We start from the raw sequence: 57671 nt of genomic DNA, 5'->3' as shown, positions 1-57671 counted from the left end.
GCCGGGCCGCGTCCAGGTGCTGCTCGACGTACGCGCCGCCGTCGCCGTGGTCCTCGACCGGGCCGGAGGCGTCCGCGGCGGCGGTCGGGATGGAGTGGGTCGAGAAGGCGATGTGCGCACCCGCGCGGGCGTCCTCGGGAAGCTCGGCCAGCGATTCGACGACGCCGTCGATCATCGGCTCCAGGAAGCCGGGGTGGTTGAAGTAGTGCCTCAGCTTGTCGATCTTCGGCAGCTCCACGCCCTCGGCCTCCAGGGCCGCCAGCGAGTCGGCGAGGTTCTCGCGGTACTGGCGGCAGCCCGAGTAGGAGGCGTAGGCGCTGGTGGCCAGGACGAGGATGCGGCGGCGCCCGTCGGCGGCCATCTCGCGCAGGGTGTCCGTCAGATACGGCGCCCAGTTGCGGTTGCCCCAGTAGATCGGCAGATCCAGGCCGTGCTCGGCGAAGTCCTTGCGGAGGGCGTCCAGCAGGGCGCGGTTCTGGTCGTTGATGGGGCTGACTCCGCCGAACTGGAAGTAGTGCTCGCCGACTTCCTTCAGGCGTTCCTTGGGGATGCCCCGCCCGCGGGTGACGTTCTCCAGGAACGGGATCACGTCGTCCGGGCCCTCGGGGCCGCCGAACGAGAGCAGGAGCAGGGCGTCGTAGGGGGTGGCATCGCGCACGTCTGGCATGGGTCGATCCTGTCATCCGGTACTGACAGGCGGGAAACGGCGGGGTGACCGCCCGGGTTCCCGGTTCGTCCGAGGGGGTGCGTTAGGGTCACCTAACTCGTAAGCTGTATCGGCCATCCACGCGCCTTACTGAGTGGCCCCGAACTGCCGTGAGTCACCCCGAGTTGCCCCGAGCTGCCGCAGTTCCGCCACTCCCGCCCGACCGGAGACCCTCGTGCCCAGCCCCTACCTCGCCCTGTTCGCCGTACCCGGCAGCAAGGCCTTCTCCGCCGCGGGCCTCCTCGGCCGGATGCCGCTGTCCATGATGGGCATCGGCGTGGTGACGATGGTGTCGCAGCTGACCGGGCGGTACGGCCTCGCCGGTGCCCTGTCGGCGACCATCGCGCTCTCCGCGGCCGTGGCGGGACCGCAGGTCTCCCGGCTGGTCGACCAGCACGGGCAGCGGCGGGTGCTGCGTCCGGCGACGCTGATCTCGCTGGCCGCGGGGGCCGGGCTGCTGTTCGCCGCGCACTACGGGTGGCCGGACTGGGTGCTGTTCGTCGCCTGCGTCGGCATCGGGTGCGTCCCGAGCGTCGGGGCGATGATCCGCGCCCGCTGGGCCGCGCTCTACCGGGGGACGCCTCAGCTGCACACCGCGTACTCCTTCGAGTCCGTGATCGACGAGGTGTGCTTCATCTTCGGGCCGATCATCTCGATCGGCCTGTCCACGGCCTGGTTCCCGGAGGCCGGGCCGCTGCTCGCCGGCTGTTTCCTCGCGGCCGGTGTCTTCTGGCTGACCGCTCAGCGCTCCACCGAGCCGGCGCCGCATCCGCGCGAGAAGCAGGGCGGCAGCTCGGCCCTGCGCGCCCCCGGGCTTCAGGTGCTGGTGGCCACCTTCGCGGCGACCGGAGCGATCTTCGGGTCCGTCGACGTCGTCACCGTGGCCTTCGCGGACGAGCAGGGGCACAAGAGCGCCGCGAGCGTGGTGCTCGCGCTGTACGCGGCGGGCTCCTGCGCGGCGGGCCTCGTCTTCGGGCTGTTGCGCTTCAAGGGGGCTCCGGAACGCCGTTGGCTGCTGGGCATATGCGCCATGGCCGTGAGTATGATCCCCCTCCTACTGGTCGGAAACTTGCCGTTTCTGGCCGTGGCGCTGTTCGTTGCGGGCATGGCCGTCGCTCCCACGATGATCACCACCATGTCCCTGATCGAAGAGCACGTACCACGCGCGCAACTGACCGAGGGCATGACCTGGGTGAGCACCGGGCTCGCGGTCGGGGTCGCGCTCGGCTCCTCCGTGGCCGGCTGGGTGATCGACGCGGCCGGCGCGGACGCCGGGTACGGGGTTCCGGCGGTGTCCGGGGCCGCCGCGGTCGTGGTCGGTTTCCTGGGGTACCGCCGGCTCAGCAGGCCGGCTCCGCGTCGGGGAGGCACCGTTGAGCAGCACAGCGAGCGGGAAGAACGGCACGTGGCGTAACTGGGGCGGCAACGTCGCCGCCCGTCCCGCGCGGGAGGTCGCTCCGGCCTCGGTCGAGGAGCTGTCCGCGGCGATACGCCGGGCCGCTGAGGACGGCCTGAAGGTGAAGGCGGTCGGCAGTGGGCATTCGTTCACCTCCATAGCCGCGACCGACGGTGTGTTGATCCGCCCTCAACTGTTGACCGGCATCCGCAGCATCGATCGCGATGCCATGACCGTCACGGTCGAGGCCGGTACCCCGCTCAAGAGACTCAACATGGCTCTGGCGCGCGAGGGCCTGTCGCTCACGAACATGGGCGACATCATGGAGCAGACGGTCTCCGGCGCCACCAGCACCGGCACCCACGGCACGGGCCGCGACTCGGCCTCGATCGCCGCTCAGATCACGGCGTTGGAGCTGGTAACTGCCGACGGGTCGGTGCTCACCTGCTCCGAGAAGGAGAACCCGGAGGTCTTCGCGGCCGCCCGGATCGGTCTCGGCGCACTCGGCATCGTCACCGCGATCACGTTCGCCGTAGAGCCGATCTTCCTGCTCTCCGCGCGCGAGGAGCCGATGCCGTTCGACAGGGTCCTGGCGGAGTTCGACGAACTCTGGGCCGAGAACGAGCACTTCGAGTTCTACTGGTTCCCGCACACCGGCAGCACCAACACCAAGCGCAACAACCGCAGCGCGGGCCCGGAGAAACCGGTGGGTCAGGTCGCGGGCTGGTTCGAGGACGAGTTCCTCTCCAACGGCGTCTTCCAGGCGGCCCAGTGGGTCGGCCGCGCGGTGCCCGCGACGATCCCGACGATCGCTCAGCTCTCCAGCAAGGCACTGTCCTCGCGGACCTACACCGACATCCCCTACAAGGTCTTCACATCGCCGCGCCGGGTGCGCTTCGTGGAGATGGAATACGCCGTTCCGCGCGAGGCCGTCGTCGAGACGCTGCGCGAACTGAGGGGAATGATCGAGCGCTCCGGCCTGCGGATCAGCTTCCCCGTCGAGGTGCGCACCGCCCCGGCCGACGACATCACCCTGTCCACCGCGTCGGGCCGCGACAGCGCCTATGTCGCCGTCCACATGGTCAAGGGCACGCCATATCAGCGGTACTTCACCGCGGCCGAGCGGATCCTCACCGCGCACGGGGGGCGGCCGCACTGGGGCAAGGTGCACACGCGCGACGCCGAGTACTTCGCCCAGGTGTATCCGCGCTTCGGTGAGTTCACCGCGCTGCGGGACCGACTGGATCCCGACCGTCTGTTCCAGAACGACTACTTGCGCAGGGTGTTGGGGGCGTAGCCGACGCGGTGAACAGGGCGGAATCCATTCGTTCCGTTTCTGCGGATTGCGTGAAGTACGCCACGTCCAAGATCGGCGAGCCGCTCAACGGACGGCCGGGTCACGCTTCTTGCCAGAAGTTGGGCGGCGCGCCAATCCACGCACGTGGCCCAAATGGAGTACTGTTGCGAGCCCTGGGTCCGGTCTCCCGCCAGGGCGTCCGCGACCTTCAAGGACCGCCGGGAGGGGGCTAGTTGCACAGGGTGACGGAGTTGGTCACTTAGCGTTGCGAATAGGTAACCGTGCCATAACGGCGATCCAGGGCCCGCGCCCGACACGCCGGGCAACTCGGCAAGGTTGTGGCAGGCTGCACCCGGGCAGGCCACACTCGACTAGCGGAAGCAGCGACGCACGTGACGTCGGCAGGCACCACCCGGGAGGTCCCCATGCCCGAACTGCGTGTCGTGGCCGTCTCGAATGACGGCACACGGCTGGTGCTCAAGGCTGCCGACGCAACGGAGTACACCCTTCCGATCGACGAGCGGCTGCGGGCCGCCGTGCGCGGCGACCGGCCGCGCCTCGGTCAGATCGAGATCGAGGTGGAGAGCCATCTCCGCCCCCGTGACATCCAGGCGCGTATACGCGCTGGTGCCACTGCGGAAGAGGTCGCTCAGCTCGCCGGCATCCCCGTCGACCGTGTACGGCGCTTCGAGGGCCCCGTGCTCGCCGAGCGTGCCTTCATGGCCGAGCGGGCCCGCAAGACCCCCGTCCGCCGCCCCGGTGAGAACGCCGCGGGGCCGCAGCTCGGTGAGGCCGTCCAGGAGCGGCTGCTGCTGCGCGGCGCCGACAAGGACTCCGTGCAGTGGGACTCGTGGCGCCGGGACGACGGCACCTGGGAAGTGCTGCTGGTCTACCTGGTGGCGGGCGAACCGCACTCGGCGAGCTGGACCTACGACCCGCCCCGACGGCTCGTCCAGGCCGTCGACGACGAGGCGCGCTCGCTGATCGGTGAGTCCGACGACCTCGCCGCGCCGGAGCCCAGCTTCCCGTTCGTGCCCCGCATCGCCCGGCTTCCGCGCGAGCGTTCGATGGACCGCGCCCTGGAGACCGCGCGGCCGAGCCTGCCCGCCCCGGCCCCCGAACCGGTCGAGGAGACCGCGGAGGAACGGGACTCGCTGACCAGCCTGCTGGAGGCGGTGCCCAGCTTCCGCGGTGACCTGGTGGTGCCGGAGCGCCCGTCCGAACCGGAAGCGGAGGAACCTCCCGCCGAACCGGCCGCGGAGGAGCCTCCCGCCCCGGCCGCCTCTGCGGGGTCCGCCTACGCGGACGTCCTCATGCCCCGCTCGGTCGGCAGCCACCGTGACCGCCTCATCGGCGCCACGGACCGCCAGGCCGAAGCGGACGGCGTCCGCCCGGGCCGCCGAGCCGCCGTCCCGAGCTGGGACGAGATCGTGTTCGGCACGCGCAGGAAGAAGCAGGAGTAGTCGGTCGTACGGCTGTGGATACGGCCGAATGAGCATGAGGGCCGCGTCGGCTGCGACGCGGCCCTCATGCATGCCGTTCCGGCTCTGCCCGCCCTACTGCGGGTCCGGCCCCACGGCCACCGGACGCGACGGATCCGACGACCACTCCGACCAGGAGCCGACGTACAGCGCCGCCGGGATCCCCGCGACCGCCAGCGCCAGCACCTCATGGGCGCCGGAGACGCCCGAGCCGCAGTACACGCCGACGTCCGTGCCCTCGGACGCGCCCAGCGTCTTGAAGCGCGCCGCGAGTTCCTCGGCAGGCAGGAAGCGGCCGTCCGCGGCGACGTTGTCGTTCGTGGGCGCGGACAGGGCACCCGGGATGTGGCCGCCGACCGGGTCGATCGGCTCGACCTCGCCCCGGTACCGCTCCCCCGCGCGTGCGTCCAGCAGCACCCCGGACCGGGCGAGCGCCGCGGCGTCGTCGGCGTCGAGCAGTCCCGTCGCCCCCGGCACCGGCTCGAAATCGCCCGCCGCCGGAGTCGGGACGGATGTCTCCAAGGGGCCCTCCCAGGTCGGCAGCCCACCGTCGAGGACCCGTACCTCCGGGTGCCCCGTCCAGCGCAGCAGCCACCACGCGCGGGCCGCCGCCCAGCCCTGTCCGCCGTCGTACACGATCACCGGCGTCCCGGACGACACGCCCGACCGGCGCATCGCCGCGCCGAATCCGGCCAAGTCCGGCAGCGGGTGACGCCCGCGCGAACCGGGCGTGGAGGCCAGCTCCCTGTCCAGATCGACGTAGACCGCGCCGGGAATGTGTCCGGCCTCGTAGGCCTTGCGGCCGTCGAACGGGGGCTCACCAGATGTCTTGGCCAGGGTCAACTGCCAGCGGACGTCGAGCAGCACCGGCGGGTTCTCCCCCGTCAGCGCGCTCGCGAGTTCGGATGCGGAGATGATGGCGTTCATGGCCACCATCCTTGCGCACGGGGTGGCCGCATCGCCCGGCTCCGGATACTCTGCCCGCCGGACAGGCCCGATCACGAGGCGTACGGGATCGGGCACATGCTGTACAGCCGATCGACATCCGTCGGCAATCGCACGGAAACGGGCGGTAAATCGCACACCGGGCATCCTCCGGGCGCCGGCCGTCGTGCGCGGCGTGCCCGCAGCGCGCGCGGCCACGGGTGGTGCGAGCATCGGCACGGGGGCCGGGGACGGCGGAAGCGACACGGCCACCACGAGGGGCCGAGGAGAGAGTGACGATGACCGAAGCACGGGGGTCGGCCGGCCCGAACGGCGCGACGCACCTCCGGCACGCGCCCGGCACACCCTGCTGGGTGAGTCTGATGGTGCACGGGCTTGCCGCGACCGAGGAGTTCTACGGAGCCCTTTTCGGCTGGGAGTTCCAGCCCGGCCCCCAGCAACTCGGCCCCTATGCGCGGGCCCTGCTCGACGGCCGTGAGGTGGCCGGTATCGGCCAGTTGCCGCCCGACCGCCATCTCCCCATCGCCTGGACGCCCTACCTCGCCTCGAACGACGTGGACCTGACCGCGGAGACGGTACGGCTGTGCGGAGGCACCGTCGGGGTGGGCCCGCTGGATGCCGGCGAGGCCGGCCGGATGGCGATCTGCTCCGACCCCGCCGGCGCCGTCTTCGGCATCTGGCAGACGGCGGCCCACCTCGGCACGGCCGTCACGGGCGTGCCCGGCACCCCCGCCTGGAACGAGCTGCTGACCTTCGAGTCCGTGAACGTCGCCAAGTTCTACGAGACCGTGTTCGCCTACGAGGAGGAGCCCGAGGTCTCCGCGGACTTCGACTACGTCACCCTGCGCATCGACGGCCGCCCGGTGGCCGGCATCCACGGCGTCGGCCACGCCCTGCCCCGTGACCGGGGGCCGCACTGGATGACGTACTTCGAAGTCGCCGACGCGGACGAGACGCTGGCCCGGGTCGTCGGCCTCGGCGGCCATGTCCTGCGGCCGGCTCACGACAGCGCCCACGGCCGGGTGGCGACGGTGGCGGATCCCGAGGGAGCCCGGTTCTCCGTCATCGAGAACCCACGCTGACGACGGCCGAGGGCCGGGCCCCGGTTCAGGCCGGCTGCACCGGCAGGACGTCGGGTGACAGGGCCGCGGCCCGTGCGCTGGCGGCCGTCATACGGCGCCGGTGGTGACGGCGGCACAGGACCTCGTAGCCGACGGCATCCGCCTGGTTGACGTCGCCGACGACCACCTGGGCGCCCTCGACGACCATCGCGCCGCCTATCGTGCGGGCGTTGTGCGTGGCGCGGGCGCCGCACCAGCACAGGGCCTCGACCTGGAGCACCTCGACGCGGTCGGCGAGTTCCACCAGGCGCTGGGAGCCGGGGAACAGCTTGCTGCGGAAGTCGGTCGTGATGCCGAAGGCGTAGACGTCGAGTCCCAGGTCGTCGACCACACGCGCGAGCTGGTCGATCTGCTCCGGGGTGAGGAACTGGGCCTCGTCGGCGATGACGTAGTCCGCGCGGCCGCCCCGGGAGAGCCGGTCGACGACGTAGGTGTACAGGTCCGTGCCGTCCTCGACCTCCACCGCCTCGGTGACCAGGCCGAGCCGCGAGGACAGCTTGCCCTCGCCCGCACGGTCGTCCCGGGTGAAGATGATGCCCTGCAGACCACGCGCCGAACGGTTGTGCTCGATCTGGAGAGCCAGCGTCGACTTCCCGCAGTCCATCGTTCCGGAGAAGAACACCAGCTCGGGCATGTTGAGTTGAGCACCTTTCGGTGAGCGATCGGTCGTGCGGTGACGGACGGTTCGGGGCGGGCAGGCGTCAGGAGCGTACTTCGAGCAAGGGGACCAACTGCTCGGCGGGGGTCATCGAACCGTGGTTGCCGACCATCACCGACTCCTTCGGCTCCCGCTCGGACGCGATGATCAGGACGTCGTCCCGCGCGGCCGCGATCACGTCGCCGAGCCGGAGGTACACGCGCTCGTCGATCCGCGGCCCGAACCAGCCCGCCGCGATCGCCTCCTCCCGGGAGGCCACCCAGAACTGCTCGCCGAGCACCTCGCGCCAGCAGGTCAGGACGTCGTTCGCGGCGCCGGGCACCGCGTAGACGTGCCGCGCCCGGCCCTCGCCGCCCAGCAGGGCGACGCCGGCGCGCAGCTCCCAGTCCTCGTCGAAGTCGATGCGGTGCTCTTCGTCGAAGAGCACGTCGATCATGCCGTGGTCGGCGGTGACGTAGAGCGCGGTGCGCGGCGGGAGCTGCTCGGCGAGGCGCTGGACGAGTCGGTCGACGTACATGAGCTGGCCGCGCCAGGTGTCCGAGTCGACGCCGAAGCGGTGGCCCGCCCCGTCGAGTTCGGCGTAGTACGTGTAGACCAAGGAGCGGTCGCCCTTGGCCAGTTGCTCGGCCGCGAGGTCCATGCGCTCCTCGCCGGTCAGCCGCCCGAGGAACGTTCCTCCACTGAGCGCGACCCTGGTCAGCGGGGTGTTCTCGAAGGTGGGCGACGACACCTGGGCGGCGTGCACGCCCGCCCGGTGCGCCAGCTCGAAGACGGTGGGATACGGCTGCCAGGCGCGCGGCGGCGTCCACGGGTTCCAGCGCAGCTGGTTCATCAGCTCGTCGGTCTCCGGGTTGCGCACGGTGTACCCGGGCAGGCCGTGGGCGCCCGGCGGCAGACCGGTGCCGACCGAGGCGAGGGAGGTCGCGGTGGTCGCCGGGTAGCCGGCGGTGATCGGGCGTCCGGTGCCGCCGCGCGAGCTGCTCAGCATCGACGTCATGAACGGCGCGTCCTCGGGGTGCGCCCTGAGCTGTTCCCAGCCGAGGCCGTCGATCAGGAAGACGCAGTTACGGTCGGCGGGGCTGAGCTCTCCGATCGCGGCGGTCATGCCGGGTACGGCCATGCCGGCGGCCAGGGTGGGCAGCAGATCGGCGAGCGAGCCGCTGCCGTACTCGGGGAGGGGCGCGGAGTCGACGGCGAGAGGTTCCGGGTGGGAGTCCCAGGTGGCGGGCTGGATCATCTCAGCGGGTGATGTCCGCGGTCGCCTCGGAGAGCGCCTGAGCGAAGGAGAGCGCCTGACGCACCGTCTCCGGACCGTCGCCGGCCTCGCTGACGCGCAGGCTGAGATCGTCCGCCGTGGAGTTGCCCGTGTAGCCGTGGTCGGCCTCGCAGTTGGGGTCGCCGCAGGCGGCGGGCTCCAGGTCGATGCGGGAGACGGCGCCCCAGCCGATGGTCAGCACGACCTCGCGGGGCAGTGTGCCCGGCTGGTACTGCTCCGGGTTGGCGACGACCCTGCTGAGCACGACCGACGAGATCCGGCCGAGCTTGACCGACTCGGTGGACGTCGTGGCGTAGGGCGTCGGGGAGGTGCTGTCCGCGGCCTGCTCGTCGGTGTGGCTGACGATGAAGCGGTTGCCGGTGAGGACGAGGACGGTCACATGCCGCCGCACCTCGTTCTGGTCGAACGTCGTCTCCTGGTGGACCAGGTACGACCGGATGGGCTCGCCGCCCACGGCGGCCTCCACCGCCTCGGCCACGAGGGCCGGGTAGTAGCCGCTGCGTTCGATCGCCGCACGCAGCCCCTGGGTCGTCGTACTGGTCTTGGCCATGATGCCCATCCTACGGGGGCGCACTGACTGCGAGGCACCGCTCACGCCGGTCTTCGCCACAGTTCCGGTGCCGGTTCAGTAGGTGGGGAGGGTGCGGGGGCCGAGGTCGTCACGGGCGGGCGGCGGTGCGAGGCGGACGGAGGCGCCGAGCACGCTCAGGCCGTGCGTGGCGACGACGACCGGTTCCAGGGTGACGGCGACGACCTCCGGATGGTCGTCGACCAGGCGCGACACCCGCAGCAGCAGTTCCTCCAGGGCAGGTGTGTCGACGGGGGTGGAGCCACGCCAGCCGAAGAGGAGCGGTGCCGTCCGGATCGACCGGACGAGCGAGGTCGCCTCGCGGTCGGTGACCGGGATCAGCCGGTGCGCCGTGTCCCCGAGCAGCTGGGAGGCGGCTCCGGCGAGCCCGAAGGACAGCACGGCACCGGCGGCCGGGTCGATCACGGCCCGTACGACGGTGTCGACGCCGCGCGGCGCCATGCTCTGCACGACCGGCCTGAGCTCCTCCGGCTTCCCGAACAGCGCGGTCAACTCGGCGTACGCCCGCCGCAGTTGCTCCTCGTCCGCGAGATCGAGCCGTACGCCGCCGAGGTCGGCGCGGTGGCGCAGGTGCGGGGCGGTGGCCTTGAGGGCGACGGGGTAGCCGAGGATGCGGGCGGCGTCGGCCGCCGCGTCGGGGGTGGGGGCGTGCAGGGCGCGGTGCACCTGGATGCCGTACTTGCCGAGCAGGTCGCAGGTCTCGTCGGTGCCGAGCGTGAGCCCCTGCCCGCGCGCGAGCAGCCCGTCGATCAGCCGGGCGGCGCCCTTCTCGTCGATGTCCTCGTACTCGGGCACCCGGCCGGGGTCGGCCGCCTCGCGCCGCCACTGGGAGTACTTGACGGCTTCGGCGAGGGCACGGACGGCGCGCTCGGCGGCGGGGTAGGCAGGGATGAGTCGCGGGGTGTGGTCGGAGGTGTCCGACTGCTCGGGCGGTGTCTCGGCCGGAAAGTCCAGGGGGCGGAACGGGTGGGCGCGCGTCGCGGTGCCGGGCGCCTTGGGACGTGCCTGTGGTGCGGTGCTGGCCGCGGCCGACAGTGCCTCCGCGAGCCCGCCGAGCTCGACGTGCACCACCAGCACCGGCTTCCCCGGTACCCGCTCGGCCGCCGATCTCAGGGCCTGAGCCAGCTCGGCGTCCCCGGTCGAGGCGTCCCCGATCGCCGGGATCGCGGTGACGACGACCGCGTCGCAGGTGTCGTCGGCCAGTGCGCGCGACAGCGCCGCGTGGAAGTGCGCCGCCGACGCCCCGGTGGTCAGATCCAGGGGCGGCAGCGGCCGCAGGCCCTCCGACAGACAGGCGTCGTACGTCAGCAGCCCCAGCGACTCGGAGTTCCCGAGGATCGCCACGCGCGGCCCGGCCGGGAGCGGCTGGCGGGCGAGCAGCAGACCCGCGTCCACCAGCTCGGTGATCGTGTCCACCCGGATCACGCCGGCCTGCCGCAAGAGCGCGGACACCGTGGTGTGCGGCAGCCGCGTGGCCCGTACGGCGTGCCCCTGCGGTGCCGCACCGCCGTGCCGGGCCCCCTGCACCACGACCAACGGCTTCGCCGCCGCCGTTCGCCGGGCGAGGCGGGTGAACTTGCGCGGGTTGCCGATGGACTCCAGGTACATCAGGACGACGTCGGTGTCCGGGTCGTCGTACCAGTACTGCAGGACGTCGTTGCCGGACACGTCGGCGCGGTTGCCGGACGACACGAAGGTCGACACACCGGTGACGCCGGTCACCCCGCCGCCACGGCGGTGCAGCCGGGACAGCAGCGCGATCCCGATCGCCCCCGACTGCGCGAACAGCCCGATCCGGCCGGGCCGGGGCATCTCGGGGGCCAGCGAGGCGTTCAGCCGTACGTCGGCGGAGGTGTTGATGACGCCGAAGGCGTTCGGCCCGATGATGCGCATGCCGTACGCACGCGCGTGCCGTACGAGTGCCCGCTGGCGCTCCCGCCCGTCGGGCCCGCTCTCGGCGTACCCGGCGGAGAGGACGACCAGCCCCTGCACGCCGTGCTCGCCGCACTCGGCGACGACATCGGGGACGTACTCGGCCGGTACGGCCACCACCGCGAGGTCGACGTGCTCCCCGATCTCCCCCACGGAGCGGTGCGCGGGCACCCCGTCGAGCTCCTTGAGGTCCTGCGGGAACGCCTTGTTCACCGCGTACAGCCGCCCCGTGAACCCGGCGTCCCTGATGTTGCCGAGGACACCGCGGCCCACCCCGCCGGGCGAGCGGCCGACGCCGATGACGGCGACGGAGCCGGGTGCCAGCAGCCGCCGTACGGACCGGGCCTCGGCTCGCTGCTCGCGCGCGTACTGCACGGCGAGTGAGCGGTCCGTCGGCTCCAGGTCGAACTCCAGGCGCACGACGCCGTCCTCGAAGCTGCGCTTCTGGGTGTACCCGGCGTCCGTGAAGACCTTGATCATCTTGGTGTTGGCGGGCAGCACCTCGGCGGCGAACCGGCGGATGTCGCGCTCGCGGGCGACCGCGCCGATGTGTTCGAGAAGCGCGGAGGCGACACCGCGCCCCTGGTGGGCGTCCTGGACGAGGAAGGCGACCTCGGCCTCGTCGGCGGGTGCCGACGCGGGCATTCCGTCGGCGCCGATCCGGTCGTAGCGTACGGTTGCGATGAACTCGCCGCCCACCGTGGCCGCGAGTCCCACCCGGTCCACAAAGTCGTGGTGCGTGAAGCGGTGGACGTCCTTCGCGGACAGTCGCGGGTAGGGCGCGAAGAAGCGGTAGTACTTCGACTCGTCCGACACCTGCTCGTAGAAGCTGACCAGGCGCTCGGCGTCATCAACGGTGATGGGGCGGATGCGCGCGGTGCCGCCGTCGCGCAGCACCACGTCGGCTTCCCAGTGGGCGGGGTACTCGTGCCTGTCCGAGGCGCTCTGCATGGGGCCCAGGTTACGGCTCGCGTACGACAACGGCGCGAGGCAGTCTGTGGAGGACGTTACGTGGGGTCGAGGCCGCGACCCGACGGTCACCGCGGGAGGGGCGTTTTGTCCCTCCCGGCATGCTTCACGGGTGTGGGAAACTGGTCTAGACAACCCTGAACACCGAAGGGCAGCATCACATGGCTGAGCGCCGCGTCAACGTCGGCTGGGCCGAGGGCCTCCACGCCCGCCCCGCTTCCATCTTCGTCCGGGCCGCCACGGCCGCAGGTATCCCGGTGACGATCGCCAAGGCTGACGGCAACCCCGTCAACGCGGCTTCCATGCTGGCTGTCCTGGGTCTGGGCGCCCAGGGCGGCGAGGAGATCGTCCTCGCCTCCGACGCCGAGGGTGCGGACGTCGCCCTCGACCGTCTGGCGAAGCTGGTCTCCGAGGGCCTTGAGGAGCTGCCCGAGACGGTCTGAATGACCTGAGCGGGACTCCGCAGCAAGCGGTGAAGCCGCGTCCACCTTTCCGGCGGGCGCGGCTTCGTCGTTTTCGTGCGGGCGGCCGACGGGTTTCCGTACGGCGGCCGACGGAATTTCGGGTACCCGAAAAAGGGCAGCGGAAATTCCCCGCCACCGAATATCCCCTCTTTGTATACGGCCCCCGTGTTAATGCCGCAGGCTCGGCATGTTTACGGGATGTTGCGAATTCCTCACACGCTCCGCGCGGTCACCGCCGGAGCCGAACCGCAGCCGGTGCACGGAGGTCGCGCGCTCGGTGTGCAGCGTGGTGATCGCGCGGGCGCGTTCGCCGTCGCCGCGCGCCACCGCGTCCACGATCGCGCCGTGCTCGGTCCAGGACTCCACCGGGTCGACCGGGGTCTCCACGGCGTACATCCAGGCGATCTTGTGGCGCAGCTGGGTCAGCATGGAGGTCAGGGCGGGGCTGCCGGAGGCCTGGGCCAGCGTCTCGTGGAACCAGCCGCCCAGGGAGCGCAGGTCGTCGCTGTTCCCCCGCCTGGCCCGCTCCTGCCCCAGTCTGACCAGGCCGCGCAGGACCTTCAGATGGGCCTCGGTGCGCCGCTGGGCGGCCCGGGCGGCGCCGAGCGGCTCCAGGAGCGTGCGCATCTCCAGCAGGTCGGCGGCCTCCTGCTCGGTCGGTTCGGCGACGCACGCGCCCGCGTGCCGCCGGGTCACCACGAAGCCCTCCGCCTCCAGGGTGCGCAGGGCCTCCCGCACGGGGACGCGGGAGACGCCGTACCGGCGTGCGAGGAGTTCCTCGGTGAGCCGGCCGCCACGCTCGTAGACACCGGCGACGATGTCGTCCCGGATCGCCGTGCACACCGAATGCGCCGGAATACGCATGACCGACCTCCGCCTTAATCCCCGTGAAACGTCGACGAATGACGTGTGTTCAGTGACTCTATTGCAACCGGCCGGAATTTCCGACGGCGGGCCGGAATCCATGGATATTTTTTGGTCAGCCGATCGTCTCCGAAACGCCGAAAGCCCCGGCTCGGGGAGCCGGGGCTTCGAGGGGCGTGCGTGTCAGATGTTCACGCCGTGCGAGCGCAGGTACGCGACGGGGTCGATGTCGGAGCCGTACTCCGGCGAGGTCCGCGCCTCGAAGTGCAGGTGCGGGCCGGTGACGTTGCCGGTGGCGCCGGACAGGCCGATCTGCTGGCCCGGGGTGACGGTCTGACCGACCGAGACGCCGATGGACGATAGATGGCCGTACTGGGTGTACGTACCGTCGTTCATCTTGATCACGATCTGGTTGCCGTACGACCCGCCCCAGCCGGCCTCCACGACGGTGCCGGAGGCGACCGCGTGCACGGAGGTGCCGCTGGCGGCGTGGAAGTCGACGCCGGTGTGGCTGCCGGAGGACCAGACGGCGCCGCCGGCCTTGTAGCCCGTGGATATGTACGAGCCGGCTATCGGGGCGACGTACGACAGCAGCCGCTTGCGCTCGGCCTCGCGGGCGGCGCGCTCCTTGGCCTCACGCTCCTGCTTGGCCTTCTCGGCCGCCTTCTTGCGCGCGGCCTCCTCGGCGGCCTTCTTCAGGGCCGCGGCCTCCTGGGCCGCCTCCTCCTGCGCAGCCGCCTGGTCGGCGATCTGGTCGGCGATCGAGTTGTCGATGGTGATGACCGGGATGAGGCCGGTCTGCTCGGCGGCGGGTTCGGCGGCAAGCGCCGGAGCGGCCAGAGTGCCTATGACACCGGTGGCGGTGAGAGCGGCGACGCCCGCCGCGCGGGCGGTGGTGCGCTCGAACCGGCCGGGACGACGATGCTTCCCGGAGGCGCGGTTCTTCCCGGTGGCGCAGGTGAACGCCATGTAGAGGCTGGTCCTTTCCTTCCCTCTCGCCTACCGGGTTAGCTGACGGGTTCGGAGCAGGAAGGTCTCCTACGGGCCCCCTCGCGGTCGCGCGGGCGTCCGATTCACCCCAGGGACTTCGATGGGTCCCCGGCTCCCCTGGCTCGCGCCGTACGGGGACTCGGCGATGGCTGTCCGGTGCCGCGGGCGCGGCGCACTGCCTGACGGACAGCCCGGAAGACGCTAAACGGGACATCTTTCAATCCCCAAACGGATCACGGGTTTTGTAGCGCATCCCACAGACCAGACAGGCAACCTCTCCCCTAATTCGGGCATAAAGGGGCCCCGGTGACCGGTGAGTCACCAGGGCCCCTGCGCGCGTGCCGTCGCCCGGCGCCGTGCCTGTCCTCTATTCGGCCGCCACGACGGTGACTTCGCCGATGCCGAGGGCCTCGACGGGCCCGCGGATCTCGGCGGCGTCACCGACGAGGATCGTCACCAGTCGGTCCACCGGGAAGGCGCTCACGGCCGCGGCGGTGGCCTCGACGGTGCCGGTCGCGGCCAACTGCTGGTACAGCTTCGCCTGGTAGTCGTCGGGCAGGTGCTGCTCGACCTGGTCGGCCAGGGTGTTCGCCACGGACGCGGCGGTCTCGTACTTCAGCGGCGCCACCCCGACGAGGTTCTGTACGGCGAAGTCCCGCTCGGCGTCGGTGAGCCCCTCGCCGGCGACGCCGCGCAGGACCTTCCAGAGGTCGTCCAGGGCCGGGCCGGTGTTCGGGGTGTCGACGGAACCGCTGATGGCGAGCATCGACGCGCCCGTGCCGTCCGGGGCGGAGCGCAGGACCTGCCCGAAGGCGCGCACGCCGTAGGTGTAGCCCTTCTCCTCGCGCAGGACTTTGTCCAGGCGGGAGGTGAGGGTGCCGCCGAGGCAGTACGTGCCGAGCACCTGCGCGGGCCACACGCGGTCGTGCCGGTCCGGGCCGATCCGGCCGATCAGCAGCTGCGTCTGGACGGCTCCGGGGCGGTCCACGATGACTACGCGGCCGGTGTCGTCCGCGGTCACCGGCGGGACCGGCCGCGGCTCGGCCGGGGAACCGGTCCAGGCGCCCAGGGTGTCGCCGAGCAGGGCGTCGAGGTCGACGCCGGTGAGGTCGCCGACGACCACCGCGGTGGACGTGGCCGGCCGGACATGCCGCTCGTAGAAGGCGCGTACGGCCGCCGAGTCGATGTTGCCGACCGTCTCCTCGGTGCCCTGGCGCGGGCGGGACATGCGCGAGGTAGCCGGGAACAGCTCCTTGGAGAGCTCCTTGGCGGCACGGCGCGAGGGGTTGGCCAGCTCGTGCGGGATCTCGTCGAGCCGGTTGCGCACCAGGCGCTCGACCTCGGCGTCCGCGAACGCGGGCGCCCTGAGGGCGTCGGCGAGCAGACCCAGCGCCTTGGCCAGACGGGAGACGGGCACTTCGAGGCTGACGCGCACACCGGAGTGGTCGGCGTAGGCGTCGAGGGTGGCACCGCAGCGCTCTAGCTCGGCGGCGAACTCTTCGGCGGTGTGCTTGTCGGTGCCCTCCGAGAAGGCGCGCGCCATGATCGTGGCGATGCCGTCCAGGCCCTTCGGCTCGGCGTCCAGGGGCGTGTCCAGGAGCACCTCGACGGCGATGACCTGCTGGCCGGGGCGGTGGCAGCTCAGGACCGTCAGGCCGTTGTCCAGCTTGCCGCGCTCGGGCGCCGGGAACGCCCAGGGCCGGGCCGCGCCGGCCTGGGGCTGCGGGTGGAAGTCCATGCTGGCGAGCTCGGTCACTGCGCCGACTCCTCGTTCTCGTCGGTGGTCTCGTCGGCCTCGGCTGCGGTCGGCTCGTAGACGAGCACCGCGCGGTTGTCGGGGCGCAGGCGGGCCTTGGCGATCGCCTGGACCTCCTCGGCGGTGACGTCGAGGACGCGCTGTACGGCGGTGAAGGCGAGCTGGGGGTCGCCGAACAGGACGGCGAACCGGCACAGTTCGTCTGCGCGGCCCGCGACCGTGCCGAGCCGGTCCAGCCACTCGCGCTCCAGCTGGGCCTGGGCGCGCTCCATCTCCTCGGCGGTGGGGCCGTCCTGCGCGAAGCGGGCGAGCTCCTCGTCGACGGCCGTCTCGATGACGGGGACCTCCACGTCGCCGGAGGTCTTCACGTCCAGCCAGCCCAGGGAGGGCGCCCCGGCCAGGCGCAGCAGGCCGAAGCCGGCCGCGACGGCCGTACGGTCGCGGCGGACGAGGCGGTTGTAGAGGCGGGAGGACTCGCCGCCGCCGAGGACGGTCAGCGCCAGGTCGACGGCGTCGCACTCGCGCGTGCCGTCCTGCGGGAGCCGGTAGGCGGCCATCATGGCGCGCGCGGGCACGTTCTCCTCGACGACCTCGCGCAGCTGCTCACCGATGATGTCGGGCAGCGAGCCGTCGCGCGGCTCGGGCTTGCCGTCGTGGGCCGGGATGGAGCCGAAGTACTTCTCGACCCAGGCGAGCGTCTGCTCCGGGTCGATGTCGCCGACGATGGACAACACGGCGTTGTTCGGCGCGTAGTAGGTGCGGAAGAACGCGCGCGCGTCCTCCAGGCTGGCCGCGTCCAGGTCGGCCATCGAGCCGATCGGCGTGTGGTGGTACGGGTGTCCGTCCGGGTACGACAGCGCGGTCAGCTTCTCGAAGGCGGTGCCGTAGGGGACGTTGTCGTAGCGCTGGCGGCGCTCGTTCTTGACGACGTCCCGCTGGTTCTCCAGGCCCTCCTCGTCGAGCGCCACCAGCAGGCTGCCCATCCGGTCGGCCTCCAGCCACAGCGCGAGCTCCAGCTGATGGGCGGGCATGGTCTCGAAGTAGTTGGTGCGCTCGAAGCTGGTGGTGCCGTTCGGCGAGCCGCCCGCGCCCTGGACGAGCTCGAAGTGACCCGTGCCCTTCACGCTGCTGGAGCCCTGGAACATCAGGTGCTCGAAGAGGTGGGCGAGTCCGGTACGGCCCTTGACCTCGTGGCGGGAGCCGACGTCGTACCAGAGACAGACCGCGGCGACCGGCGTGAGGTGGTCCTCGGAGAGCACCACACGCAGGCCGTTGGCCAGGCGGTGCTCCGTCGCGGTGAGGCCGCCGGATTGTGCCTCCGGTGTGGCCGTGTGACCCATGGGCAAGGTGTCCTTCCGGTCGCGTGCACTGCGTTGTGCCGAGCAGTTCGGCTTAAAGTTCCTGCCACTGTATGCAGCGTCCGAAGGGTCGGCGAAGTTCCCGGTCAGAACGCCGTGCCGGTACGACGGCGAACGTGGACCGGGGCAGCTGCGCGGGAGGGCGCTCCGGCACGTCGCCTCCGACCTCCCCGACGAGTGCCCGGTCGGCCGCCGCGCCCCTCGTCCACGGCGGCGGGCCGGTACCCTGCGATCACTCCGGGGAGTGAACGGTCGCGCGGCGCGGACTTGCCGCCATGGATCCGTGCGCGTCTCTGCATCGGATGCGCGCGCAGGAGCAGGGGCGTCGGCGACACTTCTCGGACCCCGGCCGCGAGCCCAACAACGGGTCCTGGTCGGTGGTTGTCAGTGCCGCGGTCCACAATGGTCCGCGTCAGACCCGTCAAACGCTCGCGCGACCAGAAGACAGAAGGAGCCGGCAGCGATGGCCCGCCGCAGCACGAAGACCCCGCCGCCCGACGACTCGTACGAGGAGAAGATCCTCGACATCGACGTCGTCGACGAGATGCAGGGCTCCTTCCTTGAGTACGCCTACTCGGTCATCTACTCCCGCGCCCTGCCGGACGCCCGTGACGGCTTGAAGCCCGTGCATCGCCGCATCGTCTACCAGATGAACGAGATGGGCCTGCGCCCCGACCGCGGCTATGTGAAGTGCGCCCGCGTCGTCGGCGAGGTCATGGGTAAGTTGCACCCGCACGGCGACGCGTCCATCTACGACGCCCTGGTGCGCATGGCCCAGCCCTTCTCGATGCGCGTCCCGCTGGTCGACGGCCACGGCAACTTCGGCTCGCTGGGCAACGACGACCCGCCGGCCGCCATGCGGTACACCGAGTGCCGGCAGGCCGCGGCGACGAGCCTGATGACCGAGTCGATCGACGAGGACACGGTCGACTTCGTCGCCAACTACGACGGCCAGGAGCGGGAGCCCTCGGCCCTGCCCGCCGCCTTCCCGAACCTCCTCGTCAACGGCTCCTCCGGCATCGCCGTCGGCATGGCCACGAACATGCCGCCGCACAACCTCGCCGAGGTCATCTCGGCCGCCCGCCATCTGATCCGCCACCCGAACGCGGATCTGGACACGCTGATGAAGCACGTCCCCGGCCCCGACCTGCCCACCGGCGGCCGGATCGTCGGCCTCTCCGGCATCCGGGACGCCTACGAGACGGGACGCGGCACCTTCAAGATCCGCGCCACGGTCGAGGTCGAGACCGTGACCGCCCGGCGCAAGGGTCTGGTCGTCACCGAGCTGCCGTTCACGGTCGGCCCGGAGAAGGTCATCGCCAAGATCAAGGACCTGGTCGGCTCGAAGAAGCTCCAGGGCATCGCCGACGTGAAGGACCTCACCGACCGCGAGCACGGTCTGCGCCTGGTCATCGAGATCAAGAACGGCTTCGTGCCGGAGGCGGTCCTGGAGCAGCTGTACAAGCTGACGCCGATGGAGGAGTCCTTCGGTATCAACAACGTCGCTCTGGTCGACGGCCAGCCCCTCACCCTGGGTCTCAAGGAGCTCCTGGAGGTCTACCTCGACCACCGCTTCGAGGTCGTACGGCGTCGCAGCGAGTTCCGCCGCAGCAAGCGACGCGACCGCCTTCACCTGGTCGAGGGCCTGCTCACCGCGCTGGTGGACATCGACGAGGTCATCCGTCTGATCCGCTCCAGCGACAACAGCGCACAGGCCAAGCAGCGCCTGATGGAGCGCTTCTCCCTGTCCGAGGTCCAGACCCAGTACATCCTCGACACGCCGCTGCGCCGACTCACCAAGTACGACCGCATCGAGCTGGAGACGGAGAAGGACCGGCTCAACGAGGAGATCGCCGAGCTGACCCGGATCCTGGATTCGGACGCGGAGCTGCGCAAGCTGGTCTCGTCCGAACTGGCCGTGGTGGCCAAGAAGTTCGGCACCGAGCGGCGCACGGTCCTGCTGGAGACGGCGGGCTCACCGGTGGCCGCCGTACCGCTGCAGGTGGCGGACGACCCGTGCCGGGTGCTGCTGTCCTCGACGGGTCTGCTGGCCCGTACGGCGAACGGCGACCCGTTCGCGGAGGACGGCGAGGCGAGGCGTTCCAAGCACGACGTGGTCGTCTCGGCGGTGCCGGCCACGGCCCGCGGCGAGGTGGGCGCGGTGACGTCCACGGGCCGTCTGCTGCGGATCAACGTCGTCGATCTGCCGCAGCTGCCGGAGACGGCGTCGAGACCCAACCTCGCGGGCGGCGCACCGCTGTCGGAGTTCGTCTCGCTGACGGACGGCGAGACCGTCGTCTGCCTGGCCACGCTCGACGAGTCCTCCCCTGGCCTGGCCCTCGGCACGGAACAGGGCGTCGTCAAGCGGGTGGTGCCCGACTATCCGTCCAACAAGGAGGAATTGGAGGTCATCACCCTCAAGGAGGGTGACCGGATCGTCGGCGCGGTCGAGCTGCGCACCGGTGAGGAGGACCTGGTCTTCATCACGGACGACGCGCAGCTGCTGCGCTACCAGGCCGCGCAGGTCCGCCCGCAGGGCCGGCCCGCCGGCGGCATGGCGGGCATCAAGCTCACCGAGGGCGCGAAGGTCATCTCCTTCACCGCGGTGGATCCGGCGGTCGACGCGGTGGTCTTCACCGTCGCGGGCTCGCGCGGCACGCTGGACGACTCCGTCCAGACGACGGCCAAGCTGACCCCGTTCGACCAGTACCCCCGCAAGGGCCGCGCCACCGGCGGCGTCCGCTGCCAGCGGTTCCTGAAGGGCGAGGACTGTCTGGCCCTGGCCTGGGCGGGCCCCACTCCGGCTCGCGCCGCGCAGAAGAACGGCACCCCGGCCGAGCTCCCGGACATGGACCCGCGCCGCGACGGCTCGGGCGTCTCACTGCCCAAGACGGTGTCGGTGGTGGCCGGGCCGGTCTAGGCCGACAGGTCGTCGAGGCCCTGCTCGTCAGGGTCTTGTACGTAGCGCAGGACGCCCCACATGCCGTGCTCGTCGGCGTGTGGGGCGTCGCTCTTGCACGCCTCCAGTTCCTTGGCCAGGGCGGTGGAGTCGATGCCGGAGCCGATGAGGACGAGCTGGGTGAGGCAGGTGCCGGCTTCGGTGCCGGTGCCGGGCCACGGTTCCGGGTAGAAGCGCAAGAAGGGCCCGACGGCGTGCACGGCGTAACGGTTCGCGGCGTCGTACGGGCCGAAGTCGACGTATCCCTTGATCCGGTACAGCCCCTCCGGCCTGCTGTCCAGGAACGCCATCAGCCGGCGCGGGTCGAGAGGCGGTTCGGAGACGAAGGACAGGCTGTCGTAGGCGGTGTGCAGATGACCGTGGTGGTCGTCGCCTTCGGTTCCGTCGGCGCCGTCGCCGGTGTGCTCGTGCAGGTCGTCGAAGGACAGCTGCCCGATGCGCTCCTCGCTGGGCCGACAGTCGAAGAGGAACTCGGGGTCGATACGGCCGTAGGTGGCGGGGACGACGGCGGCGCGTTCGGCGAGATCGCGGACCAGTCCGAGGACCCGCTCGCCGTCCGCCGCCCGGTCGAGCTTGTTGACCACGACGAGGTCGGCGAGGGCGAGGTGCCGGTCGACCTCGGGGTGCTTGGCGCGCGTGTCGGCGAACTCGGCGGCGTCGACGACCTCGACGAGACCGCCGTACACGATGCCCTGATGCTCACTGGCGAGCACCATGCGCACGAGCTCCTGCGGCTCGGCGAGCCCGCTGGCCTCGATGACGATGACGTCGATGCCGGTGGCGGGGTGGGCGAGCCGCTCCAGGTAGACGTCCAGCTCACTGGCGTCGACCGCGCAGCACAGACAGCCGTTGCCGAGGGAGACGGTGGAGTCGCCGAGTGCGCCGGCGACGGCCATGGCGTCGATCTCGATGGCGCCGAAGTCGTTGACGATGGCGCCGATACGGGTGCCTCCGCTGCGGTGGAGGAGGTGGTTGAGGAGGGTGGTCTTGCCGGAGCCGAGGAATCCGGCGAGTACGACGACCGGAATCTGCTGCGGACCAGGGCTCGGCTGACTCAACGTGCGACCTTTCTCACGCCGACGGGTGCACCGGCTCGCGGCTCGGCGCGTGTACGAGGATTGAATGCCGACCCAGGATACGAGCCGGAATAATCACCGCGAAGTGAACGATTGTTAGCAGCACTTGCCGGGCAGACGTTGGTCAAGGCGCCGGAGCGTGCGACCCTCGCTTCCCTCTGTGCGCCTCCTCTCCGCCTCCCCGCCGATCAGAGCCGCTCGGCATTCTGGGAGACGGCAAGCGCCGCCCACCGCTCGCCGGTCCCCTCCCGTCGACCCGCACCCCGACGACCGGCGGACGGCCGCCTGATCGGGGGTAGTTGACATGGTCACACGGAAGCACTCGGCGAGGAGGCTGGGCTCCGCCGCACTCAGCCTGCTGCTCGCCACAGCGACGCTGGCATCGCGTCAGCGTCGTCGCGACGCGACACGGCTGGAGGAGCGGCGACTGGCACTTGAGGAGCTGGCGGTCCGCCGCAAGGCGTTGGCCCATCAGCAGCGGATGCACTGGGAGCTACTGGCCAGGGCGATCGACGATCCGTCACTGGCCGCCGTGATCGACACCTACGACAAGAGCATCCCGGCGGAGAAGCGACGCCAGTTCTTCTACGCCAACGCGTGGTACGTCCACCTCTACCACCTTTATCGTGCGGGAATCCTGAATCGCGAGGAGCTGTACGAATATCTGCGCGAATTCTTTCAGAGCCCCGTGTTCCGCGAATACTGGGAGGCGTCGAAGGCGCAGCGCGCGACCCTGCACGAGTCCTCGGAGGAAGCCGGCATCGGACGCATGGTCGACGGCCTGGTCAGGGACCTCGACGAGGCCGATACGGACGAGTGGTGGGTGGTGGGTGAGCCGCCGTCCGATTGACGGGGACAACCACGTCTTGACGGGCACAACCATGTCTTGACGGGCACAATCACGTCTTGACAGCCGCTACCACGTCGCCGATCAACTGCCGCTCCGAGGACACGAGTGGGTGACTTTTGCTCCGGCCGCCACCAACGACCCGCCAAAGCCAGTACCGTTCCAGTAGGTTCTGTTCCCACCACTGTGCCCAGACCGGTAAGGAACGGTAACCCTTGAAAATCGTGCGCCGCATCGGTGTGCCGCCAAGCGCCCGAGGCAGTAACTCAGGAGCCAACTGCCCGGACGTTTTCGAGCTCAGCGACGGCAATTTCGCCGTCATCGGCACCGAGGCCACCGAGGCGCTTGAGCCGGAACTGCCTGCCGATGCCGCCCGCGCCGACTACGAGCGCATCGTCATCGTCAGCCGCGAGACCCTCATCCGCGCCAAGGCAGACATCCCCGACGCCTGAACCCACCGCACGAGCACGCGTCCACCCCAGACCCGTACCGTCGCACTCCCCGGCCGCGCGCAACCGTTGAGCGAGCCGGGCCGCCCACCCGGAGAGCAGCCGGCACCCCGTCACTGCTCGGTCCCGACCGATGAGGCCTGGAGCCAGAACGGCGCCAGGCCACACGTGTCTCTCAGGCCGCCGTCTCCGGCACCTTGACCGGCGCCCCCGGCCCCACATACCGCGCCACCGGCCTGATGATCTTCGAGTCCTGTGCCTGTTCCAGGATGTTGGCGCTCCAGCCCACGACCCGTGCCGCGGCGAACGTGGGCGTGAACATCTCGCGCGGCAGACCGCAGAGTTCCATGACCACACCCGCGTAGAACTCGACGTTCGTATGGAGTGCACGGCCGGGCTTCAGCTCGGCGAGGATCGCCTCCACACGGCGTTCGACCTCCACGGCGAACCCGACACGCGGGCCGCCGAAGCCCTCGGCGATCTCACGGAGCATCCGGGAGCGGGGGTCCTCGGTGCGGTAGACCGGGTGGCCGAAGCCCATGATGCGGTCGCCTGCGAGAACCCGTTCACGGATCCAGGCGTCGATGCGGTCGGGAGTGCCGATCGCGTCCAGCGTGTCCAGCGCACGACTGGGCGCGCCACCGTGCAGCGGCCCCGACAGCGCACCTACGGCACCCACGAGACAGGCCGCGACGTCCGCGCCCGTGGACGTGATGACGCGCGCCGTGAAGGTTGATGCATTGAATCCATGGTCGATGGTTGAGATCAAGTATTGCTCGATCGCCCGCGTCCGCTCCGGATCGGGCTCCGAACCCGTCAACATGTACAGGTAGTTCGCCGCATACGACAGATCCGCACGCGGCTCAACAGGATCAAGTCCGCCCCCCAGCCGGTGCAGTGCGGTGAGCAGCGTCGGTACGGCGGCGGCCGCGACGAGGGTGTCCCGGCGGCGCTCGTCCGCGTCGATGTCGTACACCGGCCGGAAGCCCTTGGCCGCGCCAAGCAGGGACAGTGCGGTGCGCAAGCCGGCCAGCGGGCCGGACCGTCCGCTCGCCGCCGCGATCGCCGGCAGGGCGGCCCGCACCTCGTCGGGCAACCGCCTCAGCGCGGCCGTCTCGGCTGCGAAGGCGGCGGCGCGCTCGGCGTCCGGCAGTTCACCGTGGACGAGGAGATGCCAGACGTCCTCGAAGGGGCGCGTCCGCGCGAGCTCGACGGCCGAGTACTGGCGGTAGTGGTAGAAGCCCTCGACCCCTCGGACGTCGCCGACCTCGGTGTCGGTGACGACGACACCCGCGAGTCCACGTGGCACGTCGACGAGTGCGGTTGCTGACCTGTTGACGGACATGATTCCTCCCTGTACTTGATTTGACTGTCCATGCTTGACTATTTCTCTGTCAATATTGATTGAATCAATGCAGAACTGAATGCTCGACGGCCTGGATACGGTGACTCCATGCGCGATCAAGAACCCGGCCCCGCGGGGCGGCGGCTGACCACCCAGGAGGCCGCCGAACTGCTCGGCGTGAAGCCCGAGACCGTGTACGCGTATGTGAGCCGCGGTCACCTCAGCAGCCGCCGTGCGCCCGGCGGCCGGGGCAGCACCTTCGACGCGAAGGAGGTCGAGACGCTCGCCCGACGCAACAGACGGGAGAGCGCGGGCGGTTCGGGATCCGGCGGCGAGCTGTCGGTGCGCACCCGTCTCACGTTCATCGACACCGACCGCTACTACTTCCGGGGCGTCGACGCGACCGAACTGGCCGCCCGGCACTCCTTCGAAGAGGTGGCCGAGTGGCTGTGGACCGGCCGGTTGCACCACGGCGTGACCTTCGCCGCCCCCGAGTCCTCCGTGACCGCCGCCCGCCACGCCGTCGACGCCCTGCCCGAACACGCAGGCCCCACCGACCGGTTGCGGGTCGCGGCGATCGCCGCCGCGGCGGCGGACCCGTTGCGCTTCGACCTGTCCGAGGAGGCGGTCCTCGGCACCGCCCGCATCCTCATCCCCACCCTCGTCGCCGCCCTCACCCGCCCGGGGTTCGCCCATCGCGACGAAGGCTCGCTCGCGCACCGTCTGTGGAGCCGGCTGAGCGGACGGACCCCCGACGAAGCGGGCCTGCGGGTCCTGGACAGGGCACTCGCCCTGCTCGTCGATCACGACCTGGCCGCCTCGACCCTCGCCGTGCGGGTCGCGGCGTCGGCCCGCGCACACGCCTACGCGGCCGTCTCCGCCGGGCTCGGCGTGATCGAGGGCCCGCTGCACGGCGCGGCCAGCGGCCTCGCCCACAAGCTGATCATGGAGGTGCTCGACCAGGGCGACGCCGGTCCCGTGATCGCCGAGGAGCTGCGGGCCGGCCGGCGCATCCCGGGGCTCGGGCACCGCCTCTACCCCGGCGAGGATCCACGCGCGCGTGTGCTGTTCGAGCTCCTGGAGGACATTCCCCACTCGGCACCCGCACTCGCCGCGGCCCGCGACATCGTCGCAACGGCCGCCCGCCACACCCCGCTGCACGCCAATGTCGACCTGGCCCTGGCCGTGTTCACGGCGTCCTCCGCCATGCCGTCCACGGCAGGCGAGACGATCTTCGCCGTGGGCCGTACGGCGGGCTGGATCGCCCACGCCCTGGAGGAGTACGGCGAGCGCCCGCTGCGTATGCGGCCGAGCGGGCACTACACCGGACCGAAGCCGCCTCAGCCGCTTCCGGAGTAGGGCGCGCCGGACACTGCGGGGCTGCGGCACTGCCGGACTGGCGGACTGGCGGACTGGCGGACTGCGGCACTGCGGCACTGCGGCACTGCGGCACTGCGGCAGCAGAACGGCCGAACGTTGCCGCAGTGGGACAGAAGCCTCCCCGCAGCCCCCTCGGCCGGTCGCCTCGACTCAAGTCAGGTTAGGCTCACCTCTGTGAGTACGTGCTCAACCGTCTCGCGGGACCTCGACGAGCCCATCGCGGGGACCGCGGCGACCGCGACGACCTGGCTGCTGCTGGAGCAGCCCGGTCCGTGGGGTGCCAAGGCGCTCACCCAGAGCCACCTGGATCCCGCGCTGGGCCACGCCCTGGAGGCCGCGGCGAAGGGCACGGGCGTACGGGTAGCGCTGATCCGCCGCCCCGGTCGACACGCCGACTGCGGGCCCCTCGCCGAACGCCAGGTCTACGTGGCCCACACCGTGCCCGGCAACGTATGGCTGCGCACTGCCACGACCCACGACCCACGGCAGTTGCTCGACCTGGACTTCGCCGCGCTCGGTATGGGTGACCACCGCACCTTCGACTCGGCTCTTCAGGGGCGGCCCCACACCGGCGATCCGCTCGCGCTCGTCTGCACCAACGGCAAGCGGGACCGCTGCTGCGCGCTCCTCGGCCGTCCGCTCGCGGCCGAGCTCAGCGCCTCCGGCGTGGAGGGCGTCTGGGAGGTCACCCATCTGGGTGGACATCGGTTCTCACCGACGCTGCTCGTGCTGCCGTACGGCTACGCGTACGGCCGGGCGCAGTCCCACGCCGTCAAGGACGTGCTGCACGGCGTCCGGGAGGGCCGGATCGTGGTCGAGGGCTGTCGCGGGAACTCCGCCTGGGAGCGGCCGGGCCAGGCGGCCGAGCTGGCCGTGCGCAGGGCCACGGGCGAGGACGCCGCGGGAGCCCTGAGCGTCGTACGGACGGACGGCGCGGCCCCGCGGTGGGAGGTGGCCATCGCCCACGTGGACGGGCGCCACTGGCGCGTGAGCGTGGCCCAGGGCGCCTCCCTGCCGCCCCGCCCTGAGAGCTGTGGGTCGATGCTCGGCTCGCCCGCGCGGATGGACGTGGTGGCGGTGCACGAGCTCACGATGACGACGGCACTCGCGAGCTGACCCGGGCACCTCGGGTGGACGGCCGCGAAACATGGCACCGGGTGGACCAGCCGGCCCGCCGAAGCGACGCCGAGTGGGCCAGTCGGCCGCCGAAGCGACGTCAGGTGGACAGGCCGGCAGCGGGGCGACGTCAGGTGGACAGGGCCGGCAGGGGCGCCGTCAGGTGGACAGGACGGCAGCCGCAGGGACGCCAGGTTGACCGCGCCCCCGACATGACGCCAGGTGTACCGACCACCCCACCTTGATCAAGAGATCCACGTCACACCCCTCTACGGGACTTCCCGCCCGCCCACGTACCGTCATGGATATGAGCCCCACTCCCCCCGCCCGTCGCCTGCGCCTGGCTCTGCCCCGGCGGATGTTCGCGCAGGTGCTGCTGATGCAGGTGGCGATCGCCGCGGGAGTCGCGGTGCTCGCGACCGGCCTGTTTCTCGCTCCGCTCAGCAACCAGCTGGACGACCAGGCGATGCGCCGTGCCCTGTCGATCGCGCAGACCACGGCGGCCCAGCCGCAGATCTCCGAGGACCTGGCGAGCACGCCCGCGACGGCCGGCGGACCGGTCCAGCGGGAGGCGGAGCGGATCCGGGTGGCCACCAAGGCCGAGTACATCGTCGTGATGGACCGGCGCGGAGTGCGCTGGTCCCACCCCACCCCGAGCGAGATCGGCCGACTGGTGTCGACCGACCCGGGCCAGGCCCTCGCCGGTCACGAGGTCATGCAGATCGACAGCGGCACACTCGGCCGCACAGCGCGCGGCAAGGTGCCGCTGCGCGACGGCGACGGGAAGATCGTCGGGGCGGTCTCGGTCGGTATCGCGTACGACAGCGTGCGGGCCCGGCTGCTGCACGCGATCCCGGGGCTGTTCGCGTACGCGGGCGGCGCCCTGGCGGTCGGCGCGCTGGCCGCCTGGCTCATCTCCCGCCGGGTCCAGCGGCAGACCCGTGACCTGGCCTTCTCCGACATCTCGGCGCTACTCGCGGAGCGCGAGGCGATGCTGCACGGCATCCGGGAGGGCGTCGTCGCCCTGGACCGCGGCGGCCGTATCCGCCTCCTCAACGACGAGGCCCGGCGCCTGCTGGGCATCGGCGACGAGGCCGTCGGCCGATCCCTCGACGAGGCGCTCGGCGACGGCCGTACGACCGATGTGCTGGCCGGCCGCGTGACCGGCACCGATCTGCTCACGGTCCGCGGCCAGCGCGTCCTGGTCGCCAACCGCATGCCCACCGACGACGGCGGCGCCGTGGCCACTCTGCGCGACCACACCGAGCTGGAGCAGCTCGGCCGGGAGCTCGATTCGACCCGCGGTCTGATCGATGCCCTGCGCGCCCAGGACCACGAGCATGCCAACCGGATGCACACGCTCCTCGGGCTGCTGGAACTGGAGATGTACGACGACGCCGTGGAGTTCGTCGGCGAGGTGGTCGGTGATCACCGGGCCACCGCCGAGCAGGTCGCCGAGAAGATCCAGGACCCACTGCTCGCCGCCCTGCTGGTCGGCAAGGCGACCGTGGCGGCCGAGCGCGGTGTCGCGCTGCGTCTGTCGGACCGCACCGGGCTCCCGAACCGGCTGGTCGACCCCAGGGGCCTCGTCACGATCGTCGGCAACCTGGTGGACAACGCGCTGGACGCCGTCGCGGGCACGCCGCACGCGCGCGTGGAGGTCGAACTGCGTGCCGATGGGCGCACCGCGACCCTCAGGGTGCGCGACACGGGGCCGGGAATCCCCGAGGAACAGCGCGAGTTGATCTTCACCGAGGGATGGTCCACCAAGGAGCCGCCGGCCCACCGCGAGCGCGGCATCGGGCTCGCCCTGGTGCGCAGGCTCGCCGAACGGCAGGGCGGCAGCGCGACCGTGGGCGAGGCGGCCGGCGGAGGCGCGGAGTTCACCGTCGTCCTGCCCGAGGCGCTGGCCGCGCCGGACCTGAAACCGGCTCTCACCGTGCCGTCAGATCCGCAGACCGTCGCCGAGGAGGAGTCGCGATGATCGAGGTCCTGGTCGTGGACGACGACACGCGCGTCGCGCGGGTCAACGCCGCCTACGTCGAGAAGGTGCAGGGCTTCCATGTGGCCGGTGAGGCGCACAGCGCGGCCGAGGCACTGCGCCAGGTGGAGGGGCTGCCCCGGCTGGATCTGGTCCTCATGGATCACTATCTGCCCGACGGGACGGGTCTGTCGGTCGTCCAGGAGATGCGGCGGCGCGGCCACCAGACGGACGTGATCATGGTGACGGCGGCCCGGGACGTGTCGACGGTGCAGGCGGCGATGCGGTACGGCGCACTCCAGTACCTGGTCAAGCCGTTCGCCTTCGCGGGCCTGCGCGCCAAGCTGGAGGCGTACGCCCAGCTGCGGCAAACCCTCGACGGTGGCGGCGAGGCGGAACAGGCCGAGGTGGACCGCATCTTCGGCGCGCTCTCCGCCGCCTCGGAGCCGGACCTGCCCAAAGGCCACTCCCCCACCACCGCGGAGCTCGTACGGCAGTCCCTGATGCACGCCGAAGGCCCCCTGTCGGCCCAGGAGATCGCCGACCGGACCGGGGTGAGCCGCCAGACCGCCCAGCGCTATCTCAAGCTCCTGGAACGCACGGGACGGGCCCGCCTCACCCTCAAGTACGGCGACGCGGGTCGCCCGGAACACCGTTATGTGTGGGCGACCCGCGCCTGAGGCACGGCCCGTGGGGGCGGGGGAAGGAACCGTGCCACTGGTTCATACGGATGCCGGCCCTCCAATCGTCAGCCGACGGCTCGGCGATGTGCACCGGCAGCCCGGCTGTGGCGGGGGGGCGGCTCCAGCCACCGCCGCCGGGGAAGTCGTACGACCATGAAGGCGCGCCGTCGCGCTAAACGGCGCCCGCCCCCGTCAGCGACCGCACCTCGGTCTCCGCGTGCTTGGCCTCGTCGGGGGCCTCGGCCGAGGTGAGCGTGCCGAGCCAGCCCGCGACGAAGCCCAGCGGGATCGAGACGAGGCCCGGGTTCTGCAACGGGAAGTACTGGAAGTCGACGCCGGGCATCAGCGATTCGGGGCTGCCCGAAACCACCGGAGACAGCACCACGAGCGCCACGGCCGGGATCAGGCCGCCGTACACGGCCCATACGGCGCCGCGCGTGGTGAAGTCCCGCCAGAACAGCGAGTAGAGCAGCACCGGCAGATTGGCGGACGCGGCGACGGCGAAGGCAAGGCCCACCAGGAAGGCCACGTTGAGGTCGCGGGCCAGCAGTCCGAGGGCGATCGCGACCACGCCGATACCGACCGCGGCGACTCGGGCCACGGCCACTTCGCTGCGCGGCTCGGCGTGCCGGCGCCGTAGCGAGGCGTACAGGTCGTGGGCCACGGAGGCCGAGGAGGAGAGGGTGATTCCGGCGACCACTGCGAGGATGGTGGCGAAGGCGATGGCGGCGACGAGGGCGAAGAGAACCGTTCCTCCGGTGGAAGCCGCGCCGCCGCCCAGGTCGAGGGCGAGCAGCGGGACCGCCGTGTTCCCCGCCGCGTTCGACCCACGTACGGCCTCGGGCCCGACGATCGCGGCCGCGCCGAAGCCCAGGACGATGGTCATCAGATAGAAGCCGCCGATGAGGCCGATCGCCCAGATCACGGAGCGCCGTGCCGCGCGGGCGGTGGGCACGGTGAAGAAGCGAGACAGGATGTGCGGCAGTCCGGCGGTGCCCAGTACCAGCGCCAGGCCAAGGCTGATGAAGTCGAGCCGGGCCGTCCAGTCCCCGCCGTACCTCAGCCCGGGTGCCAGGAACGCGTCACCGTGACCACTGCGCTCGGCCGCCGTGAGCAGCAGCCGGTCGAAGTCGCCGTGGAAACGCATGAGAACGAGCACGGTCAACGCGATGGTGCCGCAGAGCAGCAGGACCGATTTGACGATCTGGATCCAGGTGGTCGCCCGCATCCCTCCCAACGAGACATAGATCACCATGAGTGCGCCGACGCCGATGACCGTCCAGGCCTGCACCGCCTCTCCCCTGCCCCCGAGCAGCAGCGCGACCAGGCTGCCGGCACCCACCATCTGCGCCACCAGATACAGAACGGACACGGTGACCGAGGAAGTTCCCGTGGCGATCCGTACGGGGCGTTCCCTCATGCGCGCGGCGACCACGTCGGCGAGCGTGAACCGCCCGCAGTTGCGGACCAGTTCGGCGACCAGGAACAGCACCACCAGCCAGGCCACGAGGAAGCCCACCGAGTACAGCATCCCGTCGTAGCCGAAGAGGGCGATGAGCCCGGAAATGCCGAGGAAGGAGGCTGCCGACATGTAGTCACCGGCGATGGCAAAACCATTCTCCATGGGCGAGAAGAGCCGGCCGCCCGCGTAGAACTCCTCCGCCGAACCACGCCGCTTGCGACTCACCCACGTCGTGATCGCCAGCGTGATCGCGACGAACACGCTGAACAGGAGCAGCGCCAGAAGCTGGTGATCGACCGTCACGAGGCACCACCCCGTGTGGCACGGGTCAGCTCCTGGGTCTCCCAGCGCAGTTCGAGCGCCGCGCGATCCCGGCGCAGCCGCGCGTGACGGGCGTAGGCCCAGGTGAGCAGGAAGGTGGTGAGGAACTGCCCGAGCCCCGCGACCATGGCGACGTTCACGGCGCCGACCACGGGCCGGGCCATCAGCGCCGGCGCGGTCGTGGCGGTCACGACATACGCCACGTACCAGGAGAGGAAGACGGCAACCGCCGGCACCACGAACCTCCGGTAGCGGCTGCGCACTTCCCGGAAGGCGGCACTGCGCTGCACCTCCAGGTACACGTCCCCCACGACCGGCGACGCGGCCTCGGGGACGTCCGTACCGTCCGACTCCCCCCACCCGGAGGCGAGGGCGTCGTACCAGGGATCGTCGCTTGAGTACATGCCCAAGCATGGACAGAGCGGAAAGATCGCCGACCCGGCTTCTCCGCGCGCTTCACCCCATCAGGTGATTCACCGGCCGAGGCCGCATATCTCGCACCAGCAGCAAGCCACCGATACCGCACCCCAACCGCAAGCCGCCAACGGCGAGACCACGCCACGGGGGCCACCCGCACCCGACGACGAAAGCCGCACAGGCGGTGCGGGTGGAACCCAGATCCACGGCCGAAGGCGAAGCCGAGGCCGAACAACACGGCCAAGACCCAGCGCAGCGGCTACGCGTCGATACGCGACCGGTCCAGCGTCGCCGCAGAGCTGGAGATGAACTCCTTGCGCGGCGCCACGTCGTTCCCCATCAGCAGATCGAAGACCCGCTCTGCGGCCTCCAGGTCGGTGAGGCTGATCCGGCGCAGGGTGCGATGACGCGGGTCCATCGTCGTCTCGGCCAGCTGGTCGGCGTCCATCTCACCGAGACCCTTGTAGCGCTGGATGGAGTCCTTGTACCGGATCCCCTTGGTCTCGAACTCCATGAGCTTGTCGCGCAGTTCGCGATCCGAGTACGTGTACACGTACTTGTCCTGCCCCTTCTTGGGCTGGATGAGCTCGATCCGGTGCAGCGGGGGCACCGCGGCGAACACCCGGCCCGCCTCGATCATCGGCCGCATGTAGCGCTGGAACAGCGTCAGCAGCAGCGTGCGGATGTGAGAACCGTCGACATCGGCGTCGGTCATCATGATGATCTTGCCGTAGCGAGCGGCGTCGATGTCGAAGGTCCGACCCGAGCCCGCCCCTATGACCTGGATGATCGCGCCGCACTCGGCGTTCTTGAGCATGTCGGTCACGGACGACTTCTGGACGTTGAGGATCTTGCCGCGGATCGGCAGCAGCGCCTGGAACTCGGAGTTCCGGGCGAGCTTGGCGGTGCCTAGCGCGGAGTCTCCCTCGACGATGAACAGCTCGCTGCGGTCGACGTCGTCACTGCGGCAGTCGGCGAGCTTGGCGGGCAGCGACGAGGACTCAAGGGCCGTCTTCCGGCGCTGCGCGTCCTTGTGCTGACGGGCCGCGATACGCGTACGGGCGGCGGCGACGGCCTTTTCGAGGACCACGCGCGCCTGTGCGGCGGCGTCACGCTTGGTGGACGTCAGGAACGCCTTGAGCTCCTTGGCGATCACGGTGTTCACGATGCGCCGGGCCGCCGAGGTGCCGAGGACCTCCTTCGTCTGGCCCTCGAACTGCGGCTCGGCGAGGCGCACGGTGACGACCGCGGTGAGGCCCTCCAGGGCGTCGTCCTTGACGATGTCGTTCTCGGCCACGCGGAGCATCTTCTTGGCACGCAGCACCTCGTTCATGGTGCTGGTCACGGCCGTCTCGAAGCCGGCGACGTGGGTGCCTCCCTTGGGGGTGGCGATGATGTTCACGAACGACTTGAGGGTCGTGTCGTAGCCGGTGCCCCAGCGCAGGGCGACATCGACGCCGAGCTCACGGGTGACCTGGGTGGGGGTCATCTGGCCGTGCTCGTCCAGGACCGGGACGGTCTCCCTGAAGGTGCCCTGGCCGGTGAGGCGGAGGACGTCGCAGACGGGCTTGTCGGTGGCGAGGTACTCGCAGAACTCGCTGATGCCGCCGTCGAAGCGGAACGACTCCTCACCCTTGCTGCCGCCGTCGCCGAGGCCGAGCTCGTCGCGGACGACGATGGTCAGCCCGGGCACCAGGAACGCGGTCTGGCGGGCGCGCTGGTGCAGCGTCTCCAGGGAGAGCTTGGCGTCCTTGAGGAAGATCTGGCGGTCGGCCCAGTAGCGCACGCGTGTGCCGGTGCGGGTCTTGGGGATCTTCTTGGCCTTGCGTAGGCCGCTCTTGGCGTCGAACTTGGAGTTCGGGCCGTCGGCGGCGAAGGCTCCGGGAACACCGCGCCGGAAGCTGATGGCGTGGGTGTGACCGGCCCGGTCCACCTCGACGTCCAGCCGCGCGGACAGGGCGTTCACCACGGAGGCGCCCACGCCGTGCAGACCGCCGGAGGCGGCGTAAGAGCCACCGCCGAACTTGCCACCGGCGTGCAGCTTGGTCATGACGACCTCGACGCCGGACATACCGGTCTTGGGCTCGACGTCGACCGGGATGCCCCGGCCGTTGTCCCGGACCTCCACGGACCCGTCGTCCTGGAGGATCACCTCGATGTGGTCGCAGTAGCCGCCGAGGGCCTCGTCGACGGAGTTGTCGATGATCTCCCACAGGCAGTGCATCAGGCCGCGACTGTCGGTCGAGCCGATGTACATGCCCGGGCGCTTGCGCACCGCCTCAAGGCCCTCAAGGACGAGCAGGTGCCGCGCGGTGTAGTTGGAACCGTCCCGGTCTGCTCCTGCCAGCAGCGCTGTGGACGGCACGGACGTCTCGGCGGTCACGCGGTTCGCTCCTCGCTGAATTTCAGGTAACGCCCTGGTGGGTAAGGGCGCGGCTTCGGTCGCCGTCAAGAGGGTACCGAGGCCTGGTAGAGCCGTTGTAACGCCACCCTCGTGCGAAACACAGACTAGTCCAGGGTCGCATGCTTGTTCGATCCCTCGATGGGGTGAAGTACATATCACGTTCCCTTCCAGGCATGAACCATTTAGGCTCCGGGCACGTCCTCATGAACAAACCGGCAACCCAGCCGGAGGGACCTGACCTTGACCGACAGCGCGAAACCGTAAGCACGACAGAGACGCAATACGGCACATTCGCCGCCAAACCGGCAGCAGCCAGCCGCCCCGGAAAATTTCTCTCTGGGAGAAGCCGCGAGCGGGAACGTTTTGAGGCTGGTTGGATGTTGACCCTGGTACGACAGCTCGTCGAGCTAGAGAAGAGGCGACGTGACTACTGTTCTGACCCCCGCGAGCCCGCTGACGGCCGCTGACCGCTGCGACCGTTGCGGCGCCCAGGCGTACGTGCGCGTCGTCCTGCTCAGCGGCGGAGAACTGCTCTTCTGCGCCCACCACGGTCGCAAGTTCGAGCCGGAACTCAAGAAGATCGCCGCTGAGATACAGGACGAGACGGAGCGGCTGACGTCCGTTCCCGCATCGGCGTCCGAAGAAGAGCGCTGACACCTCGCATCCACGACGAGCCAGCTCCGGCACAGGCCGGTTGACGGGCGGTCGCCCCTGACAGGCAGGGGCGACCGCCCGCGCTCATACCGCGCGAGCCCTCAGGCGCCGTCAGCCGCTCGCGCCCCGCACGGCCCACCTGAGGCTCCGTGCGATCTCGGAAACCCGCGTGTAGACGCCAGGACTGCCCGCGCGACCGCAGCCGGTGCCCCAGGACACGAGCCCGATCAGCTTCCCCTGAGCCACCAGTGGCCCTCCGCTGTCCCCCTGACAGGCGTCCCGGCCCCCCTGCGGCTCCCCGGCACAGACCATGCTGGCGGCCAGGAATCTGCCGTCGACGCCGCCCGGATACGCCTTCCTGCACAGCGTGTCGGTCAGCACATGCACACGCGCCGCCCGCAGCCCTCGCGCGTAGTCACCCGCTCCCGTGATGTCCCCCCATCCGTAGACGAAGGCCGCCGTCCCCGGCACATAGGCGGGATCACCGGCGCCGGCCATCCTGATCACCGAGCTCGCCGGGAGAGGCTGAGCGAGGGTGAGCACGGCGAAGTCACCCGCGTTGGTGACATTGTCGTAGGCCGGATTCACCCAGGTGCTCCGGACACGGACCTCCTGGCCCCGAGTCGACAACAGATCCGTACGCCCCGTGATGACACTGAAGTCGCGCAGCTGGTTCGGCGAGGTCCCGAGGACCTCCTCGCTCAGACAGTGGGCCGCGGTGAGCACGGTGGATCGCCCGATTGCCACACCGACGCAGAACTGACCGGACCGCGTACCTCCGAACCGGTCACGGCTGGACAGCGCGACGGTCCACGGGCTGTCGGCCACATCGACCGGAAACCCACCGACGACGACGCTGTCGGCGGCCGCGGGAGCAGGGGATACCAGCGGTATGGCGACCGCCGCGGCCGCAAGGGCCAGCGGGCGAGCGAGCGCCCGGGGAAAGAGACGACGCATACACGCTCCTCACTCTGGGGTGATCGTGGGACACCCAGGGTGAGTCAGCACACCGCGCCGCGCATCCGCACCACAGCGCGAAGGCCCGATCCCCACTCGGGAGACCGGGCCTTCGGTGTCGTACGAAAGCGACTAGTCGAGGTAGTCGCGCAGCACCTGGGAGCGCGACGGGTGGCGCAGCTTCGACATCGTCTTCGACTCGATCTGGCGGATGCGCTCGCGCGTGACGCCGTACACCTTGCCGATCTCGTCGAGGGTCTTCGGCTGACCGTCGGTGAGGCCGAACCGCATGGAGACGACACCGGCCTCGCGCTCGGACAGGGTGTCCAGAACGGAGTGCAGCTGCTCCTGCAGGAGCGTGAAGCTGACGGCGTCGGCCGGGACGACGGCCTCGGAGTCCTCGATGAGGTCACCGAACTCGCTGTCGCCGTCCTCGCCCAGCGGGGTGTGCAGGGAGATGGGCTCGCGACCGTACTTCTGGACCTCGATGACCTTCTCGGGGGTCATGTCGAGTTCCTTGGCCAGCTCCTCCGGGGTGGGCTCGCGGCCCAGGTCCTGGAGCATCTGGCGCTGCACACGCGCGAGCTTGTTGATGACCTCGACCATGTGCACCGGGATACGGATGGTGCGGGCCTGGTCGGCCATGGCGCGGGTGATCGCCTGACGGATCCACCAGGTGGCGTACGTGGAGAACTTGTAGCCCTTGGTGTAGTCGAACTTCTCGACCGCACGGATCAGACCGAGGTTGCCCTCCTGGATGAGGTCCAGGAAGAGCATGCCGCGGCCGGTGTAGCGCTTGGCCAGGGAGACCACCAGACGGAGGTTGGCCTCCAGGAGGTGGTTCTTGGCGCGGCGGCCGTCCTCGGCGATGATCTCCAGCTCGCGCTTGAGCTTGGGGGCGAGCTTGTCGGCGTTGGCCAGCTTGTCCTCGGCGAACAGACCGGCCTCGATGCGCTTGGCGAGCTCGACCTCCTGCTCGGCGTTGAGCAGGGGGACCTTGCCGATCTGCTTGAGGTAGTCCTTGACCGGGTCGGCGGTGGCACCGGCGGCCGCGACCTGCTGCGCGGGCGCGTCGTCCTCGTCCTCGTCGGAGAGCACGAAACCGGCGCTCTCCGCGCCCTCGGGCTCGTCGCCGCTCTTGGGAGCCTCTTCGAGGACCTCGTCCTCGATGAGCTCCGCGTCGTCCTTCTTGGCGGTGGTCTTCTTGGCCGCCGTCTTCTTGGCGACGGTCTTCTTCGCGGCCGCCTTCTTGGCGGTCGTCGCCTTCTTGGCAGCGGCCTTCTTCGCGGGTGCCTCGTCCTCGACGGCCACATCGGCGGCGGGGGCCGCGGGCGTGGCGGTGGCGGTGGCCTTCTTGGTGGTCACCGTCTTCGCCGCGACCGTCTTGGTGGCGGTGCGCTTGGCCGGACTCTTCGCTGCGACGCTCTTTCGGGTGCGCTTGGGCTCCGCGGCACTGACCATCAGCGTCACACCCTCTTCCTCAAGGATCTGGTTGAGGCTGCGCAGTACGTTCTTCCACTGAGTGGCCGGAATCTGGTCGGCTTCGAAGGCCCGACGCACATCGTCGCCGGCGATCTGCCCCTCAGCCTTTCCCCGCTCGATCAGAGCCATGACAGAGACGGACTCGGCGATCTCCGGCGGGAGCGTACGGGATGTGCTGGCCGACACGAACAACCTCTCGGAACGTTGGAAAACGGCTTCCGGCCCCGTCCACGGCGGACAGGAGCCGACCACCGACCTGGGGATGGGCCGACGGTACGGGCGGGGGGCCGGGAAGATACACAGCGCCTTGAACGGCGTCCGTATTCCCTCCTCGGCTGTCACCTCTTAGGTCATCGCGCTGTTCCCCCGAGCGTTACGCCCAATCTGCGTGGCCCGAGTCACATCCCGTAACCGATCAAAAACAGGCAGACACGGACATAAGCGTTCGCCTATGACTTCGAGCATGCACTGTACGGCGAATCCGCAGCCTAGTCGCACCGTCGGACCCGCAGGATCGCGGTGGATCCTGCGGGTCCGACGGGAGAGGGTGCGCTGTCCGAGCGACGCCCCAGGAGGGGGGAGGCGCCCTCAGCCGCGCGACCCGGGTGTGCGGTCAGTGCTCACGGGGCGCGGGCACCACGCGCTCCACCTCGGGATGGACGGTGAGCAGTTGACGCATGGCCGCCTCGGCGGCCGCCCCGTCACCGGCGGCGAGGGCGTCGACGATCCTGCTGTGCTGCGCCAGCGACGTCTCGTTCGGCCGGTCACAGCCCGTGACCGGGCCACCGGAGACCTGGAGGGCGGCCGAGACGATCCCCGACAGGTGCTCCAGCATGCGGTTGCCCGCGACCTGGATGAGCAACGAGTGGAACTCGGCGTCGGCGCGGGAGAAGGTGAGGACGTCACCCTGCCCCATCGCGTGGCTCATGATCTCGACCATGTCGGCGAGCCGCTGCTGGACGTCGTCGCGCCCGTGCCCGGCCGCGAGGCGGGCGGCGAGCGGCTCGATCGTCCAGCGCAGCTCGCTCAGCTCACGGCGCTGGTCGTCACGCTGGGGCCCGAAGGCGCGCCACTCGATGATGTCCGGGTCGAGGAGGTTCCAGTCGCTGACGGGGCGCACGCGCGTGCCGACGTTCGGCCGGGCACTGACCAGGCCCTTGGCCTCCAGGACCCGGAGCGACTCACGGACGACGGTGCGGGAGACCTCGAAACGCTGGCCGATCTCCTCGGGCACGAGCGGGCGGTCGGCGCCCAGGTCACCGGAGACGATCATCTGGCCGAGTTGCTGGACGAGTTGGCCGTGCAGCCCGCGTCCGCGGCTGCCCGCGGCGCGCCTGCCGACACGGCCCAGGTCCGGATCCGCGCCCTCCCAGGCGGGGGATGCGACGCGGTCGGCGACGGGGGCCTCGGCGTAGGGGTAGCGGTCGAGATCGCCCGGGCCGGCGAGACCGGAGTCGGCGGCGCGGGCGGCGGTCATCATGGTGTGCGCAAGGGTACTCACGGATCCTTTGTCGGCGCCGTCCCCAACTCCCTTGAGGTCTTTGGTGAAAAGCACACGAAAGGGTGATCGCTCACCCCGTCGCAATTGACGCCTTATCGGAAAGAAATGGGCTTTCCCCGGGGAGTTGTGTGCAGGACGGGGCTGGGAAGAACACGGACGGTCATCATCGGACCCTGCTGCGCAGCGTGGTGAGCAGATAGGCGGCGAGCAGCGCGGCCAGCGACAACGCCAGTGCACCGCCCACGGGTTGGGCGATCACGCGCGCGGTTGCGGCGATATAGCGCTCGCCTCCGAACGGCCACTGCGACAGCAGCAGCTCGCGCAGCCGCAGCGGGAATCCGGCCGCGGTACGCACCGACGGCCCTTCCACGGCCTTCTGCACGAGGGGTACGAGGAGGATGGGGACGGCGACCACCGCCGCGAGCCCGGCCGTGGTCGACCGGAAGAGCCCTGCTGCCAGCACTCCGGCCCAGGAGCATCCGACGACGAGCCCGATCCAACTCGCGCTCAGCCAAAGCCAGTCGGCGGGAACTTCCGCGAGCTCCCGTCCGTAGACGAGATAGAGCACTTCGATGTTGCAGCCCACGGTGAGGACGGCCAGGGCCAGCGCGGTGGCGGAGGCGACGAGGAGTTTCGCGGCGAGCAGCCCCAGCCGACGGGGGACGGTGCCACGATCCGCGGCCAGGGCGGGGTGGCGGAACTCGTCGCCGAACGCGATCGCGCCGAGCAGGCCGGCCCCGAGCGCCGCAGGCGGCAGCGGCAGCTCCCGCGGCCACGCGACCATCAGACGCGGGTGCGGAGTGTGTCCGACACGGGCGAGAAGTACGGCGGTGAGGGCGGACACCACGAGCACCGCGGCGGCGGTGAGGAACCCCGTGCCGACTCCGCCGGCGCGACGGAGCTCATAGCGGAGGGGGCGCAGGGGGCTGGGGGCGGGGCGGACTGAGATGGGAGGCGGGAGTTCGGGAAGGACCTCGACCGAAGCGGCCGACGCGTGCGAATCGGCGGCCGGCGAGGCAGCGCTCTGCCCCTCTGTGGACGAGTCGGCCGTTCGCGGTTCGCTCACGCGTGCCTGCGGCGTGGTCGGACGGCCCCCGCCCGGCGTCGGCGGCTCCTCGTGGAGCGCCGTGAGATCGTCGACCGCGGCCGACCCCTTGTCCGACGTCGGCGCAGGCACCAGCACTGGCGGCTTCCTGGCCTCACGCCCACGGACACGGGCCGGGACCGCCTCACTGACCGGCATGAGCGGCGTCGTCTCGTCCGCTCGCTGCCCCGTCGAGTGATCCGAGCGATCCGCGCAGTCCGCCGCGGCGTCCGGTCCCATGTCCCCGATCTCGTCGGCGAGTTGGTGGACGAGGATGCCGTGGCGGTACGCGGTCTCACCGACCGCCGCGCATGTACTGCCGTACACGGAGAGGCGGTTGCCGCCCTCGCGCACCACCTCGACGGAGCGCTGCTTGCTGCGCGCCTCCTTGGCCAGGAGGGCGGCGAGACGGGAGGCGTGAGGGGTACGGACGGCGACGCGGGGGCGCAGCCGGGTCCGGGAGAAGTCGGCGACCTTCTGGTCGGCGACGAGTCTGCCCCGCTCCAGGGTGACGACCCGGTCGGCGGTGCGCGCGGCCTCCTTGGGGTCGGCCGTGGTCAGCAGGACCGTGCCGCCCTGGGCCGCGTGTGCGTGCAGCATGCCGTACAGCCAACGGCTCTCGCGGGTCGAGAGCCCTCCCGCGGGATCGTCGAGCACGAGGGTGTGCGGGTCGGCCAGCATCGCGCAGGCCAGGCCGAGGCGGCGGTCCATGCCGCGCGAGAGGGTGCCGAGGCGTTCTTCCCGCAGACTGACGAGGCCGACCACCTCCAGGACTTCGTCGGCGCGCCGCACAGGGACGCCCGCGGCGGCGCACAGCATGCGCAGATGGCCGCGGACGGTGCGGGCGGGGTGCCCGGGGACATCGCCCAGCAGCACGCCGACTTCGCGCGACGGATGCGCGATGCGGTGCAGGGGGCGCCCTCTGAAGTAGGTGACCCCACGACCCCGTTGGAGTTCGAGCATGAGTCTGAGCGCCGCCGTCTTGCCCGCTCCCGATACCCCGAGCAGCGCGGTGACATGTCCCGCCCGCGCCTCGAAGGAGACGTCGTCGACGGCAGGAGGAAGCCCCTTGCGGGAATCGCTGGTCAGTCCGATGGCCTGGATCACCCTCAGCAAGATAGCGCGTTATGTCCGTTTTTCCGGGCAGCGCAAGGCCCGTCGCCCGCGCGGCAATCGGCCGGGGCTGATCTCTGTTCGCCCTTGCCTGCCCCGCGTTCCGGTCGTTTCCCTGCTCGGACAGGCGTCGTCCGGCCTGACGGGGCGCCTCGCCCAGGGCCCTCGCGTCAGACCTCGGGGCGCAACATCGGAGGGTTGAGCAGGGTGGCTCCGCCGGCCCGGAAGAGCTGGGCAGGGCGGCCGCCCTGACGTGTGGTGGTACCGCCGGTGGGGACGAGGAAGCCCGGCGTGCCCGTCACCTTGCGGTGGAAGTTGCGGGGGTCCAGTGCCACGCCCCACACCGCCTCGTAGACACGGCGCAGCTCGCCGACCGTGAACTCGGTGGGGCAGAACGCGGTGGCCAGGGACGAGTACTCGATCTTGGAGCGGGCGCGCTCCACCCCGTCGGCCAGGATCTGCGCGTGGTCGAAGGCGAGCGGCGCGACCGGCTCGCCGTCCCGGCCGTACCCACCCTGCTGCAACAGCTCGTCGACCGGCGCCCAGCGGGCGTTGCTGGCGTCGCCGCCCGCGCGGGGAGGGGGCAGGTCGGGGGCCAGCGCGAGATGGGCCACGCTGACCACGCGCATCCGGGGGTCCCGCTTGGGATCGCCGTATGTCGCGAGCTGTTCCAGGTGGGCGCCGTTGTCCTGGGCCGGGACGGCAGGGTCATGGGCGCGCAGCCCGGTCTCCTCGGCCAACTCTCGCGCCGCGGCCTGCGCCAGGTCCTCGTCGGCCCGTACGAACCCGCCGGGCAGTGCCCAGCGCCCCTGGAACGGCGGTTCGCCCCTGCGCACCGCCAGCGCGCACAAGGCGTGGCGGCGCACGGTCAGCACGACCAGGTCCACGGTGACGGCAAAGGGCGGAAAGGCTGACGGGTCGTAGGGCATGCGGCGATCATAGTCGTCTGCCTGACGATAAACACTCCCTTCGCCGACCCCGTCGACGGCTGATCCAATTCGGCCGGTATACGCTCCACCGCCCTCTCCCGCACGGCGTGCCGTGTGACGTCGTACGAGGTCACGCTCGCAGCTGGAGCCCGTCGGCCGCCTCCTCGACCATGGCGAGACCCAGCCTGCTGACGCGTATCGAGAAGGGGGCGCCGGCGACGCGCAGGCCCGTCAGGACGATCTCGCCCAACGGTGCGCTACGCATGGGCCGCAAGGTGACCGTGCCTCCGGGGGCGTCCGGGCGGATGCCCGCGAGGGTGGTCATCAGGAGAACCCCGGCCGCGGCCGACGTGGCTGCGGGGCGGCAGGCCGCCGGATGCGGGAGAGGAGCGCTGCCGTCGGTTCGCTGCTCCCCCGCGTACATCTCCGGCAGCCGGTGGCCGAACGCCTCCGCCGCGGCCAGTACTCCCCGCAGCAGCGCACTGGCCTCCTTCTCGTAGTCGGCCGCGGCCAGACCCGCGACGGCGAGCGCGGTCGTGTGCACACGCACGGCGCCACCGCGGTGTCCGAACGGGTTGTGTCCGGCCTCCTTCGCTCCCAGTCCGCGAAGTCCCCAACCCGAGTCCATGACCGGAGAACCGAGCAGCCGGGCGAGTTGTTCGGTCTGCACCTTGTCGAGCAGGCCGGGCGCCTGTTCTCCCCCGCCCAGCAGGCCGGTGTCGAGGAGATGGACGGCTGCGGCGCCCAGATGCGGCACAAGGCGTCCGTCCGGTGCCCGGGCTGCGGCGGGTCGGCCGCCGCCCACGTCGTCGATCCAGAGCTCCGCGCGGAAGGCCGTCCGCAGCGCCCCGGCCCACTTCCGCAGTTCGGCGCCGCCCGGTCTGCCGCAGGCGTCGAGAAGGTCGGCGCCGAGAAGTGCCGCTCGGTGGGCATGGGCCTGCGTCTCGCAGCGGACGGGGCCGCCGGGCTGTGGGTCACGCAGGTACGTGTCGTCCCCGGCCGTGGTCAACAGCCAGGTCAGACACCGTTCGGCCGCCGGGAGGAGCTCCTCGGTCTCGGGCTCGGGCAGCCCCCAGCGCCGGGCCTCCGCGAGCAGCGTGGGGAAGAGGAGCGTGGCCTCCGTACCGGTGCAGCCCGGTGGCAGATACGTGCCCGCGTCCCGCATCGGCCCGGGAATCATGCCGGACTGCGGTCCCTGGCCCTGGCGTTGGGTGCGAGCGAGGGTGCGTAGTGTGCCCGCCGCGAGCCGGGTGCCCAGGGGAAGGGTCATCCGGGCCGCAGCCAGGGCATCGGCCGGGGCGAGTCCGCAGCGCCACGGCACTCCGGCGGCCAGGTGTGTGTCGGAGGGGTGGCCGGGGTCGCGCAGCAGGAGGGCCTGGAGATCCTCGATGCTGGTCCGCAACAGGGTCTCGGCTCTGGGATCGTCGCCGGCTGCCCGCGCCGGCGCCAGCGGGCTGGTCGCCGCCCGGCCCACGGCCCGCACGGGTCCCGCCCCGTCCGGTCGTACCCGCAGCTCGATGCTCGCGCTGCCGCCCGGGGGCAGTACGAACTCCCAGCGCAGCAGTCCTGCGGAGGCCAACGCGTCGGTGGGCGCCGGGTCGGCCGTCACTGCCGAGTTGCCCTTGGCCGACGACCAGCGCAAGCCGGAGTCGTGGACGCTGGCGGGCAGTTCCGGTCCAGGGTTGCCGCACGCGATCGCCCCCAGGTCGGCGAGGTCCGTACCCAAAGCGACCTCAACCGGGAGCCGCAGCGGTCGGACGGCCGCGCTGCGCAGGGTGATCCGCTCGGTGCCGTCCGCGTGACGGGTTCGCTCGACGACGACGTCCGGGTCGGGACTCCTCTGCGGGGAGACGCGCAGCGTACCCACGAAGCGGGCGGAGTCGGCCGCGGTCATGCGGGCCTGGACAGCCAGCGGTTCGCGTCCGGCCACCCGGACCTGGCAGCGCGACAGCACGCGCCGACCCGCACGGTAGAACCCTTCCAGCCCTTTGCCGGTCAACTGCCCCTGATCCGTGGAGATGGCGAGGCCCGGGAGGGCGACGCAGATCATCGCGTCGTGGGTGGGAGGAAGGTGGGTGGTGGGCCAGTTGGAAGGCGGTGGCGATGTGGGGCCCCTGCTCGCGGGTAATGAGGGCGGGACGCTCTGGGGCCGGGGCCGGGTCTGAGTTCGGGTCTGGGCCTGGGGCTGGCTCGGACTCGGGCTACGGCTCGGACTCGGACTCGGACTCGGACTCGGACTGGCCAGCCTCGTTTGTCGTGTCTGGCCTGTCGGCTGAACGGGGAGTTCGGTCCGTCCTTCCCACGGTTCCCGCGGAGAGCGGCGACCGTTCTGGTCCGCCGACGGCCGCCGGACAGGAGGCGGGGACTGGTCCACTGATCGGGCCATGGATCGGCCCTGTTCCGCCGAGGTCGGCTGGGAACAAACGTGGCTGACAGGCGGGGAACTGCCAACCGCATCGCCCGGAGGCCGGAGAGCACCGTGGTCCAGGCCGCCGCCGGTCAGAGGCGAACCTTCCGCCAACCTGACGGAGGCCGCCGGCCCACCGATCGGCGTGCGGTCGTCGGAGGCCGGGAAGGTTGGAGTCGGCTGTGGCATGGGGCGGCTTCCTCTGCGCTCAGTGGGCCTCGGGCGTGTGCGACGCCGGCCAGGAGATCCGGAGTGACAGGGGCGGTGCGGCGGTGTGACCGGTCCAGTCGTTCCGCCACTCAGGTGAACGGGGAGGGGCTCCTCCGGGTCACGCCTGGGCGGGGGTGACACCGCCGGAGGGCCACCGCACTCGCCGAGTTCACGGGGCAGACCTGAACCGTCGGGGCTGCCTGAGCGCAGGTCCACGATTAGCCCCGGCAGTTCGCCTCCTCCACCTCGCCAAGGAAGCGGCCCGAGCTTGCTCACGTGTCCCCCTCGGCACCGACGTTCTTGGAACGAACGCCTTCCGGACGGACCCCGCTCCGACGTACGGCGCCCTTCTTCGGGACGCGCGGGGCCCGCTCTCGCCCAGAGCTCCTCGTGGAGCGGGGGAAACTACCGGCCGCACCCGCGGGGTGCCGAGACCGGCGACGAGCGCCTCCGGCAGACCTCGCCACCAGGCGCGTCGCGCGTTTCACCGACTCAGCCCGAACCGGCTCTTCGTCACTCTCCGGCTTGTCGAAGTCCTCCGGCTTGTCCAGGCTCTCCGACGCGTCATGGCTCTCAGACGCATCATGCCTCTCCGACGCGTCATGGCTCTCCGGCTTGTCGAGGCCTTCAGGCGCGTCGAGCCTCTCCGGCTTGTCGGTCAGGCCCCCCTCCCGCCGCTCACGCCCCGAGCGCAGGCAGCGGCGGATCGACTCGGGATCCAGCCCCTCGTTGCAGGCCTGGTGCAACAGGCGGGCGAAGAGATAGTCGGGGTCGGCGCCAAGTGCCATGGCAAGGGCTTCTCGGGCCTCCAGGTCGTCGCCGGTGGACCAGGCGACCCAGCCGGCGAGGGTGAGAGGCGCGGCGGCATGTTCGCAGTACGGTCCGACACAGCGGCGGGCCAGCGCTCGCCACAGCCGCAGGGCGGGACCGGCCTCGTCGCCCTCCATCCACTCTGCCGCTCGGTCGCGGCTCACGCGGTCCTGCAGGCCCAGAATGAGCCTCGCGGCTTCGTCGTGTCCGAGCAGTTCGTCGTCGCGGAGATCCTCGGTGAGCGTCCCGGACACGGGCGGGGCCGCGGCGAACCGGCTGAGCAGCTGCTCGGCCAGCTGGAGCGTCTCCTCTCCCACACCCACGCGCGCCGCGTCATCGAGAATCCTGGGAACCAGCGCCGTACCGGCGGTGTCCAGGGCGATCTCCTGCTCCAGCGCGGCAGCCGTCTCCCAGGGCAGCAGCCTGGCCCGCAGCTCCCGCAACGTGCCGCGCACCTGAACCCCGGCGTACGTGGCCGCGGCGGCCAGGACGGACGTACCCGGCAGCCCCATCGGTCGGCCCTCGGCCGGACAGCACTCCTCCCTGTCGCAGCAGTACGACCAGAAGCGGCCGTCCGAGATACACAGCGCCTCGATCACCGGCACGTCCAGGCTGCCGCAAGCGAGACGCATCTTCTGGGCCAGCGGTCGCAGCCGCTCCATGATCTGTCGGCCCGTCTCCCCGTCCGCCTTCACCGGTTCCTGACAGAGGAAGGCGACCATCTGCCCGGGACGGGCTCCCCTGCGCTCGCTGCCCCTCACCAGCCCCTGAGCCAGTTGCCTGGCGGCGGAGTCCCAGTCGTCCGCACTCGCGGGAATGCCGAGCCGCGCACGCCCGCCGAACCGGCCACGGCCGTCCCTGTCGTGCAGGGCGACGAGCACGATGCTGTCCTCCGGGCGGTACCCGAGCAGATACGGCAGCGCGTCGGCCAGTTCGTCCGGGGTGCGCAGGGTGACCTGGTGCTCGGCCAAGCTCCCGCCGTACGCGGTGCAGTCGAGTTCGTCCGTCCGTGGCGAGCGCTGTCGGTGTTCGTCATGCCCGCCCGGCCCGCCGTGCACCTCATGCCCGTCGTTCGGGTCGACCTTCCCAGCGGTGAGGTGCTGTTCGCTGCCCGCGCTGTCGTCGTTCTCGGAAGATCCAGTCGTTTCGCCGTGGTTCGTCATGTGGAGACGATCTCGCGGATCGCGAGCCTCCGGTTTGCCCTGTGGATAAGTCCGATCAGGGGCACGACAACCCGGCTTGGATGGGGAGGCGTAGCCCCTTCAGCACCGTCCCAGAACAAGCGGCACTGGTCGTCGACGGGCGTCGGGCCGTCATCGTGCACGGCTCGCGTCGCCCGCGACGTCCGTCGAACGTCCAGTGCGGGAAGAGTCAGCCCGCAGCCGCAAGGACCAGCGGAAGAACCTGCTCGCTGCCCGCCCGGCGGAGCAGTCGCGCAGCGACCGCAAGTGTCCAGCCGGAGTCGGTGCGGTCGTCGACAAGCAGGACGGGGCCGCGGGAGCGAGCCAGGGCCTCGGCCAGTTCCTCGGGAACGGCGAAGGCGTCGAACAGCCCCCTGAGACGTTGGGCGGAGTTGCTGCGCCGTGCCGCCTGGGCGCCGCTCGGCCTGTCGTACGTCAGCGTGCCCAGGAACGGGAGGCGTCCGACGGTCGCGATCCCTTCCGCGAGGGAACCGACCAACTGCGGGCGGGTCATGGACGGTACGGCAACGACGCCCACCGGTCGTGCGGACGCCTCCGGGACGTTCGGCGCCCAGCCGCCCGGAGAGCGCGCCCAGTCGGCAAGGACCGCCACCGCTGCCCGCAGGACATCGTCCGGGACCGGGCCGTCGGGCGCGTTCTCGGCCAGTAGCGGGCGCAGCCGGTTGCCCCAGCCGATGTCCGAGAGCCGCCCGAGGGCCCGTCCGGTGGAGCACTGTTCCTTGGCCGCGATACGGCCCTTGAGTTCGAGGCCCAGTGCGGGCATCCCGGTCGGCCACATGCGGCGCGGCTCGATCTCCACTCCTGGGCGATCAAGTTCCTTCACCGCGCCCGTCAGCGCCTCCGCCGAGACGCTGGAGTCGACCCAGGCGCCCGCGCAGTTGTCGCAACGGCCGCACGGGGCAGCCCCGTCGTCGTCCAGTTGCCGGCGCAGGAACTCCATCCGGCACTGGGACGTACTCACGTAGTCACGCATGGCCTGCTGCTCAGCCGCCCGCTGCCGGGCGACCCACGCGTACCGCTCGGCGTCGTAGACCCACTGCTCTCCGGTGGAGATCCAGCCGCCCTTCACCCGTTTGACGGCTCCGTCCACGTCGAGCACCTTGAGCATGCTCTCCAGCCGGGTGCGCCGGAGGTCGACCACGGCCTCCAGGGCCGGCACGGACAGCGGACGCTCCGCGCCGGCGAGGGCCGACAGGGTCTCGCGCACCTGCGGCTCGGGTGGGAAGGCCGAATCAGCGAAATAGCGCCAGATGGCTTCGTCCTCCTTGCCCGGCAGCAGCAGCACATCGGCGTGCTCCACACCGCGCCCGGCACGCCCCACCTGCTGGTAGTAGGCGATCGGCGAGGACGGTGAGCCGAGGTGGACCACGAAGCCCAGGTCCGGTTTGTCGAAGCCCATGCCCAGCGCCGAGGTCGCCACCAACGCCTTGACGCGGTTCTCCTGCAGGTCCGCCTCGGCCTGCAGTCGGTCGGCGTTCTCGGTGCGCCCTGTGTAGGAGGCCACCCGGAAGCCACGTTGCCGCAGGTAGGCGGTGGCTTCCTCTGCCGCGGCCACGGTGAGCGTGTAGATGATCCCCGAGCCCGTCAGATCGTCCAGGTGCTCGGCGAGCCAGGCCATGCGATGTGCGGCATCCGGCAGCTGGACGACGCCCAGGCGCAGGCTTTCGCGGTCCAGCGGACCGCGCAGCACCAGGGCCTCGCCGCCGCCGGTGCCCAACTGCTCGGCCACATCCGCGGTGACACGCGCGTTGGCGGTCGCGGTGGTGGCCAGGACCGGCACTCCGGCGGGCAGCTCGGCGAGCATCGCCCGCAGCCGCCGGTAGTCCGGGCGGAAGTCGTGGCCCCAGTCGGAGATGCAGTGCGCCTCGTCGACCACCAGAAGGCCGGTCGTTGCCGCGAGCTTGGGCAGCACCTGCTCACGGAAGTCCACGGCGTTGAGGCGTTCCGGACTCACGAGGAGTACATCGGTCTCACCGCGCTCGACCTCGCCGTAAATGACCTCCCACTCCTCCGGATTGGCCGAGTTGATCGTGTGGGCCCTGATGCCCGCCCGCGCCGCCGCCTCGACCTGGTTGCGCATCAGCGCCAGCAACGGCGAGACGATCACCGTGGGACCCGAGCCACGCCTCCGCAGCAGAGCGGTGGCCACGAAGTACACCGCCGACTTGCCCCAGCCGGTGCGCTGCACCACCAGGGCACGCCGACGGTCCTCCACCAGAGCCGCCACCGCCTGCCACTGATCCTCCCGAAGGCGCGCCGAGCCGTCGGGGGCACCGACGAGCTCGGCGAGGATGGCATCGGCTTCAGCACGCAGCTCCAGAACGTCCATGCCCCCATGCAACCCGACAGCACTGACAGTCGGCCACTTCACCCCGCTTTCGGGAGCGGAGCGGCCCCCGTCTCCTGCGTGCAGCAGGTCGACGGAACGGCAAGATCGCGGCTCGTCGGCCGTCCGCCCGACCGTGACATCAATGCCGCCCGAATCCCGGCCTGCAACCGACGCGCCCCCGATCTCTCAGGCATCAGAGCCGTACGACCTGGTTGTGCCCGGTCAACCCATGCGTCGCACGGTGACGCACTGGGTAGGGATATAACCCACACACCATTGGATATCGGACGGTGGCCCCAATTGCTCGTTGCCGCATTCCGGTTCGGCAGGAAGAATTGAGGTCCGCTCCCCGCGCGGCTCGTCCGTGATCCGGTAGGGCTCTGCTGCGGTGTGCGCTCCCCCGATTCCGACCCCGCCCGCAGTGTGGGCGCGTAGCCGAAGGGAGGACCGTGACCTTCGGATTCGCTCCGTCCTCCGCGGCATCCACGTCGACGTCAGCCGACCTGTCCGCCGCATCCGCCAACCCCCTGGCCCGCATGCTCGAACCCGGGGAGTGGGCGGCCGCGGGAATCCCGCTGCTGCGTAACCCCCGGGAGGTGGTCAGCGGTCTGCACTCACGGCACCGCCCCGGGCCGGACACCGCGATCGTGGCCGTACTCGACCCGGACGAGCGACTGCGGGCGAGTGCCTCGTTCACCCGCCGCTCGACACCGGCCGACGGCTGGATGTTCCGCAACGCCCTGCTCGCCCAGTTGCGCCGTGTCATCCCGCACGACCTGCGCCGCCGCACCCCGGTACGCACCGCGGTGCTGCTCTACTGCCGTGAGGGCGACGCCCGTTGGACGGAGGAGGACGGCGCCTGGATGTGGGGCCTGCGTGACGCCTGCACCCTGCACGGGCTGCGCTGCGGCGCGTACATCACGCTGACCCGTGACGGCTGGCAGGTCCTCGGCGAGGGCCGCGGCGGCCGCCGCCCCAGCTCCGACTCGTCACCGGAGCCCTTCGACACGTCCGAGGCACCGCTCCCCCTGCCCCGCACCGGCGGCGCGGCCTCGGAGGTCCTGCGGCGCGCGGCAGCTCGCTGAGAACACCGAGAGGGGTTCCCAGCCGCGAGGCTGCGAGCTGCGACCACGGTCGCGCATGCGTACTACGCTCCGACGACCCGAGTCCGCCCCTGATCACGACGACCGAGGCCGACGCGCGTCCGGACGCCCCACGACGACTCATCCGTATGACGTGGAGTCGCGTCCGAACCGGCAGGGCCTGCGCACGGCGAATTCCGTACGCACCCCCACGCGTCCGTGCACGCCGAAGGCCTCGCCGTGCTGACGACACCCCAGTGGCGTCCTGTCCCCCGGTGTCCTGCGAGTCCCCCCCCCGGACGAGCCGGAAGCGGCTCAGACTCCCGCGCCCAGCACCGAGTTGATCCGCTGTGGGTCACCGCAGACGATCAGCAGGGCGCTCGCCTGGCCGAGGGCCAGAGGCAGGACGGTGGCGTCAGCGGAGTCGGGACCGCCGTTGACGGCGACCACGACCACGGGGCGCGACGCGGCACGACCGACTGCGGAGGCAGCGGCGTAGAAGACGTCGTCACCCGCGTCGTGCTGCGCCCAGTAGGAGGCTTCGCCGAAGGACAGCTCGTGAGCGGCCCACGGATGCTGTTCGCCCGTGGTGATCACCAGCACGTCGCCGGGAGCGCGGCCCGACTCCAGGAGCAGGTCGACAGCCTCCTCGGCAGCGTCGAGCGCACCCTCGGGAGACGCCGGGATCAACTGGATCTGCGGGGTTGCCACAGCCTGGGCGGCAGGGGCAGCCGGGGCCGAGGGCCCGGGCTTGGTCACGGCCACGTCACGCGGCGTACGTTGCACCGGCGGCGCGGGCCTCGGGGGCCCGGGTCGGCCGGGACGCGACGAAGCCGCGGGGCGGGGGCCGGGTACGGGGCGGGGGGTCGGCGCGGTACGGCCACTGGCCGGCGTGGCGCGGGGACCCTGGGCACTCTCGTGAATCTGAGGCTCCTCGGGAATGAGAGGCATGAGCTGATATTTATCAAACGCTGGTGCGGCTCGCGCGAGCGGGTGGCACACAAGTGCGAGCGGAATCGTCAGAAATCGAAGCCGAGCTGGCCCTCGATCTCCGGAACGCTTCCTTCCACCCAGGTGCGGACCTTCTTGAGATGCCGCCACTGGGGCAGCGCATCAAGATACGCCCACGACAACCGGTGGTGCGGGGTGGGTCCCCGTTCCGCCAGTGCGGCCTTGTGCACGGGCGACGGATACCCGGCGTTGTCCGCAAAACCGAAGTCTGCATGGTCGATACCCAGTTCGGCCATCATTTTGTCGCGCTGCACCTTGGCGATCACCGAGGCCGCCGCGACCGCCACGCAGGACTGGTCACCCTTGATCACCGTACGGACCCGCCAGGGAGTCCCGAGGTAGTCGTGCTTCCCGTCGAGGATCACCGCGTCGGGGCGGACCGGAAGAGCCTCCAGGGCGCGCACCGCGGCGAGCCGCAACGAGGCCGTCATCCCCAGGCCGTCGATCTCCTCCGGGGATGCGTGCCCCAGGGCGTACGACGTGACCCACGTCCGAAGTTCCTCGGCGAGCACGGTGCGCCGCTTGACGGTGAGCAGCTTGGAGTCGGTCAGACCCTCGGGGGGCCGACGCAGTCCGGTGATCGCCGCGCAGACGGTGACAGGCCCGGCCCACGCGCCGCGCCCCACCTCGTCGACACCGGCAATGACCTTCGCTCCGGTCGTGGCTCGAAGGGAGCGCTCGACGGTGTGAGTAGGCGGTTCGTACGGCATGGCGCCCTAAGCGTACGCCGCCGCGAACCCGCTTCGACACCCTGGTCCACCGGAGCAACCGCCATGCCGGCGAAGAGATCACTCAGGGCCCCGTGGGACGGAGCAGGGGAACCATCAACTGGTCGATCATCTCCTCGATGTCACGGTCGTTCCATTCACTGCCGCACATCTTTGACCGGTACATCATGATCGCCGGGATGGCGTCGAAAACATAGCCGTTCGCCGCATCGGCCCGCACCTCCCCCCGCTCAATTCCGCGGGTGATGACCTCACGTAGCAACCGGATGGTGGGCTCCACGACCCCGTCGAAGATCACGCCATGAAAGCGCTCGGCCTGGAGACTGTCGCATTCGTGAATCACCGAACGCAGCGCGAAACCGGGACGCGAGAACATCGCGTCCCGCGCCTGCCCGCACAGCTCAAGCAGGTCCTCGCGCACGCCCCCCAGGTCGGGAGCCGACTCGAAGGTCGGCAGTCCGGCCCGCAGCGCATCGGCCACGAGGTCCTCCTTGGACGGCCACCGTCGGTAGACGGCGGCCTTGCCCGTCTGGGCGCCCGCGGCGACGCCCTCCATGGTGAGGCCGTTCCAGCCGACCGTACTGAGCTGTTCCAGCGCGGCATCGAGGATCGCGCGTTCGAGCACGACGCCGCGCCGACGGGGGGAGGCCGTCTGAGCTGAGGCGGCCGTCCAGCGCGAGGTAACCATCTGAGCGTCTCCAACGAACAAGGGAAGCGGATTTCCGGGGACAAGGGGGCAGCGCGCGGCAACTACGGGGGAAACGCCGCGCGATGACGACTTCAGTGAACGCTTGCGTTCACTACTGGGGACTCACTACGGTTGACGCGACAGTGAACGCGAGCGTTCACTAAGGCACTTGTGGGGGACCCATAGTGACAACCTCTCAGTTGATCAAGGACCAGAAACCAGGTGCGGCCCGCCGGGAGGGGCATCCTGGCATCGCACTCACCGTCATCGCGGCCTGCCAACTCATGGTGGTACTCGACGCGACGATTGTGAACATCGCACTCCCGCACATTCAAAACGCGCTCAAGTTCAGCACCACCGACCTCACCTGGGTCGTGAGCGCCTACACCCTCACCTTCGGCGGTCTGCTGCTTCTCGGTGGCCGCGCCGGTGACATCCTGGGCCGCCGCCGGGTCTTCATGACCGGCATCCTGCTGTTCACGCTGGCCTCCCTGCTCGGCGGACTCGCTCAGGAACCCTGGCAACTGCTGGCCGCACGCGTGCTCCAGGGCGTGGGCGGCGCGATCGCCTCGCCCACTTCGCTGGCGCTCATCACCACCACGTTCCCCGAAGGCCCGGAACGGAACCGGGCGTTCGGCGTCTTCGCCGCAGTCTCCGCCGGCGGTGGAGCCATCGGCCTGCTCGCGGGCGGCATGCTCACCGAGTGGCTCGACTGGCGGTGGGTGCTCTTCGTCAACGTGCCGATCGGCATCGTGATCGCCCTGCTCACACCGCTGTACATCAGCGAGTCCGAACGACACTCGGGGCGCTTCGACATAGCGGGCGCACTGACCTCGACGGCGGGCATGGCGTCCCTCGTCTACGGCTTCATCCGGGCGGCCGACGAGGGCTGGCGGGACAGCCTGACCATCGGTTCCTTCGGCGCCGCGGTGGTCCTGCTGCTGGCCTTCGCCTTCATCGAGTCGCGAGCCAAGGAGCCCATCACCCCGCTCAGGATGTTCGCCGACCGCAACCGCTCCGGCACGTATGTGATCATGCTCAGCCTGGCCGCGGCGATGTTCGGCATGTTCTTCTACATCGTTCTCTTCGTGCAGAACGTGCTGCAGTACAGCCCGATCGAGGCCGGTCTCGCCTTCCTGCCGGTGACGGTCGTGATCGCGCTCGGGGCGGGCCTTTCGCAGCGCTTCCTGCCGGTGCTCGGCCCCAAGCCGTTCATGCTCGTGGGCTCGGCACTCACGGCCACCGGGCTGGCCTGGCAGACGCTCATCAGCTCCGACAGTTCCTACGTCGGTGGAGTGCTCGGACCGATGCTGATGTTCGGCTTCGGTATGGGCCTGAACTTCGTGACACTGACGATCACGGCGGTCTCCGGCGTCGCCCAGCACGAGGCCGGTGCCGCGTCCGGGCTGCTCAACGCCACCCAGCAGGTGGGCGGTTCGCTGGGCCTGTCCATTCTGACGACGGTGTTCGGCTCCGCCAGCAAGGACGAGGCGGAGAAGCAGCTGCCGAAGTTCATGGCCGAGGCGTCGCCCGAACAGAAGGCGGAGTTCGCCAACACCCAGCAGCTGCCCGGCCCCTGGGGCCACGAAGTGCTCACGCAGGGCATCTCGACGGGCTTCGTGGCGGCCGCCGCGATGGCCGTACTCGCCCTGGCCACCGCCTGGTTGGTGATCCGGGTCCGAAAGAGCGACCTGGATGCCCTCGCCGGGACAGCGGGCCCGATGGCCGGCTGACCAGGAAGGGCAGACACCGGCAGGGCGAGCAATGGACTGCGGGTGGCCGGATCGCGTCCGGGGGACCGGCGACGAGGACGACGAACCGGCCATCCGCACCACCTCCCCGGCGACCGACGTCGGACCGACCCCGTTGGCAAGGGAATGCCGAAGCCCGACCCATGCGGCGGCCGCCACGACGCACAGCACGCCCACCACCGACATGAGTCCCATGGCCCCACCTCCTGCGCCCCTCGTGTGTCACCTGCATGTGCGGCCCCAGCGGTCGCACACCGACTGCCACGACAACGGATCGCCAGTCACGCAGAGTTCCCGACGGACACAGAAAGTTATTGAAATTCTGGCAGGGCGAGGGGTCGGGCAGGTCAGAGTGGTGTTACGCCGACGTCGGCACCCACACCGGGAGCGCCTCGGTCCGCTCCGCCCACTCGGTCGGCATCGCCCCAGCCTTCCCTGCGCCGATCACCCCGCCCACGATGGCGCACGTGGTGTCCACGTCACCGCCGACCTGCGCGGTCACCCAGAAGGCCTGCTCGTAGTCACCGAGAGCCCGCGCCGCCGACCACAGTGCGAAGGGCACGGTGTCGTGTGCCGTCGTACGCCGACCACAGCCCAGGACGGCCGCGACCGTGGCCGCGTCGTCGTAGTCGAGCATGTCCCGGGCGCGCCGCAGGCCCGCTCCGACCGCGCTCTTCGGAACGAGGGCGATGACGTCGTCGAGGAGCGATCCTGGGCTGGGCGGGCCGCCGGGCGCGGAGGCCAGTGCGGCGGCCGCAGCGACGGCCATGGCGCCGACGACGGCCTCGCGGTGCTGATGGGTGGGGTAGGCCGAGATCTCGGCCTGGTGGGTCGCCTGCTCCGGATCGTCCGCGTACCAGGCACCGAGGGGCGCGATGCGCATCGCGGCGCCGTTGCCCCAGGACCCCTGTCCGTTGAAGAGCGCGGCCGACAGCTCGCGCCAGTCGCCGCCCTCCCTGACCAGGCGCAGCAGCCGATTGACCGCGGGGCCGTAGCCCCGGTCGAAGTCGTGGTGCTCGGCGAAGGAGCGAGCCAGCGCGTCCTGGTCGATGCGGTGGTGGGCTGCCAGGACAGCGACCACGGAGCAGGCCATCTCGGTGTCGTCAGTCCACTGCCAGGGACCGGACGGCAGCTCGCGCCGCTTCAGCAGCGGGTAGTTCACCGGCACGAAGAACTGCGAGCCCAGCGCATCCCCCACCGCGAGTCCGCGCAGGCTGGCGCGGGCGCGGTCCAGGCGCCCTTCAGGTGAGGAATCAGCGGTCATCTCCCTGCCACTCTATCCGGTGATCCCGTACGGTTCCGGATCTCGCCAGCGTTCGAAAGGCCGGTCAAGCATGTACTTGCCGTCGTCCCCGAGAACGAGCATCCGCATCTCCGCGTTCCCGGGGTTCGACAGTGACTCGAACTCCGCGACCGTCCAGTGGAACCAGCGCATGCAGAACAGCCGCATGGCCAGGCCATGGGTCACGAGCAGCACGTTCGGCGGGTGGTCGGGGGCCTCGAAACTGCGGTACAGGCTCTCCAGGAAGTTGCCGACCCGGTCGTACACGTCGGCGCCGGACTCGCCCTGGGCGAAGCGATAGAAGAAGTGCCCGTAGGCGTCACGGTAGGACTTCTGGAGGCGTACGTCGTCGCGGTCCTGCCAGTTCCCCCAGTCCTGCTCGCGCAGCCGGGGCTCCTCGCGCACGCGTATGAGCTCGGGATCCAGGTGGAAGGCACGGAGCGTCTCGTGCGTACGGCGGTAGGGCGAGACGTACACGCTGACTCGCTCACGGCCGAACACCTCCCGCAGACGTTTTCCCGTCTCCTCTGCCTGCCGCCAGCCTCGCTCGGTCAGGGCCAGTGCGTGGTCGGGCTCACGCTCGTACACGGTGTCATCAACATTGCCCGTTGACTCTCCGTGCCGGACAAGGACGATGCGCCGTGGTCGTGCCATGCCAAAACCCTAGATCGAGTGACGGCCGATCGAGCACTCGTACGGGCCCCATACGGCGTACGTCACACATTTCCTGCACCACAGGTCACATCAGGGCGCACGAATCACAGGGTTCGGAATTCAAACGGTCCACGCCGGTTCGAGGTCCACGATGTCACCCGTGAGCGCCGCGACGTCCGCCTCCGTCTGGGCTCGCAGCGCCAGACGCTCCACCCGCTCCGTGCGGTACTTTCCGTGCTCCGCGGCCGACCGCCACATCGACAGCACAAGGAACTCTTGCCCCGGCGCCTCGCCGAAGAGCCCGCGGATCATGCCGGGCGAGCCGGCCATCGCGGGGTTCCAGACCTTCTCCTGCATGAGCGTGAAGTGCTCGGCGCGATCCTCATGGACACGGCAGTGGGCGACTCTGACCAGGTCCGCGTCGGTGAAGCGCGGCTCGAAGCCGGTCTTCACGTCGAAGCGGTGGTCGAAGAGCTTGACCTGTATGTCCTTGAAGGTGCCCGACTGGGCCGCCGCCAGCCTGTCGTGGGAACGGGCCATGAAGGAGTCGTAGAAGGAACGGCTCTCCCAGAACGAGAAGACGTGCACCACCCCCTGCCGCCCCCGGCTCCAGCCCCCACCCTGCCCCCGAAACCCCGGCTCCCCCAGAAGCCCCGCCCATTTTCGCTGCCCCCGCTCGAAGCCGCGGCGGTCCACCACGGTGCAGCGAATCCACTTGACCAGCACCGCGCCATGGTAAGGCCACGGAGCGTGGCGCCGGTCACGCTCGACCGGAGAGCTCCCCGGCGCACGATCCCGCGCGCGTGGCAGGATGGACAACCGGCCTTTGCTGCTGGGCAGTTCAGGTCGACGGCATACGCGGAACGGGGAAGGGGAAGCCTGGTGAACGCCATCAACAAGGGGATCCGGAAAGTCGAGATCTCGGTCAAGTGGGATCCGAGTCCGGCCGGGCAGCCGCCCACCGATCTGGACATCGTCGCCGCGACCTATCTGTCCAGTGACCCGTACGGGGATCCCGCCTACGTGGTGCACTTCGACAGCCGCTCTCCCGACGGCACGATCTATCTGAACCGGGACAGCAAGGACGGCAAGGGCTTCGGCTGGGACGAGGTCATGACCGCGGAGCTCGACCGGCTCGACAGCCGGTACGCGCGCGTGATGGTCGGAGTCGTGATCCAGCAGCGCCCGGCGCAGCGCACCTTCGTCAGCGTCATCAAGCCGGCCCTGCGCATCCGCGAGGGCTACACCGTCCTGGCCGAGGACGACTTCGGCGGCGTCCTGGGCTCGACGGCGACGACGATCGCGGAGTTCGTACGCCAGGAATCGGGCACGTGGGACTTCCGCCCCGGCATCCACGGTTTCGAGGACGACCCGGAGACGTTCACGGCGACCATGGGCAGGACTCGCCAGCCCTGAGCCACTGCCACGCGCGCGGGAGACACTCGGCACCACTCGTGGGCGACATTCGGCACCGCGCGCGGTGACATACGCCAAGTGGGGGGGGGGCCCCCCGCGCCGGGCCCCCCCCCCCCCCCCGCCCCGCCGCCCCCCCCCC

General features: G+C 70.6%; 45 protein-coding genes and 1 riboswitch (1 of these 46 running past the window's edge). Of the genes, 16 read left to right on the top strand and 29 right to left on the bottom strand.

Annotated elements, in window-relative coordinates:
• Positions 1-667, bottom strand: partial view of a ferrochelatase gene (locus POF73_RS35000; protein WP_272123141.1) — the 5' portion only. Its footprint begins 461 nt before the window's first position; only the first 667 of its 1128 coding nucleotides appear in the window; it begins with the start codon at positions 665-667; its stop codon lies beyond the left edge, outside the window.
• Positions 668-881: 214 nt separating this feature from the next.
• Between POF73_RS35000 and POF73_RS34995 the strand changes: the two genes are divergently transcribed.
• From POF73_RS34995 to sepH, 3 genes are all read left to right on the top strand, one after another.
• Positions 882-2120 carry an MFS transporter gene (locus POF73_RS34995; RefSeq protein ID WP_272123140.1) on the top strand — a complete coding sequence of 413 codons (1239 nt, stop codon included), beginning with the start codon at positions 882-884 and terminating at the stop codon, positions 2118-2120.
• Positions 2080-3399, top strand: coding sequence for a D-arabinono-1,4-lactone oxidase (locus POF73_RS34990; RefSeq protein WP_272123139.1), 1320 nt, complete (start codon positions 2080-2082; stop codon positions 3397-3399). The genes POF73_RS34995 and POF73_RS34990 overlap by 41 nt, the downstream gene beginning before the upstream one ends.
• Positions 3400-3824: 425 nt before the next feature.
• Complete coding sequence (gene sepH, locus POF73_RS34985) at positions 3825-4862, top strand: septation protein SepH (protein WP_272123138.1); 1038 nt, start codon at positions 3825-3827, stop codon at positions 4860-4862.
• Between the two features lie 93 nt (positions 4863-4955).
• Here sepH and POF73_RS34980 read toward each other — a convergent pair whose 3' ends face one another.
• On the bottom strand, positions 4956-5807 hold the full coding sequence (locus POF73_RS34980; RefSeq protein WP_272123137.1) for a sulfurtransferase: 852 nt from the start codon (positions 5805-5807) through the stop codon (positions 4956-4958).
• Between the two features lie 296 nt (positions 5808-6103).
• Between POF73_RS34980 and POF73_RS34975 the strand changes: the two genes are divergently transcribed.
• Complete coding sequence (locus tag POF73_RS34975; RefSeq protein ID WP_272123136.1) at positions 6104-6907, top strand: VOC family protein; 804 nt, start codon at positions 6104-6106, stop codon at positions 6905-6907.
• A 25-nt stretch (positions 6908-6932) separates the two neighbouring features.
• Here POF73_RS34975 and POF73_RS34970 read toward each other — a convergent pair whose 3' ends face one another.
• From POF73_RS34970 to POF73_RS34955, 4 genes are all read right to left on the bottom strand, one after another.
• Entirely contained in the window at positions 6933-7580 is a 648-nt protein-coding gene (locus POF73_RS34970) for a thymidine kinase (protein WP_272123135.1), read from the bottom strand.
• Positions 7581-7647: 67 nt separating this feature from the next.
• Positions 7648-8841 (bottom strand): alkaline phosphatase family protein, encoded by a 1194-nt coding sequence (locus POF73_RS34965; RefSeq protein ID WP_272123134.1) that lies wholly within the window; start codon positions 8839-8841, stop codon positions 7648-7650.
• Between the two features lies 1 nt (position 8842).
• Positions 8843-9430, bottom strand: coding sequence for a DUF5998 family protein (locus tag POF73_RS34960; protein ID WP_272123133.1), 588 nt, complete (start codon positions 9428-9430; stop codon positions 8843-8845).
• A 75-nt stretch (positions 9431-9505) separates the two neighbouring features.
• Positions 9506-12352: a bifunctional acetate--CoA ligase family protein/GNAT family N-acetyltransferase gene (locus tag POF73_RS34955; protein ID WP_272123131.1), complete on the bottom strand. Its 2847-nt coding sequence runs from the start codon at positions 12350-12352 to the stop codon at positions 9506-9508.
• Positions 12353-12531: 179 nt separating this feature from the next.
• Between POF73_RS34955 and POF73_RS34950 the strand changes: the two genes are divergently transcribed.
• Complete coding sequence (locus POF73_RS34950; RefSeq protein ID WP_067441040.1) at positions 12532-12813, top strand: HPr family phosphocarrier protein; 282 nt, start codon at positions 12532-12534, stop codon at positions 12811-12813.
• A gap of 189 nt (positions 12814-13002) precedes the next feature.
• Here the strand turns inward: POF73_RS34950 and POF73_RS34945 are convergent, their stop codons facing one another.
• The 4 genes from POF73_RS34945 to POF73_RS34930 all read right to left on the bottom strand — a co-directional run bounded on the left by POF73_RS34945 (position 13003) and on the right by POF73_RS34930 (position 17784).
• Positions 13003-13698 carry a GntR family transcriptional regulator gene (locus POF73_RS34945; protein WP_272123130.1) on the bottom strand — a complete coding sequence of 232 codons (696 nt, stop codon included), beginning with the start codon at positions 13696-13698 and terminating at the stop codon, positions 13003-13005.
• A 183-nt stretch (positions 13699-13881) separates the two neighbouring features.
• The gene (locus POF73_RS34940) at positions 13882-14667 is read right to left on the bottom strand and encodes a M23 family metallopeptidase (RefSeq protein WP_272123129.1); all 786 of its coding nucleotides are present in this window, start codon (positions 14665-14667) and stop codon (positions 13882-13884) included.
• 12 nt (positions 14668-14679) lie between these two features.
• Positions 14680-14843: riboswitch (cyclic di-AMP (ydaO/yuaA leader) on the bottom strand.
• 212 nt (positions 14844-15055) lie between these two features.
• Positions 15056-16444, bottom strand: coding sequence for a M16 family metallopeptidase (locus POF73_RS34935; RefSeq protein ID WP_272123127.1), 1389 nt, complete (start codon positions 16442-16444; stop codon positions 15056-15058).
• On the bottom strand, positions 16441-17784 hold the full coding sequence (locus tag POF73_RS34930) for a M16 family metallopeptidase (RefSeq protein ID WP_272123126.1): 1344 nt from the start codon (positions 17782-17784) through the stop codon (positions 16441-16443). Before POF73_RS34930 ends, POF73_RS34935 begins: the two co-directional genes overlap by 4 nt.
• 481 nt (positions 17785-18265) lie before the next feature.
• Here POF73_RS34930 and POF73_RS34925 point away from each other — a divergent pair, with 481 nt between their 5' ends.
• Positions 18266-20722 (top strand): DNA gyrase/topoisomerase IV subunit A, encoded by a 2457-nt coding sequence (locus tag POF73_RS34925; protein WP_272123125.1) that lies wholly within the window; start codon positions 18266-18268, stop codon positions 20720-20722.
• On the opposite strand, the gene POF73_RS34920 is transcribed toward POF73_RS34925, so the two are convergent.
• A complete protein-coding gene (locus POF73_RS34920) occupies positions 20719-21819 on the bottom strand; it encodes a CobW family GTP-binding protein (RefSeq protein ID WP_272123124.1) in 1101 nt (366 codons plus the stop codon). The two genes, POF73_RS34925 and POF73_RS34920, sit on opposite strands and share 4 nt — an antisense overlap.
• A gap of 322 nt (positions 21820-22141) precedes the next feature.
• Here POF73_RS34920 and POF73_RS34915 point away from each other — a divergent pair, with 322 nt between their 5' ends.
• Positions 22142-22687, top strand: a complete 546-nt coding sequence (locus tag POF73_RS34915) for a DUF6082 family protein (protein ID WP_272123123.1) — start codon at positions 22142-22144, stop codon at positions 22685-22687.
• Positions 22688-22899: 212 nt separating this feature from the next.
• Positions 22900-23136: a hypothetical protein gene (locus tag POF73_RS34910; protein ID WP_272123122.1), complete on the top strand. Its 237-nt coding sequence runs from the start codon at positions 22900-22902 to the stop codon at positions 23134-23136.
• A gap of 172 nt (positions 23137-23308) precedes the next feature.
• Here POF73_RS34910 and POF73_RS34905 read toward each other — a convergent pair whose 3' ends face one another.
• Positions 23309-24478, bottom strand: a complete 1170-nt coding sequence (locus POF73_RS34905; protein ID WP_272123121.1) for a citrate synthase/methylcitrate synthase — start codon at positions 24476-24478, stop codon at positions 23309-23311.
• A gap of 108 nt (positions 24479-24586) precedes the next feature.
• Here POF73_RS34905 and POF73_RS34900 point away from each other — a divergent pair, with 108 nt between their 5' ends.
• The 4 genes from POF73_RS34900 to POF73_RS34885 all read left to right on the top strand — a co-directional run bounded on the left by POF73_RS34900 (position 24587) and on the right by POF73_RS34885 (position 29635).
• Entirely contained in the window at positions 24587-25837 is a 1251-nt protein-coding gene (locus tag POF73_RS34900; protein ID WP_272123120.1) for a citrate synthase, read from the top strand.
• Between the two features lie 195 nt (positions 25838-26032).
• Positions 26033-26974, top strand: coding sequence for a sucrase ferredoxin (locus tag POF73_RS34895; protein WP_272123119.1), 942 nt, complete (start codon positions 26033-26035; stop codon positions 26972-26974).
• 307 nt (positions 26975-27281) lie between these two features.
• Entirely contained in the window at positions 27282-28958 is a 1677-nt protein-coding gene (locus tag POF73_RS34890; protein WP_272123118.1) for a sensor histidine kinase, read from the top strand.
• Positions 28955-29635 (top strand): response regulator, encoded by a 681-nt coding sequence (locus POF73_RS34885; protein WP_272123117.1) that lies wholly within the window; start codon positions 28955-28957, stop codon positions 29633-29635. The genes POF73_RS34890 and POF73_RS34885 overlap by 4 nt, the downstream gene beginning before the upstream one ends.
• A 175-nt stretch (positions 29636-29810) precedes the next feature.
• On the opposite strand, the gene POF73_RS34880 is transcribed toward POF73_RS34885, so the two are convergent.
• The 3 genes from POF73_RS34880 to POF73_RS34870 form a co-directional block, all read right to left on the bottom strand.
• Positions 29811-31403: a solute symporter family protein gene (locus POF73_RS34880; protein WP_272123116.1), complete on the bottom strand. Its 1593-nt coding sequence runs from the start codon at positions 31401-31403 to the stop codon at positions 29811-29813.
• Positions 31400-31825 carry a DUF485 domain-containing protein gene (locus tag POF73_RS34875; RefSeq protein WP_272123115.1) on the bottom strand — a complete coding sequence of 142 codons (426 nt, stop codon included), beginning with the start codon at positions 31823-31825 and terminating at the stop codon, positions 31400-31402. Before POF73_RS34875 ends, POF73_RS34880 begins: the two co-directional genes overlap by 4 nt.
• Before the next feature lie 272 nt (positions 31826-32097).
• Positions 32098-34221 (bottom strand): DNA gyrase/topoisomerase IV subunit B, encoded by a 2124-nt coding sequence (locus POF73_RS34870; protein WP_272123114.1) that lies wholly within the window; start codon positions 34219-34221, stop codon positions 32098-32100.
• 444 nt (positions 34222-34665) lie between these two features.
• Here POF73_RS34870 and POF73_RS34865 point away from each other — a divergent pair, with 444 nt between their 5' ends.
• Positions 34666-34896 (top strand): DUF7455 domain-containing protein, encoded by a 231-nt coding sequence (locus tag POF73_RS34865; protein WP_030945102.1) that lies wholly within the window; start codon positions 34666-34668, stop codon positions 34894-34896.
• A 111-nt stretch (positions 34897-35007) separates the two neighbouring features.
• Here POF73_RS34865 and POF73_RS34860 read toward each other — a convergent pair whose 3' ends face one another.
• The 8 genes from POF73_RS34860 to POF73_RS34825 all read right to left on the bottom strand — a co-directional run bounded on the left by POF73_RS34860 (position 35008) and on the right by POF73_RS34825 (position 48920).
• Positions 35008-35853, bottom strand: coding sequence for a serine protease (locus tag POF73_RS34860; RefSeq protein ID WP_272123113.1), 846 nt, complete (start codon positions 35851-35853; stop codon positions 35008-35010).
• 132 nt (positions 35854-35985) lie between these two features.
• The gene (locus tag POF73_RS34855; RefSeq protein ID WP_272123112.1) at positions 35986-37521 is read right to left on the bottom strand and encodes an RNA polymerase sigma factor; all 1536 of its coding nucleotides are present in this window, start codon (positions 37519-37521) and stop codon (positions 35986-35988) included.
• A gap of 427 nt (positions 37522-37948) precedes the next feature.
• A complete protein-coding gene (locus tag POF73_RS34850) occupies positions 37949-38836 on the bottom strand; it encodes a FadR/GntR family transcriptional regulator (protein WP_272123111.1) in 888 nt (295 codons plus the stop codon).
• Between the two features lie 163 nt (positions 38837-38999).
• Entirely contained in the window at positions 39000-41027 is a 2028-nt protein-coding gene (locus POF73_RS34845) for an ABC transporter ATP-binding protein (protein ID WP_272123110.1), read from the bottom strand.
• A gap of 176 nt (positions 41028-41203) precedes the next feature.
• A complete protein-coding gene (locus tag POF73_RS34840) occupies positions 41204-41962 on the bottom strand; it encodes an NUDIX hydrolase (protein ID WP_272123109.1) in 759 nt (252 codons plus the stop codon).
• Positions 41963-42092: 130 nt separating this feature from the next.
• On the bottom strand, positions 42093-44012 hold the full coding sequence (locus POF73_RS34835; protein WP_272123108.1) for a glycogen debranching N-terminal domain-containing protein: 1920 nt from the start codon (positions 44010-44012) through the stop codon (positions 42093-42095).
• A gap of 839 nt (positions 44013-44851) precedes the next feature.
• The gene (locus tag POF73_RS34830; protein ID WP_272123107.1) at positions 44852-46552 is read right to left on the bottom strand and encodes a DUF4192 domain-containing protein; all 1701 of its coding nucleotides are present in this window, start codon (positions 46550-46552) and stop codon (positions 44852-44854) included.
• A gap of 208 nt (positions 46553-46760) precedes the next feature.
• The gene (locus POF73_RS34825) at positions 46761-48920 is read right to left on the bottom strand and encodes a RecQ family ATP-dependent DNA helicase (RefSeq protein WP_272123105.1); all 2160 of its coding nucleotides are present in this window, start codon (positions 48918-48920) and stop codon (positions 46761-46763) included.
• 449 nt (positions 48921-49369) lie between these two features.
• Here POF73_RS34825 and POF73_RS34820 point away from each other — a divergent pair, with 449 nt between their 5' ends.
• Complete coding sequence (locus POF73_RS34820) at positions 49370-50005, top strand: hypothetical protein (RefSeq protein WP_272123104.1); 636 nt, start codon at positions 49370-49372, stop codon at positions 50003-50005.
• 312 nt (positions 50006-50317) lie between these two features.
• Here POF73_RS34820 and POF73_RS34815 read toward each other — a convergent pair whose 3' ends face one another.
• From POF73_RS34815 to POF73_RS34805, 3 genes are all read right to left on the bottom strand, one after another.
• Positions 50318-50953 carry a hypothetical protein gene (locus tag POF73_RS34815; RefSeq protein WP_272123103.1) on the bottom strand — a complete coding sequence of 212 codons (636 nt, stop codon included), beginning with the start codon at positions 50951-50953 and terminating at the stop codon, positions 50318-50320.
• 68 nt (positions 50954-51021) lie between these two features.
• Complete coding sequence (locus POF73_RS34810) at positions 51022-51723, bottom strand: ribonuclease HII (RefSeq protein ID WP_272123102.1); 702 nt, start codon at positions 51721-51723, stop codon at positions 51022-51024.
• Positions 51724-51805: 82 nt separating this feature from the next.
• On the bottom strand, positions 51806-52429 hold the full coding sequence (locus tag POF73_RS34805; protein ID WP_272123101.1) for a TetR/AcrR family transcriptional regulator: 624 nt from the start codon (positions 52427-52429) through the stop codon (positions 51806-51808).
• Positions 52430-52614: 185 nt separating this feature from the next.
• Here POF73_RS34805 and POF73_RS34800 point away from each other — a divergent pair, with 185 nt between their 5' ends.
• Complete coding sequence (locus tag POF73_RS34800) at positions 52615-54162, top strand: MFS transporter (protein WP_272123100.1); 1548 nt, start codon at positions 52615-52617, stop codon at positions 54160-54162.
• A 376-nt stretch (positions 54163-54538) separates the two neighbouring features.
• On the opposite strand, the gene POF73_RS34795 is transcribed toward POF73_RS34800, so the two are convergent.
• The 3 genes from POF73_RS34795 to POF73_RS34785 all read right to left on the bottom strand — a co-directional run bounded on the left by POF73_RS34795 (position 54539) and on the right by POF73_RS34785 (position 56842).
• On the bottom strand, positions 54539-55444 hold the full coding sequence (locus POF73_RS34795; RefSeq protein WP_272123099.1) for an ADP-ribosylglycohydrolase family protein: 906 nt from the start codon (positions 55442-55444) through the stop codon (positions 54539-54541).
• Between the two features lie 12 nt (positions 55445-55456).
• A complete protein-coding gene (locus tag POF73_RS34790) occupies positions 55457-56116 on the bottom strand; it encodes a histidine phosphatase family protein (RefSeq protein WP_272123098.1) in 660 nt (219 codons plus the stop codon).
• 120 nt (positions 56117-56236) lie between these two features.
• The gene (locus POF73_RS34785; protein ID WP_272123097.1) at positions 56237-56842 is read right to left on the bottom strand and encodes a YdbC family protein; all 606 of its coding nucleotides are present in this window, start codon (positions 56840-56842) and stop codon (positions 56237-56239) included.
• 156 nt (positions 56843-56998) lie between these two features.
• Here POF73_RS34785 and POF73_RS34780 point away from each other — a divergent pair, with 156 nt between their 5' ends.
• Positions 56999-57532: a TerD family protein gene (locus POF73_RS34780; RefSeq protein ID WP_272123096.1), complete on the top strand. Its 534-nt coding sequence runs from the start codon at positions 56999-57001 to the stop codon at positions 57530-57532.
• Positions 57533-57671 lie beyond the last annotated feature (139 nt).

It is taken from the genome of Streptomyces sp. HD (assembly GCF_028369295.1).
GTDB lineage: Bacteria > Actinomycetota > Actinomycetes > Streptomycetales > Streptomycetaceae > Streptomyces.
Note: the sequence above shows the minus strand (reverse complement) of the source record. Positions and strands in the feature narration are given on the sequence as shown.

Bases quoted from the DNA above. Each gene is read 5' to 3' on its own strand.
- sepH (WP_272123138.1), top strand. From the start codon at position 3,825: ATGCCCGAACTGCGTGTCGTGGCCGTCTCGAATGACGGCACACGGCTG.
- POF73_RS34980 (WP_272123137.1), bottom strand. From the start codon at position 5,807: ATGAACGCCATCATCTCCGCATCCGAACTCGCGAGCGCGCTGACGGGG.
- POF73_RS34975 (WP_272123136.1), top strand. From the start codon at position 6,104: ATGACCGAAGCACGGGGGTCGGCCGGCCCGAACGGCGCGACGCACCTC.
- POF73_RS34970 (WP_272123135.1), bottom strand. From the start codon at position 7,580: ATGCCCGAGCTGGTGTTCTTCTCCGGAACGATGGACTGCGGGAAGTCG.
- POF73_RS34965 (WP_272123134.1), bottom strand. From the start codon at position 8,841: ATGATCCAGCCCGCCACCTGGGACTCCCACCCGGAACCTCTCGCCGTC.
- POF73_RS34960 (WP_272123133.1), bottom strand. From the start codon at position 9,430: ATGGCCAAGACCAGTACGACGACCCAGGGGCTGCGTGCGGCGATCGAA.
- POF73_RS34955 (WP_272123131.1), bottom strand. From the start codon at position 12,352: ATGCAGAGCGCCTCGGACAGGCACGAGTACCCCGCCCACTGGGAAGCC.
- POF73_RS34950 (WP_067441040.1), top strand. From the start codon at position 12,532: ATGGCTGAGCGCCGCGTCAACGTCGGCTGGGCCGAGGGCCTCCACGCC.
- POF73_RS34945 (WP_272123130.1), bottom strand. From the start codon at position 13,698: ATGCGTATTCCGGCGCATTCGGTGTGCACGGCGATCCGGGACGACATC.
- POF73_RS34940 (WP_272123129.1), bottom strand. From the start codon at position 14,667: ATGGCGTTCACCTGCGCCACCGGGAAGAACCGCGCCTCCGGGAAGCAT.
- POF73_RS34930 (WP_272123126.1), bottom strand. From the start codon at position 17,784: ATGGGTCACACGGCCACACCGGAGGCACAATCCGGCGGCCTCACCGCG.
- POF73_RS34925 (WP_272123125.1), top strand. From the start codon at position 18,266: ATGGCCCGCCGCAGCACGAAGACCCCGCCGCCCGACGACTCGTACGAG.
- POF73_RS34915 (WP_272123123.1), top strand. From the start codon at position 22,142: ATGGTCACACGGAAGCACTCGGCGAGGAGGCTGGGCTCCGCCGCACTC.
- POF73_RS34905 (WP_272123121.1), bottom strand. From the start codon at position 24,478: ATGTCCGTCAACAGGTCAGCAACCGCACTCGTCGACGTGCCACGTGGA.
- POF73_RS34900 (WP_272123120.1), top strand. From the start codon at position 24,587: ATGCGCGATCAAGAACCCGGCCCCGCGGGGCGGCGGCTGACCACCCAG.
- POF73_RS34890 (WP_272123118.1), top strand. From the start codon at position 27,282: ATGAGCCCCACTCCCCCCGCCCGTCGCCTGCGCCTGGCTCTGCCCCGG.
- POF73_RS34885 (WP_272123117.1), top strand. From the start codon at position 28,955: ATGATCGAGGTCCTGGTCGTGGACGACGACACGCGCGTCGCGCGGGTC.
- POF73_RS34875 (WP_272123115.1), bottom strand. From the start codon at position 31,825: ATGTACTCAAGCGACGATCCCTGGTACGACGCCCTCGCCTCCGGGTGG.
- POF73_RS34860 (WP_272123113.1), bottom strand. From the start codon at position 35,853: ATGCGTCGTCTCTTTCCCCGGGCGCTCGCTCGCCCGCTGGCCCTTGCG.
- POF73_RS34840 (WP_272123109.1), bottom strand. From the start codon at position 41,962: ATGCCCTACGACCCGTCAGCCTTTCCGCCCTTTGCCGTCACCGTGGAC.
- POF73_RS34835 (WP_272123108.1), bottom strand. From the start codon at position 44,012: ATGATCTGCGTCGCCCTCCCGGGCCTCGCCATCTCCACGGATCAGGGG.
- POF73_RS34830 (WP_272123107.1), bottom strand. From the start codon at position 46,552: ATGACGAACCACGGCGAAACGACTGGATCTTCCGAGAACGACGACAGC.
- POF73_RS34825 (WP_272123105.1), bottom strand. From the start codon at position 48,920: ATGGACGTTCTGGAGCTGCGTGCTGAAGCCGATGCCATCCTCGCCGAG.
- POF73_RS34815 (WP_272123103.1), bottom strand. From the start codon at position 50,953: ATGCCTCTCATTCCCGAGGAGCCTCAGATTCACGAGAGTGCCCAGGGT.
- POF73_RS34810 (WP_272123102.1), bottom strand. From the start codon at position 51,723: ATGCCGTACGAACCGCCTACTCACACCGTCGAGCGCTCCCTTCGAGCC.
- POF73_RS34805 (WP_272123101.1), bottom strand. From the start codon at position 52,429: ATGGTTACCTCGCGCTGGACGGCCGCCTCAGCTCAGACGGCCTCCCCC.
- POF73_RS34795 (WP_272123099.1), bottom strand. From the start codon at position 55,444: ATGACCGCTGATTCCTCACCTGAAGGGCGCCTGGACCGCGCCCGCGCC.
- POF73_RS34790 (WP_272123098.1), bottom strand. From the start codon at position 56,116: ATGGCACGACCACGGCGCATCGTCCTTGTCCGGCACGGAGAGTCAACG.